We start from the raw sequence: 57,671 nt of genomic DNA, 5'->3' as shown, positions 1-57,671 counted from the left end.
CTATCGATTTCCCGATCGGGAATGTTTAGTGTGGTTAGGGCATGATTCGGTCTGCTATTTCCTGATCGGGAAAGGCGAGACGGTCGTCAAGAATGCCCTCTTGATACGGCATTGGGGACGCCGTTGTTGTGGGACGAGCAGCGGGCGCGGATTGGGTTTTGAGGTGGTGACACCGCCTCAGCGCAACAAACTCTTGAGATCCTTGAGCATCAGGAACAAGTGATACGGATCGGTCGGGCTGGGCTCGAATTCCCAGGATTCGTACCACTGCCGCGCCGCATCGTCCTTGGCATGGACCAGCACGCAGCGAATGCCGGCTATGTCGGCAGCCTGTGCGGTGCGCAGCAGCGCATCCTTGAGCAAGGCCTGGCCCAGTCCCTTGCGCTGATGCTCCTTGTCCACGGCGAGCCGGGCCAGGATCATGACCGGCACCGGGTGACGCGCCAGCCCCTTCATCACTCTTGACGGAGCGGCTTGAGGATCGACGCTGCCGACGGCGAGGCTGTAGTAGCCGACCACCACGTCACCCTGGCAGCAGACGTAGGTCTGCGCGCTGTTGGCATTCTGGTTTACGAGTGCGTAGCGCTGCAGGAACTGGTTCAGCGCGGCTTGGCCGCAGTCGAAGGCGTCGACCTGATCCGTTGCTGCAAGCTTGCGAACAGGCGAGTAGCCGCCGCTCAACCAAGCACTCCGGGCTCAAGCAGCAATTTTTTCAGGCGCGGCTTACTTTGCACCGGACGGTCCAGCGCTTCCTGAAATGCTTGCCACTGCGCGTCGTCCAACACGAACTGACGACGATCCGCCAGCGTCTGTGCGGCCGCCGTCACACCCGCATCAAGAAGGAACTCGCTTACGTTCTTGTGGCAGGCGCGAGCGGCCTCCTGCAACAGTTGCTTGACCGGCGTGCTTGCACGAACGTCAATACGCTCGGTCTTGGGAAGATTCAGAGTGCTCATGGTGCCCCTCCTGACTGATCTTGAATGCCCTCATTGTAGTTGTCCTGACATCGTCCTGACAAGATATTCCTCACACTGGCCCTCACCAACTACCGATGGAATACTGTTAACCGAGAGCCAAAAGTAAGACGCAGCCAAGCTGTAAAAAATAAAGCCCCTTAAAATCTGGGGCTTACTTAACGTCATTGGTGGAGGCGGCGGGAATTGAACCCGCGTCCGCAGTACCTAGACCACCGGATCTACATGCGTAGTTTGTCTATTGGCTTTAACCGCGCCACCCTCCGACAAACAGGATGATGCTACGGCGATTCTGCTTTAGTTTAGGATCGGTTCCACAGACTAGAACAGACCCGATTCCGTGTTTTATGACCCTCCGCGCGTCTTTCGACTCCGGATCCACGAACAAATCCGGGCAGAGGGCTCACTGCTTAAGCAGCGAGGGCGTAATTGCTGTCGTTGGCAATTATGAATCTGCGACCAGTTTTAAGAGCAAACCGCAGCTCTGCATGCACCGAAGGCTTCGCGACCTGCGTCGAAGCCGGTCGCCCCCTATACCCTCTGTTAGACTGGATATGACAGACAAAGTTTCTGTCAGTCAGTCGTCACTGAGGATTGGCAATCATAACGTAGAAGCAGCCAGAGCACCAATCAGGAAATTCTCCTCAGGGGACACAAAAATCAGTGCAGAGGATGTTCCGGCGCAAACATCAAGGCCACGTCTTCTTCACCAAAGCGGTACACTTCCTGACAATATTCGCAGGTCACCACTATCTCTCCCTCACTTTGAAGAGTCTCTTCCGCTTCTGTTTGCCCCAACGAAATCAGCATGCGTTCCACTTTTTCGGGGGAACAGGAACAGGAGAAAAACAGGGCTTGTGGTGTATGCAGTCGAACCGCCGAATCGGGGAAAATTTCCGGCAGGAACTGTTCCGGTTTTGCCTGCAGCAGTGACTGATCTGAGCCAATGGCGATGAATTGGGTCGCCAGTTCCCAGTCTTCCGCAGCCAGCACGCCAGGCAGACGTTGCAGAAAATAGCCGCCCGCCTGCTGCCGTTGTGGATCAGCGACCAGGCGAAAATACGCGGGGGACTGCACGGATTCAGCAAAATAGGCATTCAGGGAAAGGGTGAGACTTTCGCGCAGCTCAACCAGCCCCTGATAACGATCCCGATCCATGCCCATATCCACGGTAATAGCCAGCAGGGCGTCGGGCAAATGTGACAAGTCCACCGAGACACCCTCCTCCCAGTTACCATAGGCACGCATACCTCCGGCAGCCGTCATTTCCGCAACCAGAAGTTTCAGCGGGCCTTTGCTTTGCGCCTGAATAATCAGACGTTCATAATTTTTCTGGGTGGTGGCCAATAAGGCCAGACCTACCAACGCTTCGCCCAATAGTTGGGCCATGTCATCCTGTCCCTTGAAGTCCCGTAACACCCGGGCATAAACCCCGTCAAGGCGGCAACGCGCGCCGCGTAATGGTAGGGTTTCCCAGTAAAAAACTTGTGAAAAATCAGTCATGCTCATCCTCAAAATGCAAATCTTCCAGACCCGTTCCCATCAGCGGCTGCAAGGCGCGCTGAAGCTGCCTGAACAGGCGCGGATCATGGGCTTCCTGTTGCGCCAGCAGTTCTTTCATGTGTTGACGTTCTGTGGGTTTGCCAAAACAGGCCGGACAGTTCTCATAAATGACAGGTAATTTTTGTTCTTCAGCATGCTGGCGCATCTGCCGTTCGCGACAATACACCAGCGGACGAATAACCCGTAAATCCCCTTCCCTGACGCGATAATGGGCTTTCATGGTCCGCATTTCGCCATTATAGAACATGGACATGAAAAAGCTTTCGGCAAAATCATCGAGATGCTGCCCCAAAGCGAGAACATTGTAACCTTCGCGGCGGGCGCAGCGATAAAGAACTCCCCGGCGCATGCGCGCACAAAAGCTGCAGTAGGAGGGGCGCAACAGATGCTTTTTGGCCCGCTCGTAAATATCCTGTCGCTCCAGAAAATAAGGAATATCGAGAGATTCCATGTAAGGCAGCAGTACTTGCGGATCGTAGTCGGGACTCATGGGGTCAACAGTCGCCACCCCCAGCTCAAAGGGCACCGAAAATTGCCGCTGCATGGCACGGAGCATGTGCAGCAACGTGAGCGAATCCTTACCCCCAGAAAGCGCCAAAAGTATGCGGTCACCGGGCTGGATCATGCGAAAATCAGCTACCGCACGACCAATGCGCCGCTGCAGCAATTTGGGTACGGGCAGACGTGGCAAGCCTGAAGAATCGGGGTCTTGCTTCATTCGCCGCCCTGGGCAGCCAGTTCTTCGCAACTGACAACGGCCGCCCCCAGCTTGCCGACCACAATACCTGCCGCCCGGTTAGCCAGTTCTACCGACTGATCCATGGGCCATCCGGCGGCCAGGGCCGTCGCCAGGGTGGCAATGACCGTATCCCCGGCACCGGTCACATCAAACACTTCACGCGCCCGGGCGGGATGATGATGAATGGCATTTTCGGTGAACAGGGTCATCCCCTCCTCGCCGCGTGTGACCAGAAGTGCTTCCAGCCGCAATTTCTGGCGCCATTCCCGGCCCAGCGCCAGAAATTGTTCTTCACTCGTCCAGGTCCCTGCCACTGCCTGAAATTCACTCAGGTTGGGCGTAATAATGGTGGCTCCGGCATAAGGACGGTAATCCCGTCCTTTGGGATCAATCAGCACCGGCAGGCCTGCAGCCCGCCCGGACGCAATCAGGGATTCGACCGCCTGCAAGGCCCCTTTTCCATAATCGGAAAGCAGCAAGGCACCCGCACCCATCAATATTTCATGGGCCATGGCGCGCATATTTTCCCCATGCTCGGAGCTGGGCTGTGACTCAAAATCCATGCGCAGCAACTGCTGTTGATGGCCAATGACCCGCAATTTCACCGTAGTCGGGTAACTGGCATCTGCGATCAGTCGGGTTTTGACACCCGCCTGCTCAAGAAGGCGGGTCAGCTGAGCCCCCGCAGCATCCTCGCCGACTGGTGCCAGCAAATGCGCCTCAGCTCCCAGGGAAAGCACATTCAGCGCAACGTTGGCAGCCCCGCCCGGACGCTCTTCTTCACGACGAACCTGTACTACGGGCACCGGCGCTTCCGGCGAAATACGATCGACCTTGCCAAACCAGTAACGATCCAGCATCACGTCGCCAATGATGGCGACCCGGGCCTGAGCGAGATTATCCAGTGCATTTAACATATCAAGGCCGTCCAATGGCAGAATAGACGAAACCCTCTGCCCGCAGTACCGTCGGTTCATAAATATTGCGGCCGTCGACAATGACCGCCTGACGGAGAAGCCGACGCATTTCAGCAAAATCCGGACTGCGAAACTCCTGCCATTCCGTACATATAACCAGGGCATCCGCGCCCTCGCAGGCCGCATAAGGATCGACGCAAAGGGTCAGTGCTGACTCCCCGGCGTACACCCGCCCAACCTCATCCATGGCTACAGGATCATAGGCCTGCACTGTGCCACCTCTTTTCAGGATACCCGCAATCAGTACCCGGCTGGGGGCTTCGCGCAAATCGTCGGTATTGGGTTTGAAGGCCAGGCCCCATATGGCAATTTTTTTTCCTTTCAGGTCTTCGCCGAGGACGGCTACCAGTTTTTTTTCCAGAATCTGTTTCTGGCGATTATTGACGGCTTCTACTGCCGTAAGCAGCGGGGCGTCAAAATCATGTTGCCTGGCGCTGTACTCCAGGGCGCGTACATCCTTGGGAAAACAGGATCCCCCATAACCACAGCCTGGATAAATAAACGAATAACCAATGCGGGGGTCCGCACCAATGCCCCGACGTACCTGTTCAATATCCGCACCCACACATTCGGCCAGCCCAGCCAGTTCGTTCATCAACGAAATTTTGGTGGCCAACATGACATTGGCAGCATATTTGGTCAGTTCGGCGGAAGGTGGATCCATGATGATGAGGCGGTCATGATTACGGTTAAAGGGTGCATAGAGCGCGCGCATTTTTTCGGCAGCAACGGGATCATCGGTACCCACCACAATCCGGTCTGGTTTCATGAAATCCGCTACCGCCGCACCTTCTTTCAAAAACTCCGGGTTGGAGACCACCACGAAAGGGATATCCACCCCGCGCTTTGTCAGGACGGCCGCAATATGATCCTGTACTTTGCGCGCGGTTCCCACCGGAACCGTGGATTTGTTGATGACAATCACCGGATTTTGCAGATGCTGACCAATTTCACCCGCAACAGCCAGAACATGACGCAGGTCCGCAGAGCCGTCTTCTTCGGGTGGGGTGCCTACCGCAATGAATACAAAGTTGCCATGCGCAACACCCGCAGCAATATCCGTCGTAAACTGCAGTCTTCCACTTTTGACCCCATCCTGCACAATGCCCGGCAAGTCGGGTTCGTATATGGGGACTTCAGCCTGACGCAAACGCGCTACCTTATCCGCATCGATATCCACACAAAGCACCTGATTACCGACCTGGGCAAGGCAGGCTCCAGTGACCAGACCCACATATCCGGTTCCGACAACCGTTACTTTCATGCGTTAGGCTCCCAATTCCAGAATGACCACCGCAGTGGCATAACGCCGTTCATCACTGATGGAAAGCCAGGTACGCACCTCCCTTCCCCATTGCGCCAGCAATTCTCCGGATTTCCCCTGCATCAGCAATTGCGGCCGGCCGGCAGCGTCGTGGGTAACCTGTACGTCCGACCAGCGCATACCTTCACCCAGACCGCTTCCCAGCGCCTTATAGGCCGCTTCCTTTGCGGCAAACCGACGTGCCAGAAAAGCCGCAGCAGCAGCCGCTTCATCAGGCAGATCAGCACGCTCCAGAGGGCCCAGAATGCGTTCATTCAGACGCAGACCATAGCGGGCGTGCAAACGGGCCATGCGGTCCACAGCCACAATATCTGTACCCATTCCGACAATCATCCACGGGCCTCAAGCATCAATCGCTTCATTTCCGTCACAGCGGCACCAAGACCGCTAAATACTGCATGGGAAACAATGGCATGACCAATATTCAACTCACGAATACCCGGAATGGCAGCAATCGCCTGGACATTATGGTAATCCAGCCCATGCCCGGCATTCACCTGCAGCCCCAGGCTTTCTGCAAAATTGACCGCACTGCCAATCAAACCCAGTTCTTCAAGACGTTTTGCCGTATCGGGCGCATTGGCATAGCGACCAGTGTGCAATTCCACCACCGGAGCACCCGTTTCTGCCGCTGCTTCCAGCTGAAAAGGGTCCGGATCAACAAACAAAGACACTCTCACCCCGGCCTGGGCCAGACGCTGGCAGGCTTCCCTGATGCGTGGCATTTGTCCGGCAACATCCAGTCCGCCTTCGGTGCTGAGTTCGGCACGCCGTTCCGGGACCAGACAGCAATCACTGGGAGACAGTCGCTCGGCAATGCGCATTACCCCTTCTTCTACTGCCATTTCCAGATTGAGGCGGGTCTGCAGGATCTGGCAGAGAATCTCGATGTCCCGTTCCTGAATATGGCGACGATCTTCGCGCAGGTGCGCAGTAATGGCATCGGCTCCGGCGCGTTCTGCGACAAAGGCCGCTTCGATCGGGTCGGGATATCGGGTGCCCCGCGCCTGGCGCAGGGTGGCCACATGATCAATATTAACACCCAAGGCAATCATGGATGATGCTCCTCATGGTTCAGGTTGATGCGCTACGCTTATGGCGTTGCAAGTATGCCGCAAGGAGGCGCCGACTCTCCAGTGCCTTGCTGCCGAGATGGACCTGCAGTTCACGTTCCAGGTAATTTCTCAAGTGCGCATTATAGCCGGAAGCTGGCGCGCTGTTCATCGGGCCATCAAGCCATTGCAAGGCTTCTGCAGGAATGCTTACAGACCCTTGTTCTGGTGTATGACGGGGACAAAATACCCCGGTCTGGGTCAGGTAAGACCATTTGGTGTCGGGTGTCAGGGTGATACCACATTGTCCACAATGGCTCAGATCTGCAGCCCAGCCCAAAGCTTCGAGCAGATGCCGTTCGTAGCGCCGCAGATTCCAGGCGATTGCTGCGACATCGTTGAAGCCCTCGATAGTGGTTTCGTACTGATCAAAAAACTCGGGAAATGGATCAGCGCGCTGGGTGAGCCGCAACAGTAACTCGTTCATGTAAAACAAGCTCAGGTTTTGCAGGGTATTCAGGGGATGTACGGCAGCCAGTTCTTCGGCCTGGACCAATAAGGGCAGATCCCCTTTCCCCTGCCAGCGAATCCACAGCGGTCGCCCCGCCTCAATTCTGGCAAGTGGCGAGCGGGGACGTCGTGCGCCCTTGGCCAGCAGCCCCAGACGTCCCTGTTTCCGGCTGAAAAACTCTACCACCAGACTCGAATCTCCATAAGCATAGCGGTGCAATACCCAGGCCCGATCACCGGACTCAGTCGTCATACCCCAGCTCGCGCAAAATATGGGGATCGTCCGTCCATTGCTCTTTTTGTTTGACCCAAAGGCCCAGCCAGACACGTTCTTCGGTCAACTGCTGCAATGCTTCCCGGGCACGACTACCAATAACCCGCAAGCGACTGCCACCCTCACCAAGAATGATGGCTTTTTGACCTGAGCGCCGACAGTAAATGGTCGCCTCAATACGCTGTTGTCCGTTTTCAACCTGATAACTATCAATGGCAACAGCCGTGTCGTAAGGTAATTCTGCGCCTAACTGCCGGAAAATCTGTTCACGAATAATTTCCGCTGCCATGAAACGCATATTCCGATCCGTGACCTGATCTTCAGGAAACACCGCTTCCGAAAGGGGTAATAACGGAATCAGTACATCAGCCAATCGTTCCACATCCCCGGTTTTACGCGCTGACAGAGGAATGACTGCGGCGAAATCAGCGCGTTCGGACAAACTCTGCAAGTAAGGAAACAGACGCTCTTTGGTCTTGATTTTGTCTATTTTATTGACCACAGCCAGTATCGGAATGCCACTACGCTGCAACCAGCGCAGGGCTTCTCCATCATCAGCTGTCCAGGCTAGGGCCTCCACCACCAATACACCCAGATCTGCCGACTCCAAGGCGCCTCGCGTTGCTCTTAGCAGGTGCCTGTTCAGGCTACGGTAACCACTATGAACACCCGGGGTATCCAAAAACAGGGCCTGACCATCAGATCGGGTTAAAATGCCCAGAATCTGATCACGGGTAGTTTGTGGACGGGGGGCCGTAATACTGATTTTTTGCCCCACCAGATGATTGAGCAGGGTAGATTTCCCCACATTGGGGCGGCCCAGCAGGGCTACATAACCACTCCGGTAGGTTTCGACGCGGTCCTGATCGGTATTTTCAGCCACGCGGCGTGTTCTGCAGTTGCGTAAGCATCAATGTAGCCGCCTGCTGCTCGGCTTTGCGCCGACTGCCATCTTCTGCTTCCGTGGGCTCAATTCCGGGAACACTACAGCGCGCCACAAATCGTCTTTCGTGGGCCTGCCCTTTTTCTTCAATGAGCGTATAAATCGGCAGGGGTCGCCCTCGACCCTGCAAAAATTCCTGCAAACGGGTTTTGGGGTCACGCAATTCAGCATCACCCAACTGATCGGTAATACGCGGTTCCAGCAACTTGAGGACAATGCCTTCAGCCGCACTGAAGCCTCCATCCAGAAAGGCCGCACCAATAACGGCTTCCAGGGCGTCGGCGCGAATGGAATCGCGCCGCGCGCCACCACTGCGCACTTCGCCCGGACCCAAAATCAGATAATCCGCCAAGGCAATTTCACCGGCAATTTCAGCCAGCGTTTCTTCGCGCACCAGCCGTGCGCGCATACGGGATAAATCGCCCTCGCTCACCTTGGGGAAACGACCAAACAGTCGGGCCGCCACCACAAAATTAAGGGCAGCATCACCCAGAAATTCCAGTCGTTCATTATGTGCAGATCCAGCACTACGATGCGTCAATGCCTGGGTGAGCAAACCCATTTCGGCAAAGCGGTATCCCAGCGTTTTTTGCAGTGTATCCAGCGAACCCATAACCCCATTCTCAGTGATTTTGAAACAAAAAACAGCGCCATCATACACGGAAAGAACAGGTCGCGAATACTCCGAAAAAACTTCAGTCGCTGGTGAAGTGCTGAGCTGATCCTGAATATTCCTGAAAGCGGTCGTGGTCCGGGAAGCTTTGCAGCGACTTTTCTTCTGAGCCGTTGTTGTTCCTGGCGAAATCCTGCGCCCGTCAGGAGAGCTGTTTGAGCCCGCAGGGCGAGTTCTCTCCTGACAGCAGGATGCGCCTTGGAACAACAGGCATGGAACAATGGAGCAAAAAGCTTCCCGGCCCACGACCGCTTTCAGACGAACACTTCAGTGACCGCCCTTTGCCTGAAAATGCAGAAGCAGGCTCATATTTCCTGCCAAAGGCACTATTTTGTCGTAGGTAACGGTAATCAGAACCGGTCCAGAACCCGCTTTTTCAATAATGATGTCTTTTTGTGGAATGTGGATCATGGCGACACCCAGCCTGCCATTCAGATTATACAGTATTTGTCCGGCGGATTCTTCGGGTCCAGCCTGTTGCGCCTGTTGCTTGACGATGTTTTGTAAGGACCAGTAATCATAGTAGCTGGGCATCACTTTCACGACAAAAGCAATGGCCAGTACCAGCATCAAAATCCAGAAAATCACCCCGATAAGACCGATGCCAGCCTCCGGGGATGGTAACTCAGCAGTGTTTTGGGGCAGACTGCCGAGCTTGCGGACAAATGGATTATAAACTTGCATTGAGGGAATCTCCCAAAACTCTGGATGGACTTATGCCCGCCATTTAGACGCCAACGATGCTTTATGCAAGTGTATTCAACAAGAATTAATGCTGACCATCCAGCGAACGGCCAATCTGCTTCCAACGAATAGACCAGTCTTCTGCATCCCAGGAAAACCACACAAACATGGCTTTACCCACAATATTGCGCTCTGGCACTACACCCCAGAAACGACTGTCATTACTGTTGTCACGGTCATCTCCCATCATGAAATAGGAATGGGGGGGGACTTTATAGGGTCCAAAATTCATCTGGGCTTCAGGCGTATCAAACTCAATAATGTGAAAATGGTGGCCACCCAATTCCTGGGCATATTCTTTGGTGGGAATGACCATGCCCTCGGCACCCTGTCCTTCTGGACGGTAATTAAAATTCCCGATAAATTTTTGCGGGACCAGTTTGCCGTTGATGTAGAGGTCATTACCCTTCACTTCGATCGTATCACCAGGAAGACCGATGACCCGTTTGATATAGTCAATGCGGGGGTTTTTGGGATAACGAAACACCATAATATCACCGGCTTCTACCGGGCTGCCCCGGGTTAAGGGGGTATGAATGAGGGGGAGTCGCAAACCCCACTGAAATTTGTTGACCAGAACAAAGTCACCGACCCGAAGGGTTGGAATCATCGAGCCCGATGGGATCTGGAACGGTTCAAACAGAAAGGAACGAATTAAAAAGACAACGAGAAGCACCGGAAAAAAACTGCGCGCATATTCTACAATGAGAGACTCACGGGTTTCCTTGTCGCGCCTGCGCCGCAGAAAAACAATATCTACCAGCCAGATCAGACCAGATAACAGCACCGCCAGAAACAAACCCAAAGTAAAATCCATTGACGTTTTTCCTTCCTTTTTAGCGTTTATCGCTCTTGAGTACCGCCAGAAAAGCTTCTTGCGGAATTTCCACGTGTCCAACCTGTTTCATACGCTTTTTGCCCTCTTTCTGCTTCTCCAGCAATTTTCGTTTGCGGGAAATATCTCCACCATAGCATTTGGCAAGGACGTTTTTACGCATTGCCTTGACGGATTCACGGGCAATAATTCGGGCACCAATCGCCGCTTGTATGGCCACTTCGAACATTTGTCGGGGAATAAGTTCACGTAAACGGGTAACCAGCTCACGCCCGCGACGCTCGGAAACATCGCGATGGACAATCCAGGACAGGGCGTCCAGCTTTTCGCCATTAATCAAAATATCCATTTTAACCAGTGGGCCGCTTTCAAAACGGGCAAACTCGTAATCCATGGACGCGTAACCGCGACTGACTGATTTCAAACGATCAAAAAAGTCCAGGACCACCTCATTATGGGGTAAGTCATAACGCAACATCACCTGCCCCCCCGTAAACTGCATATTTTTCTGCTGGCCACGCCGTTCTTCGCACAAGGCAATCACCGGACCCAGATAGGTTTCCGGCACCAGAATATTGGCGCTGATGACCGGCTCCTGAAAATCGGCGATTTTCTGGACGGGGGGCAATTCTGCGGGATTGGAGATTTTCAGAGTCTGCCCATCGGTGGTAATCACCTGATAAACCACGGTGGGTGCGGTACTGATGAGTTCGAGCTGATATTCCCGTTCCAGGCGTTCCTGAACAATTTCCATATGGAGTAAGCCGAGAAACCCACAACGGAAGCCAAAGCCCAAAGCCTGCGAAGTTTCGGGTTCAAATTGCAGGGCCGCATCATTCAGACGCAATTTCTGCAAAGCTTCACGAAAATCCTCATAATCGGATGAATCAACTGGATACAAGCCGGTAAACACTTGCGGTTGCACCTCGCGAAATCCCGGCAAGGCCTGAGACGCTGGCCGATCCTGTTCAGTCAGGGTATCGCCTACCCGCGCGCCTTCAATACTTTTGACTCCGGCGATAACAAACCCCACGGCCCCTGTTTCCAGTGCCGGCACGATGAGCGACTTTGGAGTAAAAACCCCAACCTTTTCAACCACATAATTTTTCTGGCCAACCATGGTCACAATCCGCTGACCGGGCCGGATGGATCCGTTCATGACCCGCACCAGCACCACGGTACCCAGATAATTGTCAAACCAGGAGTCGATGATGAGCGCCTGCAAAGGGGCGTTGGCATCGCCTTGAGGAGCCGGAATCCGTTCAACCACTTTTTCGAGGATCTCACGAATACCGATGCCTTCCTTGGCGCTGGCCTCAATGGCGTCATCAGCGGGGAGTCCGACAATTTCCTCAATTTCCGTACGCACCCGGGCCGTATCTGCCGCTGGAAGATCAATTTTATTGAGCACCGGAACAATTTCGAGATCATGCTCCAAAGCCGTGTAGCAATTAGCCACACTTTGGGCTTCCACCCCCTGGGAGGCATCTACCACCAGCAAAGCCCCTTCACAGGCTGCCAGGGAACGGCTCACTTCATAGGAAAAATCCACATGACCTGGCGTATCAATCAAATTGAACTGATATTCCTGTCCATCTTTGGCCTTGAATTGCAGACGCACACTTTGCGCCTTGATAGTAATGCCCCGTTCTTTTTCAATATCCATGGTATCCAGTACCTGACTGGACATTTCCCGCTCGGTCAGGGCACCGCACAAGCGGATAAACTGATCAGCAAGCGTGGATTTACCGTGGTCCACATGGGCAATGATGGAAAAGTTACGAATATGTTGCTGCTCAGTCATATACCCTTAAATCCCTGACAACCTGACAGGTCTCACTGTCCTGCTCGACACCATAACAAAAAGGGCTGGTACATACACCAGCCCCGGACGATTTCTCTATGCTTCAGCGCGGAAGTGAAAGCACTATATAGAAGCTACCGTCACCACGACGCACCAATACTGGAACTGGCTGCCCGGCAGGCAGGGAAGCTACCAGCTTTTGCAATGTACTGACGTTATTGACGGGCTGTTGCGCCACCTGAAGAATGACGTCTCCCGGGCGAATGCCTGCTTCCGCCGCAACACCCGGTGCGACTCCCAAAACCAGCACGCCGGTATTGACGTTCAGTTGCTTGCGGGCTTCTGCCGTCAACGGACCCACTTCAATACTCAGCCGCTTGATTTCACCTTTCCGGGTTTGTGCATCAGGAGCAGATGCCTTCTCGGTCGCTTTGTCCATATCCCCGGGCAAACTTTCAACGACAATATTCAGGGTCATGGGCTTACCGTCCCGAATGATTCCCAGTTTTGCCTTGAATCCGGCAGGCAGGGCTCCAACCATGGGCGGCAACTGACCCGAGTTGTAGATGGCATGTCCGTCAAAGGAAACAATCACGTCACCAGGACGCAAACCCGCCTTGGCGGCCGGGCCATCGGGCACTACCTGGGATACCAGAGCCCCTATCGGTTCTTTCATGTGGAAGGATTTGGCGAGATCCATGCTGACATCCTGAATCATTACGCCCAGCCAGCCGAAATGTACCTTCTGATGCAGCTTGAGTTGTTTGACCGCGTCCATGGCCACATTGATGGGGATCGAAAAAGATAAACCCATGTAACCGCCACTGTTGGTATAAATCTGGTCATTAATCCCAATGACCTGACCGCGCATGTTAAACAACGGACCACCGGAATTACCCGGATTGATGGGCACATCGGTCTGGATGAAGGGAATATAGGGGTCATCCGGCAATGGCCGGGCAGTAGCACTGACGACTCCCTGAGTCACGCTGTTCTCAAAACCAAAGGGGGAACCTACAGCCAGTACCCACTGCCCTACTTCGAGCTTGCCGGAATCACCAATCTGAACCGTCGGCAGATTATTGGCATCAATTTTAAGCAGCGCCACATCCATACGGGTAGACAGGCCCACCAGATGGGCCGTGTACTGGTGATGATTGGTGAGACTGACGATGATTTTCTGGGCACCCTTGACCACATGGGCTGCGGTTACAATGTAACCGTCCGGGCTGACAATAAAGCCGGAACCCAGCGATTGGACCTGATATTTCTGTCCCGGGGCGGTATCACCGCCCTGATCACTACCCGGTTGACCCGGTGCGCCAAAAAAGGGGGCAAAAAACTGGTTCAGGGGCGAGTTGGGCGGGAACGGAGAACCAGCACCATGCGCCGTCTTGGTTTCTGTCGTGCTGATATTCACAACAGCCGGCCCGAATTGCTTCACGATGGGTGTAAAATCCGGAAGTGCAACCATTGGTGCTGGTCCCGCAAACGCCGCAACCGGAAGCATTCCACCCACACTCAAAGCAAATCCCACACATAGCGCCACCATTGGGCGCTGTATACGCAGCACACGATTACTCACAGTACACTCCCTCCCAACCACGATTTATCACTTATTCGAATACCCTGCTTATCATCTCGGTATCCGGGCATGTTGGCAACAATTTAACATCAATTTTTTAGGGATAGCCGCCAGCAGGATTATAATTGGAAAAATTGCTGATGCCCGTTGCCGGGCTATATACCGTATTTTGCAGTCCACCAGCGTTTGGATAATAGGCTGATTCTGAAACCGTCAGATAGTTACTACGCCCCGGAATCCAGAGCCGCTTGATATCGCGCTGGATCATCAAATCCGGACCCGATGCCTGAACATTAAAATCGGCAACGGGGCGGAGATGAAACACCTCAGGACTACTCTGGGTGCCGCTTAACAATGCCGTTCGCTGATAATGAGCGAGATTTACATGATCACCTTGTCCTTCAGTCAGCGTATTGCGTGGTAACAAGCCCACCAAGGTGACTGACACTACCAGAACGGCTGCTACTGAACCGGCTTTCATCCAGAAAGGACTTATGGCACTACGTGATCTGGCGGCACGGGGAGCCAGAATACCGGGCTCATCGGCTATTTGTGCGGCCACGCGATCGGCAAATCCGGCAGAAGCCCATTGCGTCCCGGCGCGATCGTTTTGCAGCAGAAAAGAAACCCGGTACTGGTTTTCCCAGGCATCACGAAGGCTCTGCTCACTTTGCAATCGGGCAGCCATACGATTCGCCTGCAAGGGACTCATTTCGTCTTCCATGAAGGCCATCAGCTCTTTTTTTGTTTGTTCGTTCATGACTTTTCCTGATCTAACAAAGGTGCCAAAACTTTGGCAATGGCCTCACGAGCCCTGAAAATACGGGACCTCACAGTACCCACCGGACACTCCATAACCTGCGCAATTTCGTCATAACTGAGCCCTTCAAATTCCCTCAGGGTGACTGCTGTTCGCAAATCCTCCGGCAATTCCGACAAGGCTCCATCAATATGCTCAGCCAACTCCTTACTGAGCAAAACACCTTCAGGTGTATCGTACTCTCTTAGTCCATCGGCACTGGCAAATTGTTCCGCATCTTCAGTTTCGGCATCCACAATAGCCACCTGCCGACCCTGGGCGACCAGGTGATTTTTCGCGGTATTGACGGCAATACGATATAACCAGGTATAAAACGCACTATCTCCCCGAAAATTCTTCAGTGCCCGATAGGCTTTGACAAAGGCTTCCTGGGCCACATCTTCCGCTTCTTCAGGAGTTCGCACAAAACGTCCCACCAGGGCGACCACCTTGTGCTGATATTTGCGAACCAGAAGATCAAATGCTCCTTTCTCTCCTTTTTGCACCCGCTGAACGAGGAGCAGGTCACTGGACGCACCACTTTCCAGCGCACCACTTGTGCCGCGTCCACTTGTTTTACTCATTCGGCCTTCCTTTAGGGTTCCGGTGCCGTTCTTCACCTTGTTAGCGCGTCATCGTATCATGAGCAGTGCGTTTTCTTGCAACGACTTCACACTATTTTCCACAGGACGATGAATGCCCGCTTTCGATTTTTTAATTATAGGCTCCGGCGCCGCTGGCTTGAGCACAGCATTGGGGCTTGCCCGCCTGGGTAGCGTGGGTATTCTCAGCAAGGATCTGGCGGCGGCTTCGGCCAGCGACTGGGCCCAGGGAGGAATGGCTGCCGTCATGGATTTCACCCGGGACAGCATCACCATGCATGTTGAAGACACGCTGGGTGCCGGTGCAGGCCTCTGTCACCCGGCGGCAGTGTCACGGATTATTCGTGCCGGACCAGCGGCGGCACAACAGCTGATCAATTGGGGTGTACCATTTGATCAGCAGGTGCATGGTGAATGGCATTTGACTCGCGAAGGGGGGCATCGTGTGCGCCGGGTTCTGCACCGGGCGGATACCACCGGCCATGCCATTGAAAGCACTCTTTTGACGCAGCTGCGTCAGCATCCTGAAATCAGCCTGATGGAAAATCACTTTGTCACTGATTTATGGCTACAGGACGGATCCTGTCAGGGAGCCTGGGTAATTGGAAACGGGTCCAGCTTGCCGGAATTATGGACTGCCCGCGCTGTCATACTGACCAGCGGTGGAGCGGGTCAGCTGTACCTGCATACCAGTAACCCACTGGTAGCTACAGGAGACGGATTGGCCCTGGCTTACCGGGCCGGGGCTGAAATCGCCAACCTTGAATTTATCCAGTTTCATCCAACAACCCTTTATGATCCGGATAACACACCCTTTTTACTTTCGGAAGCCTTGCGCGGTGAAGGTGCCCTGCTCCGTCTTCCCGATGGCAGGACTTTTTTGGAGCAGTACGACCCTCGTGCCGAACTGGCCCCCAGAGATATTGTGGCCCGCGCCATTGATGCCGAAATGAAAAAAAATCAACTTGCCTATGTCACTCTGGATATCAGTGCGCAGCCCGGTGAAAGGATACGTCAACATTTTCCGGCGATATACGCCCATTGTCTTGAACACGGCCACGATTTGACGCGTGAACCCATTCCGGTCGTGCCCGCCGCTCACTACACCTGTGGTGGGATTGTTGTGGATCAGTCAGGACGCAGCACGGTGCCCGGGTTATTTGCTGCCGGTGAAGTCAGCTCCACGGGCCTGCACGGTGCCAACCGCCTGGCCAGCAATTCCCTGCTGGAATGTGTGGTCGGCGCGGCAAGTATTGTCGAAGCTCTGGAAGGTTTGGCGCAACTTCCAGATAAGCCGGATGGCAACCTGCATGCCTGCCCACTTTCAACGACTCATGACCGCACTATTTACAAGGACCATATCCAGATCCTGCGCCACGACATTCAGAAACTGATGTGGCAAAGCGGCGGCATCATTCGCAACGATCGGGATATTCAACAGGCCATTGAGCGACTGGAAAGCATGCGAACCCGGATTGGCGACGTTGCGGGCATATCCAGGGCGTATCAGGAGTTGCGCAATATGCGCCAAAACGCGGAAATTCTGCTGCGTTCTGCGTTGTTTCGGCGTGAATCCCGGGGCTGTCATTATAATAGCGATCATCCTGACACCCACAACAATCCCCAGGATATGATCAGCCAGCGCGACCAGGAACAGCCTTACGCTCGGCCCATACCTGCCGCAGATGCAGACGCCACAAGCGCCAGACAGCATCCCTGACCGGGAAAACACCAACCAGCGTGTATTTTTGCTTGTGGATGCCGCGTAGCGTCAGCACGCCCAGCCGGGGATGTAGAAAGGGCCATGCCCGCAGTTGCACCTGTACCTGTTCGCCATTGCCCAACTGCAGCAAATATTGATTCTCGGGTCCCGACATCAAGGCGATCGGTAGCGCCATCCGCCTTTGTATTGACCAGGGGCAAAACCACAATGTCCAGATAATAACCAGCAATAACAGAGCCATCCCAAAACGGAAATTATCCAGCATGCTCAAAAATGCACAGAGTCCCGCCAAGCAGCAGGACAGACTGTGTAGCAGTGCCTGCTGCTGAACGCTCCCACAGGAAAGGGGAGGAAGTACTTTGTCCCCGGCAGCCATCGCGCTATCATCGGGGCCTGCTTGTAATAGCCATCGGGAGTTTTTATTCATGTCATCAGCCGCCATCCAATTTTCCCTCCTGAGTAGCGAACTGGGGCTTATTCATGCCTATGGCGCGGAGGCCGAAAAATTTCTGCAGGGCCAATTCTCCAATGATCTGCGCAGCCTGACCAGTGCCGGCCAGGGACAGTGGAGCAGTTACAGTACGGCCAAAGGGCGGATGATTGCCAATTTTTACGTGCAACGCGCCGGGGACCATATTTGGTTAAGCCTCTCCAGCAGCCTGGTAAATGTGGTTGCAGAACGCCTGCGCAAATTTCGGATGATGGCCAAGCTGGACATTGAAAATGCCGAACCCGATTACGCAATAATGGCTATTTATGGGGCCGGCGCTGGAGACCTTCTGACCAAGGCTTTGGGATGTGCAACGCCTGAACTTGAAAATGAGGGTGCCGCCCGGGATGATTGGCTCCTGACCCGCCTGCCCTGGGCAAATCTGGAAATATTTCAGCTGATCGCCCCACGCGAAAAACTGGCTGATCTGACGCATCTCCTGACCCAATCGGGTGGACTGGAAGCGCCTGTTGCTCAATGGCGTTTAGCCGCCATCCAGGCGGGAGTGGCTTACATCAGCCTGGACACCACCGAAAAAGTAATCCCTCAAGAACTGAATCTGGAGGTGTTGGGCGGCATCAATTTCAAGAAGGGTTGCTATCCGGGTCAGGAAATTGTTGCGCGTTCTCATTATCTGGGCAAACTTAAAAACCAGATGTATGGAGTCAGTGCCCATCAGCCCTTGCAGGCTGGCGACGAAATATTTGCGGAAAGTATGGGTGAACAAAGCATCGGGCTGGTCATCAATGCCGCAGAATCCGGTTCCGGTCAGCATGCGGCACTGGCGGTCCTGCGTGCCGCCAACGCAGGAGAAATGCTCAGAGTCGGAGCCTTGGACGGCGCAGAAGTACATGTGCAGAAACTGCCTTATACCCTTCCTCTGGATATGCCCAAAGAGACCTGAGCATGTGGGGGATTGTCGCGGGACTGGTCAGTTATCCTGTATTTTCCTGGTACAGTAAACGCTTTCTGGATGATCAGGGACTGGAATCGGGATTTACGCGTTTGCTGCTGGTATTTCTGGTCGCTACCATTTTGTCATCGGCATTGGGCTATGGGGTATCCTGGCTGACCACGCCTGCTCATACCCGAAGTACCCAGGCCGTTCTGGAAAAAAAGAGTACGGCCATTCTTGGCAAGGAAATCAGTTGCCTGCAGAACCCCAGCAGCTCGGCTTGCCAGTCCGCTGCCCAGCAAGGAAAGGCCCTGGAAAACAAACTACTGGGCAGTCTGAGCGCCGGCAGTCAGCACTAGCGAACCCGGCGGTATACCGCTTTACGCCGACGCCCCGTGCCGAAAAGTGGCGAAATGACTGAGCTGTCCACCCTGTTTCAGCAATTCGGCAAATGTTCCCGACTCCACGACCCGCCCTTCGTCCATGATAAATACCCGATCCATCTGCTCCAGACCAAGCAGTCGGTGGGTAATATAAAGAACCGTGCGGCCTTGCATCAGGGGCTGCAAATCGCGCAGAAATTCCATTTCAGTCAGCGGATCGAGGCCCTCAGTGGGTTCATCCAATACCAGCCAGGGGGCATTTTTGAGGATGGCACGGGCAATGGCCACCCGCCGCCCCTGCCCACCGGACAATTTCACACCACCTTCACCGACAATGGTATCCAGCCCATCCGGCTGACTCCGCACAAAATCATCCAGTTGTGCAGCCGCCAGCGCCGCCCAAAGTTCGTCTTCTTCAGCGTCGCCCTTGGCCACCAGCAAATTATCGCGAATGGTGGTGTGAAACAGATAGGAGCGCTGCGAGACCACCGCAAAATATTCGCGCAGGTCATCGGCAGGAAAGTTTTTCAGTTCATGGCCGCCGAATTGGGCCGAACCACTTTGATAATCATAAAAACGCAGCAACAGATTGGCGATACTGCTTTTTCCGGCCCCCGTAGCCCCCAATATTGCCACCTTGCTGCCGGCAACAATATGGAGATCCAAGCCCGCCAGGGCATCCTGTTGCCCGCCGGGATAGCGCAGATGCAAATCCTTTAGCAGCAAATCAGGCTGTTGCACCTTGGGCGCCGGGCCACTGGCATCGGGAAAGGGCAAGGCGCTGTCTGCCACCGAGAAAATCCGTCGGGCTGCCTGCCGGGTCTGGCCCAGAAACTGAAAAGCCAGAGGCAAGGCGACAATGGCTTCAAAGGAACCCATTACCCCCAAGGCAAACATGGGTAAATCGGAAGGCCCGAGATGGCCGCCGTGGATCAGGGGGATGGCGAGAATCAAAATCACCCAGATCGCCAGATTGCCCATAAAACTCATGCCCGCAGTGCCCAGCCCGCTGATTTGCGCCATTTTCGCCTGTCTCTGCAAAATGGCATCGTTGACCGCACGACTGCGACGCAGGATTTCGGGACCGGCTCCGTAAGTGAGCAACTCGCCCATACCTTGCATGCCGTCTACAATCTGGACCCGATAGTCAGATTGCAAATCCGTCATTTCCGCCCCACTGCGGGCACCCAGGCGTTCAGCTACAAACGGCAGGACCAGACCGGAAACAGCCAGGAACAAAAACAGGGCAATCGCCAGGCGCCAGGAAAAAAAGGCAAAAAAACCGGACATCAGCACAGTAGCCATTCCGGCTACCAGAAATGGCGTAAATACCCGCAAATAAAAATTGTTCAGGGTGTCTATGTCGGCGACCAGACGGGACAGGATGTCTCCTGAGCGATAGCCCTGTAATCCGGCCGGGGCCAGAGGCTCCAGACGGCTGTAAAACCAGCTGCGCAGTTGAGCCAGCAGCCGGAAGGTGGCCTCGTGGGTGATCACCCGCTCCAGCCAGCGGGAAATCACCCGCGTCGTCGCAAAAGCCCGAACTCCGGCAGCGGGCAGGAAAAAATTATATAAATTGAGCGTGGCATAACCACCCAAGCCCGCCAGTGCCGCACTGGCCAGAAACCAACCGGAAAGCGCCAGCAATCCAAAGTTGGACAATATGGTAAGCAGCGCCAGAAAAGCGCCACCCAACATCCAGAACTTATAGGGGAAAAACAGTTTTAAAAGACGAATATAATCAGACATGGGTTTCCCCCCGGTAGGCAGCGACCATACGGGCATACACCCCGCCCGCTGCAAGCAGCTCCTGGTGGCTTCCACTTTCGGCCACCCGGCCTGCATCCATGACAATAATATGATCAGCCCGTTCTGCCGTGGCCAGACGATGGGCGATGACTATCGCTGTGCGCCCTGTAATTAACTTTTGCATGGCATCCAGCACCAGTGATTCATTTTCCATATCGAGATTGGCAGTGGCTTCATCCAGTATGAAAAGTGGCGGATTTTTAAGAAAAGCCCGCGCCAGCGCTATGCGCTGGATTTGCCCACCAGAAAGCCCCTGGCCTAAATCACCAATCATCGTCTCAAAACCATCAGGCAGGTTTTCAATGAACTCCAGTGCGTGGGCATTTTGCGCAGCTTCGCGCAGTGCAGTCAGATCTGCATCCGGTCGGCCGATCCGGATATTATCCCCCAGACTGCCATGGAAAAGACGGGGATTTTGCGGCACCCAGGCCAGTTGCTTCCACCAGAGTTCCGGCTCTATGGCATTCAGCGGCATCTGCCCATTGACGAGAATGTCGCCCTCACTGGCTTGCACAAAACCCAGCAAGGCACTGGCCAGGGTGCTTTTTCCGGCACCGCTGGCCCCCACCAAAGCGGTGACTTTACCCGCCGGAAACTCGGCATTCACGCCCTCCAGTGCGCTGCGTCCCGCTTCATAGGAAAAATGCAGATTGCGCACCGACAGACTGATTTCAGTAGAAGGCGAATATTCCACAGCCTGCTGGGGCTTTTCCGGCAATGGCATGTCCAGTATTTCGAAAATTCTTTTGGCAGCCGCTATGGCGCTCATGCGGGCATGATAGTGGGTCGATAACCCCCGCAGCGGATTAAAATACTCCGGTGCCAGGAGCAGGACGAAAAAGGCGGTAAAAAAGGTGACTGAGGCATGGACCTGCAGCAGTCTGGCGCCCAGCGAGACCGCCACCAGGGCGATGGAAAGGCTGGCAAAAAACTCCAGCACGGCCGAGGTCAGAAAGGCAACGCGCAGACCCGCCATGGTGCTGCGTCGGTAGTCGTCAGAAATTCTGGCCACAATTTCGATTTCATCTTTGGCGCGACCAAAAATCTTGAGTGTGGTCAGACCTTGCACCACATCCAGGAAATGCGCGCTCATCAACAGCATTTTTCGCCACTGACGCTGGTTAACCGCTTCGGCCGCATAACCTACCAACACCATGAAAAAAGGAACCAGAGGGCCGGTTATCAGCAATATCAAACCGCTGATCCAGTCTTCGGGAAATACCACCATCAAAATAGCCAGAGGTATCAGGCTCACCAGAGCCATTTGCGGTAAATAACGGGAAAAGTAAGGCTCCAAAGCCTCCACACCTTCGATCATGGTGCTGGCGATATCAGCGCTGCGTTCGCCGGCAATGGCCACCGGCCCCAGTTGCAAAAGGTGCTTCAGCAACTGTTCGCGCAAATAGGTTTTGATGCGGGCACTGGCCCGAAAAGCCACGAGCTCCCCCGCCCAGGATAAAGCGGCACGCAGGACAAAAAGCCCCAGCAAAGCCCAAAGTAGTGGCATTACGGCTGCGAGACTGAGGCCCTGGAATGACACGCCGTTGATAATATGGGCGAGAATAAAAGCCTGGAGGATAATCAGCAGACCAGCCGCCAGCCCCAAGCCTATGCCAAAATACAGGACGCCACGGGTCCGACGTCCTTCCTGCATTAATCGCTGATCAATTCGTTCTGCTTTCGCCATCATCAACCTCTAATATACTGGATGCACTTTAGCACAGCGTCGTACTTTCCTCACCCTGCAGACCGGTATGCAGACCTCAGTCACCCAGAAAAAGCGTCAGCACTCCGGTATAACCGTATATTTTATCATGAGAAATTTCGCCATTCGCAAAAAAACCAACCAGCGGAAAATGGCCTAGTTGCTCCTCAATCAGACGCAACTCCGCAGAATCGGGGCCAAACAGCCCTTCGCCTCTGCCCAGACAGGAAAAATACAAGCCGCCACGAATGTTTCGACCAGCCACCAGTTTCTTCAGGTCTGTCAGCATCCGCAACAAATCTTCCCGGGCCGTAGTGCCATCGCGCTTGCAAAACATCAGCGATTGACCGGATTCCACATATTCACCAATCGCCATCAATTTACGATCCGTGTCCACACCAATCAGATTGCGGACGGTGTAATCGCCGCGATCATCATTGGCTACGGGCAAGGCGACAAAAATAAAACCGGCCGCCTTCTGTAAATCCCGGGCGAGGATCTCCCCAATTTCTTCGTATAACACATCCAGAGCGGGGCGTTTGTCGAGGGTGCCAACAATGTTGCTTTTAGCCTCACCGATTTCATGAAGGGGACCAATGGGACTGCAACCCTGGGAAAGACGGGTGGCAATGGCCACTTTTTCGCTGAAAAGAACACCACTTAAACCACCATGAACCGCTTTATCGGCCAATTGCCCGCCCTTTCCGCGCGTACTGCTGAGTCCGCCAGTGATAAACCCGCTCTGGGTTTTTCCGGCCAGATCCCGCACCAGGTCGGGTAATTCAGGCGTGGCGGTGTCACCATGCACAACGGCAAAATAAGGAGCTGCACCGTTAACCTGGAGCGGCTGGTCGCTCAGGTAGGGTGTCATTCCGGAAAAAATGGATAATTCCGCCTCGGGAATATCCGTGACCATCAATGCCAGAGCGGGTGTATCCAAATATTCCTGACCTGTGGCACAAATTCCAATGCCTACACAACCCGTCCAATGTTTAACATCCAGTTGCTGATTCAGTTGCGCCAGCAATTCAGGCAGGTCTGCTTCAAACAGGTCAGACACATACAAAAAACCCAGGGTTCCGCTTTGGGCCTGACTGCCCGCCATATCCAGTGCAGCCACCAAAGCCACCCGCCAATCTGGATCAGCAGCATGCCCATAAGCAAAAAACGATTCCGGATGATGCATAAAACCCTCCCCGAGCAAGTAAAAATTTCCAATAAAAGTAAATATCTCCCGGCAAAGCCGGGAGCTTTAGTTCGTGAGCCGCTCAAAGCGGCTTAAAACGGGGACGCTAACGCGGCCCCTCAGTTTTGGCGCCACCACTGGGTGGCCCGGATCAACTCCATATGTTCAACTGATCTACTCGTTCATCCTCTTTTTCCTGATGGCGAATATAATCTCGAATCATCGCCTCATCTCTACCCACCGTCGATACAAAATACCCACGCGCCCAAAAATGCTGGCCCACGAAATTACGCTTCCGTTCACCGTAAGTCCGCGCTATATGGATCGCGCTCTTGCCCTTGATGTAACCCACCACACTGGATACTGCGTACTTCGGCGGTATCGAAATCAGCATATGAACATGGTCTACCATCAGATGCCCTTCTTCTATCCGGCTTTCCTTATGCCGGGCCAAAGCCCGAAATACCTCCCCAAGATCATTCCGTAACTGACCGTACAACACCCTACGTCGGCACTTCGGAATAAATACTATGTGATATTTGCACTCTCACTTGCTGTGCCTTAGGCTCAATCCTTCGTCCATCGGTTTCTCCTTCATCGTGTGCTTGGCGGCTCACAACGTCGGTTCTCCGATGGACTCCCCTATATGTCAAACATCTACTGTCACCCCGGCAGAGCCGGGGGATTTCCTATTTTTGGTTAAAGTTCGGGTTAAAAATGGCTTGCCACCAGTTGGTGACCTGAAACAGTCCATCTTTCAGTTGAATTCCGGTGGGAGACTGCATCCAGCCATTGGCGACCAGAATCCACATGGCTGAAAGACTGGATGAAAGGGCCACGTTGAAGGTGGCAAAAGCATGCATGCCCTTGCCGATTTTGCCCCAGCCAAAAATCATCAGGCCAATGAAGCCGGCCTCGTACATGAAGGCGGTGATGGTTTCAAAGCCGAGAATGTTTCCGAAAAAAGGGCCAACAGCCTGGGAGAAAGGGCCGTACAAAATGCCGAAGGCCATTTCCATGGTCACGCCCGTGGCCACACCAGCGCCGAAATTGACGATAAACAGCTTTTCAAAGAAGCGCTGCAGGCGGTACCAGTGTTCATTGCCGGTCTTCAGCCAGGCTACTTCCAGAAAAAATAGCAGCCACGACATGCCAATGGTCACCGGAGTCCAGAGAATATGCATGGAGGTGATGAAGGCAAAATCGAGGCGACTGAGAAGCACGGGTAAAGTGTCTTCAATAATCATAGTTGAATCCTCGTGAACGGTTGTTTTTAGGTGTTGCTGCCTAGGATAAAAGCATCTTTTGTTCCTGACTGATTTGCTCGGGTTATGTTCACATAAAAACATAATCTTATATTATTATTAGATGATTCAACCGCTATTTTTGGTTCATTTCACTCATGATGCACTGGTTCATATCAACCGCAGTGGGTTATATAAACCAGTTTCTTCAAGCTAGGCTTGTGCCGACCAAAATTGTAGTATGGGCATATCTTGGTGAGCTTCGGAGTGCGGGTGAACCGCCAAAAACACATGAAAAATACAGATAATGTCGCCAGACCGACCCGGGAGATGCAGACCGGGCACAAGCGTTTGGGTGTACTGCTTTTCATTATTTTTTTGCTGGTCATTTTGTTGGCTGTGTCCTTTATCTGGAAAAGTGCATTGGTTTCCGAATCCGGGAAAGCCAAAATGACCACTTCAGGTGCCACCAGTGTATTCCTGACCTTGCCGAAAACGCTTGCCGCTACCGGTTCAGCAGTATCCACAGCCAAAACGCTGTTGCTGACTTCGGCAACCAGATCGCCTTCTTTACCGGTGCCTGCCATGTCATCTACAAGTCCTGCCAAAGTTGCAGCAGCCGTTCCCGCATCTGTTAAACCGGTACCCATTCCCCATGCTTGTCAGCGGGCGGGTTGGTATGTGCAACTGGGTGCTTTTGGAAAAGTCACTATGGCGGAGCAATTGCTTCAGGAAGTCGGGAAAGCGGGTGTCAAAGCCTGCGTGGGGACACTTTCCGTCAACCATCTGTTTCGGGTACTGGTAGGGCCACAATCCAGTAAAAGTGATGCGGGATCAGCAGCCATGGGAATTGGCAAAAAATCGGGACAGCAAGGCGCTTATCCGCAGTACTGGGCACCTGAGTAAAGGTGCGGCATATTTTTTCAGGTAGTTATGAACCATAAACGCTCCGATTGTCAGCGATGTCGCATGCGCGCCCAAAGCATTTTTGCCGGATTGACCCCCGAAGAGCTCTGTAGTCTGGGTATGGAAGTAGAGGATATGGAATCCGGGCACGGGGCAGTTCTATATCGGACTGGAGAACCCGCCCGATATGCCTATACCCTGCGGGAAGGTGCAGTAAAGTTGTCAAAATCTCTGGGAAACGGTCAGGAAGTCATCGTTCGTATTCTTCATCATGGCGACCTACTGGGTTTTGAAGGTATGCAGGGCGAGCCTCATCGTCATACGGCCATTGCACTGGCGCCGAGTCAGCTCTGCCGGCTGGATCTGGCAGAACTCCAGCGCTTGTCGGAACGATTACCCAAAGTTCAGGCAGCTATTTTGCAGCGCTGGCAGGACGCTCTGCAAAGCAGTGAAGAGCAGATTGTCGAGTTGGGTGCCAAACGGGCTGAGGCGCGTCTGGCGACTTTTTTGCTGCAATGGTCGCAGCGCTATCCGCAATTGCGCAGTTTGCCTTTCCCGTTGACGCGAACAGATATCGCCGCCTTTCTGGGGCTTTCTACCGAGCATGTCAGTCGGATTATGGCAGATTTCAAGCGTCAGGCATTGATTCAGGAGCAGGGCGGTCAACTGGAAATCTTGAAACCAACAAGTCTTGCACATATTGCTGGCATGCCTGATGCGCATAAATCCGACTAAATCAGTCAAAATTGATTTTTCTCAATGCCGTTCAGCGGTGGCTGCAGGATACTCTCCACTGAGTAAGTTCTGATGAGGTTGTATTCAGCAGATATCAAAAATGATTGATGTAGCCGCCCCGGCAAATCGTCTGGGCGGCGTATAGACTTAACTTTAGGAGTATCCCTATGTTTCCACAACAAAATATGCATGTTGGCATGCGTGGGGCAGGTCGTGATCCTGTCCGGGCTGCCCGTCATCAGCATGACCAGAATGTTTTCCATCGCCTTCTGGCGCTGCACAATGATATTCAGCGTGATCTGGAAATCCTGCCCGATGGGATTCGCTCGCGAACCCGTTCGCACAATCCGGAAGTGGTCACTTTATTGCATGATCACGTCCCTGCCATGAAACAGCGCTTGCACGAAAATTTTGGTCTGCGTTTTTGGGATCCGGCTTTCGCCGAGTTGTTTGCTCAACATGACAAAGTGCATATGGAAGTCAGCCTGCTTCCAGATGGTGTGATGATTGAAGAACGTAGCGATGATCCCAATGTGGTGACCCTGATTCAGGCCCACGGACAAGTGATCAATTTGTTCGTGGCCCATGGTGAACAGCAGGCGCAACAGGAAAGTCCGTTGCCCGCTGAGTATGTCCGGGTTTTATAAGATCGCTCGTTCTGGGCCTGTCAGCGACTCATTCGCAAGATTCAGTCTTCCAGTGCTTGTACATTAATATTCGGGACGCCTTCCAGAGGGGGGCGTTCCCAGTCATATTCCCGCTTTTCATTTCCCGGGCTTGCCTGCTGATATTTTTGAAAGGCCCTGAGCTTGGCCAGTTCACTTTGCAAAGCCAATTCAGCGGCGACAAAATCCATTTCTGAAGCCTTACGCTCTTTCAGGATACGCTCAGCGGCGCTGATACGATTTTGGCTGAGTTTGGGGTCAATATCGCTGACGCGTAGTCCGTTGTTGGCCAGAACCGTCACCATTTCGTGCTGAACTTCTGCCATTCCGCCTTCAATGAAAAGAATTTCCGGCGGTCCTTCAACGGGGGTGATGCGTAACTCGCCAGCCTTGAGAATGCTGATTAACGGTGCATGACCGGCCAAAATGCCCAGTTCACCCAATTCACCGGGCACAACCACAAAAGTGGCTAGACCAGTATAGATTTCGCCATGCACATCGACGATCTGAAGATGAAAATGACGTGACTTTGCGATCATGGTATTTCTGTGCTCCAGATAAAATGCTTAAGCATGCGTCAGTTTTTGTAGCAGAGGAACCTTGATCTGGTCCAGCAACAGCGTGTAGACAACAGTCGCTCCCAGCAGGTAAAGAACCATCATCCAGGGGATAGGGGCCATCAACCAACCCATGATGGCCAGAAAACTGACAATCAGGATGTCTACCAGACTGGCGACGCTGAGGAATGTTCCGGGGCGGGATGCCCAGAGGTGACCGCGCTCGCGGACCAGAAAGACATTGGCGAGGCCCGAAAATACCAGGCCGAGAAAATCCAGGGTCTGGACTGAGGGGGTAGGCAGAAGGAGGCTACGGCCCACGGCATAGACCGCAAATATATAGACGAGCCAGGCGATAGCGACAGCGAGAGAGGAAAAGACCAGGGTCCGGATTGCCCAGCGATCCGGTTGGGGCGAGGGACGGACGTTATCTTCGGCCAGGGACATGGTCACAAAATCGTTGGCAAAGAGCAGCAACAGGACCAGCAGGGGAGTGACCACAAAGCTGCGGAAGAGTAAAAACCCGAGACTCAGGAACAGGGCGACCTGAAAGACCTTGACAATCTTGTTCAGGGTATAGGTGAGCATGCGCTGGTAAACGCGGCGGCCGGTGATGACTGCCTCCAGTACCCCCTGCAGCCCGGGGGTGGTCAGCACAATGCTGGCAGCGGCCTTGGCCACATCGGTGGCGCTTTCCACCGCTACCCCCATTTCCGCCTGCTTGAGTGCGGGGGCGTCATTCACCCCATCACCGGTCATGCCGACAATCCGGCCCTTTTTTTGCAGCCCCTGGACCAGATGAAACTTGTCGGCCGGGAAGACCCCGGCATAAACCCCACAATCTTCGGTGATTTGGTCCCGCGCGCAAACCTGACCGTCAATCCCGAGAGTGCTGGCGACGCTTTGTGCGGTCTGGACGCTGTCTCCCGTGACCATCCGAACCTTCACGCCCAGTTTCTGGAGTTGTTGCACCACGTCCTTGGCATCGGAACGAATAGGGTCTGAGAGAGCCAGCAAGCCCAAAAAGCGGGGCTGGCCATCGGGCCCTGCCGCGACCGCCAGCACCCGTGCGCCGCTGGTGGCTAATTCTGCAGTGCGACTTTCCCAGTCTGCATTCCCACAGAGCTTGGCAATGATTTGCGGGCTGCCCTTCATGACACGCCACAGATTACCATCTTGGGTAAAGGTGCCTTCAGACCGCTTGCTGGTCGGATCAAAAGGCACGAACTGCGCACGGGCTGGCGAACTGATTTGCCTTTTCTCAGCTTCCTGGAGAATGGCCAAATCAATGGGATCCTGGGTAGAACTATCACTGGCCAGGGCGGCCATACGCAGTAAGTCCTCCTCTTTGACATCCGGCCAGGGCTGAAGCTGGCTGAGGCTGAGACAATTCTGAGTGAGGGTGCCGGTTTTATCACTGCACAAATCGTTCATGGCCGCTGCCTCTTCCACGGCGGCCAGGCGGGTCACCAGCACTCCGCGATGAACCAGATGCAGGGAGGCAATGGCGGTGGCGAGGGTGAAGGTGGCGGGCAGGGCGACGGGCACCGAGGCGACCAGCAAAATCAAGGCGAAGGGTAAAATGTTGGCGAGCGGGATTTGTTGCACCATGGCATAGGCGAGAATGGCGAGCACCAGCAGAACGTCCATGGCGACCAGATAGCGGACAATGCTGAGAACCAACTCTTCCAGATGGCTTTTGGCACCCGCGCCACGGACCAGTTCGGCGGTTTTACCGAAATAGCTTTTGGCCCCGGTAGCGGTGACTTCTCCACTGGCCTCCCCGCGTTTTACAATGGAGGCGGAATACAGGGTACTGTCTGCCGTGCAATCCACCGGCATGGATTCTCCGGTCAGTGCGGATTGATCGACCAGAACATTGCCATCTGTCAGGTGCAGATCGGCGGGAACAATATCCCCCACGCGCACATGCACCAGATCACCCGGAACCAGATCGGCGGCCGCCAGAGTCTGCCAGTTGCCATCCCGGCACACCCGGGCCTGGATGAGCAGGCGTTCGCGCAGCAGGGCCAAGGCGTTTTGGGCTTTGCGTTCCTGGCTGAAGCCCAGTATTCCGTTAAAAAGTAAAAGCAGGGCGATGATGATGGCTTCCGGCCACTTGGTCAGCAGCACCTCCAGAACAAAGGTGGCTTCCAGCATCCAGGGAACCGGTGCCCAGAATTTGTGAAGGAACAACAGCCAGGTTTTGGGCGCTTCTTCGACTACGGCATTGGGTCCGTATTGTGTCAGACGTTTTTGCGCCTCGGCACTGCTGAGCCCGCTGCAGGTATGAATGGAAGAACCGGATTCAGGACTCATGACTGCTGTTCCTCGTGTATCAGCTGTTTTATCCACGTACCGGCCGCACAAAAGCCTTTTTACCGGCAAAACTGGCGGCTGTGCCCAGTTCTTCTTCAATCCGCAGTAACTGGTTGTATTTGGCCACCCGTTCACCCCGGGCCGGTGCGCCGGACTTCAGGTGACCGGTGTCCAGGGCCACGGTCAGGTCAGCAATGAAATCATCGGTGGTTTCGCCGGAGCGATGCGAGACGAAAGCCCCCCAGCCGTTAAATTGGGCCAACCGGGCGGCGGCGATGGTCTCCGTCACTGTGCCAATCTGGTTGAGCTTGATCAGCGTTGCATTGGCAATGTTGTCTTCGATGGCCTGAGCAATGATTTTCGGATTGGTGCAGAAAATGTCATCGCCCACCAGTTCGATGCTGCTACCCAGTTTTTCATTGAGTAGCTTCCAGTTTTCCCAGTCGTCTTCGGCCAAACCATCTTCCAGCAGAACCACCGGGTAATTACGGACGATTTCTGCATAATAATCGACCATTTCCGCACTGCTCAGAGCCCGGTTTTCCGTGCGCAGCTGGTATTTTCCGTCTTTGAAGAATTCCGAAGAAGCCGGATCAATGGCGATGCCGCAATCTTTTCCGGGTTCAAATCTGGCACGGCGGATGGCCTCGACAAGCAGGTCATAGGATTCATGATTGGAATCGACGGCGGGGGCAAAGCCGCCTTCGTCACCGACGCCGACGGAAAGATGTTTTTCGAGGAGCAGGGCCTGCAACGCATGGTAGATTTCCGCACCCCAGCGTAGCGATTCGCGGAAGCTGTCAGCCCCATAGGGAACCAGCATGCATTCCTGAAAATCAGCCCCCTGCCAGTGCGCATGGACGCCACCATTCAGCACATTGAAACAGGGCACAGGCAGGCGGGTAGCACCGGGTCCACCCAGGTAAGCATACAGCGGCAGGTCACAATAATCAGCGGCGGCTCGGGCGCAGGCCATGGACACGCCGAGAATCGCATTGGCACCGAGCTTGCTTTTGTTATCCGTGCCATCCAGACCGATCATGGTCTCGTCAATGGCTTTTTGATCGCGCACATCCAGATCCTGCAAGTCGGGAGCAATGATCTCCTCAATGTTCTGAATGACCTGACGGACGCCTTTGCCCCCAAAACGATGGGAGTCGCCATCACGGAGTTCCACCGCCTCCTTGCTGCCGGTGGAAGCCCCCGAGGGAACGGCGGCGCGGGCGTGTTGCCCGTTGCTGAGATAAACTTCCACTTCTACTGTGGGATTACCGCGAGAATCCAGAATTTCGCGGGCGATAATGTCTTCAATCAAGCTGTCCATAAAACACTCTCCTGTTATTGTGGGGCAGAAACATCGAGATGAATGATTTCCAGGCGGTTGGTCCCTCCCGGATGACCCTTGCTGGGGCCTTGCGTCAGTAAAATCAAACCTTTTTCAACAGCGTTAGTGCGCAGCCAGCGACGCGCCGCCTCTTCCCAGCCACTTTCGGGACTCGGCATTTCTATAGGATAGACCCCATAGTGCAGACAGAGGCGCTGACAGGTCGACGAATGGGGACTCATGGCCAGAATCCAGGGTTCAAGCCGAAACCGCGCAATGCGTGCGGCCGTTGTTCCCGTTTCTGTAGGGGTTACTACAAACAAAGGATGCAGCCGTTCGGCGCTGTGCCGGACATTGCTGGCAATAATGGATTCTACGCCGGGCTTGTCATCGAGGTCGATGGAACTCAGAGGATTGAGTTCCGCCCGGTTTTTTTCGGTAACGCGGGCAATTTCAGCCAGCATTTTTACGGCTTCTACCGGAAAATCGCCCATGGCTGATTCTTCCGAGAGCATGATGCAGTCCGTACCATCGAGGATGGCATTGGCCACGTCGGTCACTTCCGCGCGGGTTGGCCGCCGGTTATGTACCATGGACTCCAGCATTTGCGTGGCGGTGATGACGGGTTTACCCACGGCGCGCGTCTTGCGGATCAGGCGTTTCTGGATAATGGCAATTTCCTCGATGGGCACCTCCACCCCTAGATCGCCGCGTGCCACCATGATGGCATCGGTCGCATCGATAATCGCATCAATGTGTTTCCAGGCCCGTGCTCTTTCGATTTTGGCGACCAGAAAAGGATGAAATCCCAGGGCGTTGGCTGCACGGCGGGCGGCGTGCAGGTCTTCGGCGCTTTCCACAAAAGAAACACTCAGACCATCGACCCCGGCCTCCAGGGCAAAGGCCAGTAATTCCCGATCGGCAGCAGTGAGCGCGCCACCCTCCAGATAAACACCCGGCAAATTGACGCCTTTATGGGAAAGCAGCACCCCACCCACGATCACCTGACACAGCACGCCCTGGTGATCATGCTGTTCTACCCGAAGTTCCAGAAAACCGTCATTCAGATAGACCGTATCGCCCTTGACGAGGGGTTTGGCCAGGGGCGGCAGTTCCAGAGGAATGGCCTGCGCCGTCCCCGGAGCACCCGGAGCGAGCAGAACATGATCCCCATGCTTGAGGGTGACCGGAACTGGCAAGCGGCCAATGCGGATTTTCGGGCCGGGCAGATCGGCCAGAATGGCGACGCGATACCCGGTCTTGCGGGCGGCATCGCGGATGCGGGCAATGCGCGCCCGATGTTCATCGGCCGTGCCGTGGGCCAGATTGAGCCGGGCGACATTCATGCCCGCCCGGATCATCTGTTCCAGGACCTTGGGGGCATCAGATGCGGGACCAATGGTGCAGACAATCTTGCTGCGATGCTTGGGGAGCTTCATCATTGGCTGTCATCTACGCAGGGGTGGAGGAGGGCATAATGACGCTGCAGGGCATCCCCGGTTGCGGCAACCAGCGGATGCAGGGAAGGGGTCAGGCGCGGCTGACTGCCAAACTGCATGCTGACCAGATCGGGTGCGGTAGCGTGCATCTGAATGGCGAGACCGATGGTGTTGACCAGTTCCCCGGTGGTGGCACCCCCCAGAACCTGCCCACCCAGAATTTGCAGGGAGTCAGCAGCAAAAATGATACGGCAGAAAATTTCTGTGGTGTTGGGCATGGAGGCCGGATGGTGATCAGGCAGGCGGGCTTCCCCACTTAAAATCGGAAAGCCTTCCTGTTCGGCCTGATGTTGGGTCAAGCCGGCCACACCAAAGGCCAGACCATCAATTTCACTGGCGTAGACGCTCACCGAGCCGGCATTGGCGCGCAACTGACGCAGGCCATACAAATTCATTCCAGCTATGCGACCTTCAGCGGCGGCTTGTGAGGCGATCATGGCATGATTGGCTTTGCGCGTAAAAAAGTCCTGTTTGTGGGCACAGTCACCCACAGCAAAAATATGCGGATCTTCCCGTGTGCGTTGAAAGGCGTCGACCCAGATACCACCAGAGCGGCTCAGGGTCAGGCCCATCGCCTTGGCCAGATCTACCTGTGGACGGGTACCGATGGCAATGAGCACCGCATCAACCTCCAGAGCCTCCTGTCCGGCGATTTGCACTTGGCCTACCCGTTTACCATCGGCACCGGCCACCAGGGCTTCTACCTTGCAGCCGGTATGAATATGGACGCCGTGCTCGCTGAGCTGTTTTTCTACCGCCTTACAGGCATCCAGATCAAAGGCCGCCTGCATCAAATGGGGCAGCATCTCGACAATGTGGACCTCAATACCGCGCTTGCGGATTTCGTCGGCAAATTCCACACCGATGAATCCTCCGCCAATAATCGCCAGCTTTTTGATTTGCGGGATCAGGGTGCTGAACAATTTGTCGAGATAGTCATAATCCTTGTGAATGCTGAAAACGCCTTCCAGTTCTGTACCCGGAATGGGCGGAATGAAGTTCTCCGCGCCGGTCGCCAGAACCAGCCGTTCCCAATGGATGAGGTCACCGTTTTCCAGAGTGGCGGTGCGGGCGTTGCGATCTATGCTGGCGACTTTACCAACCTGGATCCGGCCGCCTGCTGCGAGGAGCGGCGCACGTCCGGCCATGTCTTCTTCGGTGCCTCCCAGGGTACCGAAAATATAGGGAATCCCGCAGGGAATGACAGCGTCCGTCTCGGGGCGCAGCACCAGAACCTTTTTGTGGGGAGAAAACTGGGCGGCGGTCATGCCCGTCATCATTCCGGCGGGACCACCGCCGACAATCAGAATATCCGTTGTACTTTCCGTCATGTCGTAAATCTCCTTTTAAATATCGAGCATCTTGACGTTCACCTGTTGCAACAGTTCAACCACCTGACTGTGAGAAAATATTTCCGTACCAGGCCGTGCCGCCGTGCCACTGCCACAGGCAACGGCAAGCCGCAACGCCTCGGCGGGACTCTGCCTGCGTGCCAGCGCCGCTACCAGTCCGGCAACCATGGAATCTCCCGCACCAACCGTGGATTTGACCGCTATGCTGGGTGCCTCGGCCAGATAACTGCCGTCGGGTCCAACCAGCAGGGCGCCTTCACCACCCAGCGAGACACAAACGTACTGGACACCTTCCCGCTGGATAGCGCGGGCTTCCCGGGCGACGTCTTCCAGCGTGGGCAACTCGCGCTGTCTGAGTACCGATAACTCATAGCGATTGGGTTTGATCAGGTAGGGCTGATGGGGAAGGGCCATTTGTAACAGCGCGCCGTGGGCATCGACAACGGCCTTGCCGCCATCCGCCTGTACTTTGTCCACCAGGTCGCCATATATGAGATCGGGCACTCCCGGAGGAACCGAGCCGGTGAGCACGGCAAATCCGCCCTTGCACAGTTCCAGAAAGCTTGTTTTGACGGCGCTGAGCGCAAGTTCGGAAACCAGTGGACCGATCCCGGTCACTTCAAACTGTGCAGGCGGATCACCCTGAAGAATGGTGGCATTGATCCGGGTTTCGCCTTCCACATGCACGCAATGCGGGCTGTCCAGTTGATGCTGCAGCAGCTTCTGCAACAGCTCGCCTATATTCCCGGCGACGATGCAACAACTATGGGCGCAGACCAGGAGCTCCTTGAGGGCGCGGGCGACATTCACGCCATTACCGCCAGGATCATAACGCGTAGCAAGGGCATGACTTTTCTGATCGGGAATCAGGTGCGGCACTTCATAGGCAATATCCACTGCCGGATTGAGGGTCAGGGTGGCGATGGCCTGGCATGGCTCCGTTGCAGTCATTGGGAATGGGCTCCTGTTTTGTGGTAATGAATCAGTGCCGCCAGGGCCGCCGAAACCAGTCTGGCCCGGGCCGGATCAGACCGGGAGGTGAGGATGACGGGCACTTTGGCCCCCATGACAATGCCAGCCATGGTCGCGCCGGCCAGATATTCCAGGTCTTTGGCGAGAATGTTGCCGGAAACCAGATCGGGTACCAGCAGGATATCGGCATCTCCTGCGACTTCACTACGGATGCCTTTGATCTGCGCCGATTCCTTGGAAATGGCATTATCAAAAGCCAGGGGTCCATCGACCAGTGCATCGGTAATCTGACCGCGCTCGGCCATTTTGGAGAGGCAGGCGGCATCGACGGTGGAGGCAATGGCCGGATTGACGACTTCCACCGCCGAGAGAATGGCGGCCTTGGGATGCGCCACGTCCAGAATATGCGCCAGATCGATGGCATTTTGCAGAATGGCGGCTTTGGTTGGCAAATCCGGGGTGATATTGATGGCCGCATCGGTTATCAGCAGCAGTTTGTGATAGCTGGAAATGTCGGTAACGAATATATGAGAAAGCCGTTTTTCCGTACGGAGCTTGGCGAGAATGGGATGGAGAAAGGCATCACTATGCAAATGCCCTTTCATCAGCGCTTTTGCTGCTCCCGAAAGGACCATTTCCACGCCCTTGTCGGCGGCATCATCGGGATTGTCGGCGGCGACAATCTGAAAGTTGGGACAAGTACCCGAATCGGCCCCCATCTGTTGGAGCAGATGACGGATTTTATCAGGATCGCCGATGAGAATGGGTTCAACGATGCTTTGTTTTTTGGCCTCGCAGGCACCCAGGAGGACATGTTCCTCGGCCGCATCTACCACCGCTACCGGAATGTCCGGGAGGGGTGCTATGGCAGCAAGCAGATCATCGAAGTGTGGGTATGCCATCCTGGTTTCCTCCGGGGTTGGGTTTATTCATACAACGTATTGAGATTCATGGGGTACCCGTGCCCAGCAGGCGCAGGGTATGGCGCGCAATCATCAGATCTTCGTCGGTAGGCACCACCAGCACCTCAACGGGGCTTTCCGGGGCCGAAATCCTGCGAGCCTCCTGAGCGACAGCAGCATTGGCCTCCGGGTCGAGATGAAAGCCCAGGGCCTCCAGGGGCCGACAGATGGCCCAGCGCACGGCCGCCGCGTGTTCGCCGATGCCGCCGGTAAAAATCAGGCGCTGAACACTGCCCAGCACCGCCATGAGACTGCCGATATGCTTGCGGGCACTGTACGCAAACTGGGCAATAGCCTCCGCTGCATGGGGATTGTTTTCCCGCTGCCGCAATAATACCTGCATATCCCCGCTGCAGGCCGAAATCCCCAGCAATCCGGAAAGATGGTTGAGCAGCCGCTCCAGTTGCGGCGCGCTGTAGCCTTTTTCAGCCATCAAATAAAGGAGTATGCCCGGATCCAGATCCCCGGAGCGGGTGCCCATGATCAAGCCACCAGTAGGGGTCAATCCCATGGTGGTGTCCAGACAACGGCCATCGGCAACAGCCGCCATGCTGGCCCCATTCCCCAAGTGGGCAATGATGGTAGGCGCTTTCCCCTGGTCTGGAAGCTGACTGACAATGTACTCGTAAGAGAGGCCATGAAAGCCATATTTGCGCACGCCTTCCTGCCAGAGATTGCGTGGCAGCGGCAGGCGCGCGGCCACTTCCGGCATGCTTTGATGAAATGCCGTGTCCAGACAGGCGACCTGGGTTTTTCCCGGCCAGATTTTTTGCAAAGACTCGATGGCCGCAATTTCGGCCGGTAAATGCAAGGGGGCAAAGGCCAGGGCATCGCGTAGATCCTTCAGTACGGTCGCGTCAATGCATACATGGGCCTGCTGATGGGGTCCTCCGGAAACAATCCGGTGACCGATAGCATCGGGATGAGTGATACCCAGTTCGGTTAGCGCTGCGACAACCGCCTGCAGGGCGGCCGATTGATCCACAAAGGCTTGTTGGCGGTCCAATACCCGCTGACCGGCCTGTTCCAGCCATATCCTCCCCATGCTTTGACCAATGCGTTCCACGGCCCCGGCAAGCTGCTGCTTCTCCAGTCCTGCGCCGAAAGCAAACAGGGCAAACTTGATGGAAGAAGAGCCGCTATTGATGGAGAGAATCTGGGTTATGTCAGCCAAGAGAGGTCCTCCAGACGCTTGCCCAGGTGTTGCAGAAAACGTGCCGCATCCGCACCGAAAATAACCCGATGATCACAACTCAAGGTGAAATCCGTCAGCCCGTCACTACCGGCAGCCGCTACCGCCAGAATGGCTGCTGCCCCCGTGGGTACAATGGCATTGAAGCGCTCAATCTCCGGGAAAATCCCCAGATTGGACAGATAAAAAGTGGCGCCCTGATAGTCATTGGGTGTAACTCGGCCTTTTTTGACCTTGCCCAGCAATATGCGCCAATCCTCTGCGAGTTCCGGCAGCCTTCTGCGGGCTGCATCCCGCAGCACCGGTGTAATCAGACCTTCACCAGTATCCACAGCGATGCCCAGATCGACCCGCTGCCGCCTGGCAAGACCCTGACGGGTCATGACCTGATTGAACCAGGGATCTTCGGCCACGGTGAGGGCGCAAGCTCTGCCCAGCGCCAAGGTAAAGCTGAGTTTGGCCGTTTTGGCAGTTTCGCGCAGTGCGTTCAAATTGAAGCGGCTGCTGATTAAAAAGGTCGGCGTCTGGAGGGTGGCTGACATGTTGCGAGCCACGGCAGCCCGCAGGGCACTGGGCTTTTCAAGCTGATAGGGTGGACCCATGTGTAAGTCCACCTCCTGAGGCGCCAAGGCTACGGCCAGAACCTGACTGGCATGAATCACGCCATCCGGTCCTGGCGTGATCTGCTGGAGATCCAGATTCAGATCCGCCGCCAGAGCGCGGGCGTAGGGAGAAATCAATGCCCCGTCGGCATGGTCGCCGGGTTTTGCAGAAATTGTCCCGGTGTTTTGCCTTATCGGTGCGGAAGGGATTGCCTGGGACGGGACTGGGACGGGGTTTGCTGTTCCCGGCGCCGCGATTTGCGCAGCCGGTTCCGGTTCCGGCACTGGTGCAGCATCCGCAACGGCCGCATGAGGCTCGGGCGCGGCAGGCGTAACAGGCGCCTCTTTTTGATCAACGATATACCCGATAACCTGGCGAACCGGAATATCGGTATCCGTAGCCGCCAACGGTCCAGCCAGAAAGCCATCCGCAAAGGCCTCCACGTCCAGGACCGCTTTATCGGTTTCCACTTCGGCAACAGCCTCGCCCTTTTTGATGGCATCGCCAACGGACTTGTTCCAGCGTGTCAGCCGACCGGTTTGCATGGTGTCCGACAATACCGGCATGGTAATGGGGTTTTTCATGATTGACCTCCCTGCGTGCCCAACATTTGCCGGGCTGCCGTAATGATGTCTGCCGTGCGCGGGATACTGGCTGCTTCGAGCTTACCATTGAAGGGGGTAGGGATATCCAGTCCAGCCACCCTCTGGATGGGACGATCCAGAAAATAAAAGCAGCGCTCCTGAAGGGTGGCGCTCAATTCCGCACCCGCTCCGGCAAAACGACAGTCCTCTTCCACAATCAGGCAGTGATGGGTTTGCTGCACAGATTGCACGCAGGTATCCCAGTCGATGGGTGCCAGACTGCGCAAATCAATGACCGTCATGGCAATGCCTTCCTTGGCCAGAATGTCCGCAGCTTCCAGAGCCAGCATCACCATCCGGGAATAAGCAATACAGGTAATGTCCCGTCCCTGACGGCGGAGCAAAGCCTGATGAATAGGCGGGGCAACAGCCGCCTCATCAACATGATCCTTGGTGAAATACAGCAGTTCATGCTCCAGAACAATGAGCGCGTCATCACTATGAATGGCCTGGCGTAATTGCCAGTAGGCATCCTGAGGCGTGGCTGGAACGGCTATCCGCAATCCGGGCACGTTCATCAGGGTATGCTCCAGGCGCTGGGAATGCTGGGCACCCAGTTGCCGGGCAATGCCACCCGGCATGCGAATGGTCAGGGGCATGGGAAATTGCCCTCCGGACATGAACGGGATCTTGGCGGCCATGTTGATGATGGCGTCAGTGGCAAACAGGGCAAAATTGATGGTCATGATTTCGACCACCGGGCGCAGACCCAGCATTGCCGCGCCCACACCGAGGCCGGTAAAACTGTTTTCGGAAATAGGGGTGTCGCGCACGCGCCATTCGCCATACTTGGCCATGAGCCCCTCGGTTACCCGATAGGTTCCGCCATAAAGACCCACGTCTTCACCCAGGGTGATGACACTTTCATCCGCCGCCATTTCGGCATCCATGGCCCGATTCAGCGCTTGCCAATAAAATAGCTCGTTCATTGGGCTGTCTCCATCAGTACTTCATAACGGCGATTGTGATGAAAGATGGACCAGGCATCCTGCATGTCCGGCTCCGCACTTTGCTGGGCAAAACGGACGGCGTCATCCACTTCCGTCTGCACTTCCTGACGCAAACGGGTGATTTCCGCCTCGTCGAGATGACCTTCCTGGCAGCAATGGTCACTAAAGTGGCTAATGCAGTCGGCTCCTGCAGCAGCCATGGCTTCAGGTGATGGATAAGCGGATTCTGCTTCGTGGATGGCTGCGGCAATGGGATCGTTAGCCTGATAGGCATTCAGTTCCACATTGGGGCGATAGCTCGCCGGATCCGCCATGGAGTGCCCGCGATAGCGGTAGGTTTCCAGCTCCAGAAATTGCGGGCCGTCGCCGCTGCGAACCCGCTCCAGCGCCTTGCGGGCAGCGGCATGCACCGCAAGAACATCCATACCATCGACTTTTTCCGCCGGAATCCCATAACCACAGGCCCGTTTATAGACTTCGGTAACGGCCGAATGGCGGTGAATTTCCGTACCGATCTGATAATGATTGTTCTCACAGATAAAAAGAATGGGGAGTTTCCAGAGCGCCGCCATGTTCAGGGATTCATGGAAGGTCCCCTGGTTGACCGCGCCATCGCCAAAAAAGCAGATCACGGCTTCCGGCAGACGGCGGTAGGCGACGGCGTAAGCCGCCCCCAAAGCGATGGGAAAGGTTTCGCCGACAATGGCATAGCCCCCCAGAAAGCGCCGACTGGCATCAAACAGATGCATGGAACCGCCCATCCCTTTGCTGATGCCGGTGATCTTGCCCTGCAGTTCCGCCATGATTTCCCGTGCAGGAATTCCCCGGACCAGGGCATGGACATGCTCCCGATAGGTGCTGACCACATAGTCCCCCGGCTCGGCGGCATGCAGCACGCCCACGGCTACCGCCTCCTCTCCCGGATACAGGTGCAAAAATCCGGCAATCTGGCCCTGGGCATATCCCTGGGCAGCGGCCTCCTCAAAAGCCCGGGCGCGGAGCATATCCCAGAGCATGGCGCGCATCTGCAATCTATCCATGGGTGTTCTCCGGCAGGAATTCATCCAGCGCCTTGCTCAGCGGCACCAGATACATCAAGGCTGGGCCGCCATGCATAATGACCGCCATGAAACCGGCACTCATGATTTCATCGCGACTGGCCCCGGCTTCAATGGCGCTTTTGGTATGCAAGGCAATGCACCATTCACATTGCGCGGCCACGGACAGAGCCACGTTGATCAACTCCTTTTGTGCCGCACTGAGGGCCGGGTTTCCTTCCGCCTTACCCATAAAACCCAAAAAGGAATTGATTTCCGAGGGATAATCCTGCTTGAGATTTTCCATCAACTGATGTACTTCGGTAAGTCGATCTTTAGCGGTCATGGTTTTTCTCCGAATCAGGGGATGCACTATGAAAACACTATTTTGAATCTCCGCTTCTCATGAAATGGGTGAAAGCCTGCCGGATGGTCCGTTGAAACCCGACACCATCCCGCTCCAATTGGATCAGATCTGGTTGCAGAGAATGATTGAGAGTGTGCAAAAACCGACTCTGATGGGCTGCCTCATGATCCATCAGGCGATGAATGCCCAATTTGGCAAGGTCGGCCAGTACCATCCACACAATGTTGTACGCCCATACCAGTCCAATGGTCGTCCAGGGTATCGCCGGCATCAGCCAGCCGAAGCCAACAATTGCCACACCCACAATCTGGGTACCCAGGATGGCCAGCAGGAGAATGGGCGCAGGGTAGGGGGGGCGCCAGAAAGGCCCGCGGACCCGGGTCAGGAACAACATGAGATGCCCCCCAGCAATCAGCTGCAGGAACATGATGCTTTGTGCTTCCGGCAGAGGAATATGAAACACAAAGCGGGTAAGGAGATAAAGCCCAAAGGTCCCCGCAAAAGCCAGGAGCCCCATGGCTGAAGACAGACTCAGCACTCTCGGCATTTCCCAATGAACAGGGGATTTCTGTACGGCAGTATGGTCCCAGGCAATAGTCATGATGGGAATGTCATCGAGCAGGGAAAGCAGAACAACCATGATGGCCGTCAACGGATAAGAGTTGAAAATCAGCATGGCAATGACCACAAAAAACAGAATATCCAGCGTCATGGCGATACGATAAACCGTATAACTGGTCATCCGCTCAAAAATACGCCGCGCCTCCTCGACAGCCTTGACGATCACATTCAGACCCGGCGCCGTCAGAATCAGGGCGGCGGCACCGCGTGCAGCGTCGGTGGCTCCCGACACGGCAATACCCACATCGGCCTGTTTGAGCGCCGGCGCATCGTTCACGCCATCGCCGGTCATGGCGACAATATGCCCGCGTTGCTGCAGGGCTTTGACAATGGCGTATTTATGTTCAGGAAACACCTGGGCAAAACCATCAGAGTGCTCAATTTCATCACCCAGTGCCGGGGGAAGTACCCCGCCTTCGGCAAATTTCGAGAGCCGGTCATCCACGGTCAGAATATGCGTTCCCAGGTTCAACTGACCGGCAATTTCACTGGCAATGGCCTGATGATCACCCGTCACCATCTTGACTTCAATACCGTGTTCCTGCGCTTCCATAATGGTCCGTTTGGAATCGACCCGGGGCGGATCCAGCAACGAAAGAATCCCGAGAAAACGCCAGTTCTGCCCATCATCGTCGGAACGAACCACGCCCAGCGTACGAAACCCCTTGGCGGCGGCATCCTCCACCACTTTTTCGGCCTTGGCACGTTCGGCATCAGCCAGTTTGGCTATTTCAATGAGAACCTGGGGTGCCCCCTTGCTTACCCGAAACTTTTTCCCGTCGCTTCCGTGAAGTTGCCCTTCCGTACGCTTGGAGATGGGATCAAAAGGAATGAATTTGTCCTGAGTGAAAGCCGTGAGGGTTTTATCGCGATCGGGAAGTCGGGCAAGCACTGCATCATCAATGGCGTCCGCGTCTTCCGCCTTACTGGCCAAGGCCGCCGCAAGAATGAGTTCCTGTTCATTCTGCGCGGCAAACAGGGCGCTTTCCCCCAGGGTGATCTTGTTTTGGGTTAAGGTTCCAGTTTTATCCGAGCAGAGAATATCCACCCCGGCCATTTCCTCAATGGAAGTCAATCTGGAAACAATGGCCTTCATGCGCGATAGGGCCAGAGCCCCCAGAGCCATGGTGACCGACAACACCGCCGGCATGGCAACCGGAATGGAGGCCACTACCACAACCAGGACAAAAGCCAGCAGGGTCAAAAACGGCAAGCCACGGACTAATTCTACAACAATCAGCAATAACGAAAGGGATAGAGCCAGAACAATTAAAAAGTTACCGATATTAAGTACGGCTTTTTGAAAGTGCGAAACGGGAGCGGCTTTTTGCACCAGACTCGCCGTACGTCCGAAAAAAGTCGCAGAACCGGTTTCATAGACCAGACCCAGCATTTCACCCTGCCTGGCAATAGTTCCAGAGTAGGCCACGTCTCCAGGTTTCTTGTTCACCGGTAAAGACTCGCCCGTCAGAGCGGATTGATCCACGGACAGATAATCACCAGAAATGAGTTTGATATCCGCCGGTAAAATATCCCCCAGGCGCAGACGAACGACGTCACCCGGCACCAGTTGCGCTGCGTCAATGCTTTGCCATTGCTGATCGCGCAAGACCCGCGCCTTGAGCGCCAGTTGATTTTTCAGTGCCTTGAGGGCGTCATTGGCGCCTTTTTCTTCCCAAAAACCAATGCCGCCGTTGATGAGCAGCATGGCAAAAATGACAAAAAAGCTCTTCCAGTCGCCGTTGATGGCTGATAAGACTGCCGCAACCTCAATCATCCAGGGAATGGGCGCCCAAAAATAGGAAATCAATCTACGCCAGATCGGGGTTTCTTTTTCTTCCAGCAGGTTGCTGCCAAATTGCGTCAGGCGGGTACTGGCTTCACTGCTGCTTAAACCTTTATCGCTACTTTCCAGTGCCTGAAAGCTGGCGTCCAGATCCAGACTTTCAAAACTCTTTGCATCAGCCGGTTGCATGCGACGGTCTCCCTTTATGAAAATTTTCTACTCAAAAACACCTGACCAGCTCACAATTCAAATCTCAATATCCTAATATAAGATAGCACAAGATTCGTTCGGGCAATCTGCCTTCGCCATATTCATGATCATGACTATAGACAAGGTGAAAGAATCATCATGAATTTTAATGATATATTCATATCTGCCTGTTGTTTGCTTGTGCTAGGCTTTGCAGGATTGGATTCAACGTGGAGGGCTGCAAAATGACTGTTCAGGAAGTGGATTTGTTATGCGTAGGTGCAGGTGGCGCCGCCTATCCGGCCGCTTTTCGTCTGGCAAAAGCTGGAAAGAAGGTACTCATGGTCGATCCGAAGGGGGTCATGAGTGGTAACTGTCTGTATGAAGGTTGTGTTCCTTCCAAGGCGGTTCGGGAAACAGCCGCTTTTTACCAGGATGCCCAGCGTTTTCAGCCCTACGGACTGGGCGGCAATCTGCACGTGGATTTTGCCGCCCTGATGCAGCACAAAGATGCCATTCAGGAGCGGCGTTATGCCCAGCACGCAGCGGAACTGGCCGCAGAACCTCTTATCCGCTTGATCAAGGGCGTAGCGCGCCTGTTAGATCCCCATACGGTGAAAGTAGATACAGATGCGGGAACGGATACCTATCATGCCCGGCATATCCTGATCGCCAGTGGCTCGGACGTGTTCATTCCGCCCTTGCCCGGTGCTGAATGGTGCCTGACCAGTCATGATCTTTATAAACCTTCGCCAGCCATGCGGGCTTTGCCCGAAAAACTGCTGGTTATCGGCGGTGGCTACATAGGGCTGGAAACAGCGACATTTTTTGCTGCCATGGGTACGAAAGTTACCTTGCTGCAAAAAGGCGCACAAATCCTGAACGGCATGGATCCCGGCATGGTCAACCTGTTGCTGCCCTTACTACCCAAAGGGCTTGAACTACGCACCAATATAGAGGTGCAACGCGTTGAGAATACAGGCACTGGTCGTCGTGTTGTCTGGCTTCAGGACGGCAAGGAACAAAATCAGGAGGTCGATGTAGTCCTGCTCGCCGTGGGGCGTCGTCCGGTCATTCCAGAGGGTGCAGAAGCTCTGGGCATTGCGTTTGATCATCATGGTATCCAGGTGGGTCCCAGCCTGCAAACCCGCTTTCCGCATATTTATGCAGCAGGGGATGTCAATGGACGGGTCCCACTTTTTCACGCAGCAGTGCGTCAGTCTCTGGTGGCAGGCCACAATATTCTGGCGGGGAACGTTCCTGCGGATTATGCGGATTTTGATCATGTGCCGACAACGATATTCACCTTGCCGGCAGCAGCCTACATCGGTCTGACACCGGCCAAGGTCTCTCCTGGATCATTGCTGGAAGCCCGCTATGCCTTTTCAGAGGACTCCAGAGCGCAGATTCTGGAACGTCTGGATGGCGAAATCCGGCTCTTTTTCGAGCCCGGCAGTTTGCGGATTCGCGGGGCATGGATTGTGGGGATTGACGCAGGCAGTCTGATTGGACAGGTCGGCACGGCCATTGCGGGCGGAATGACGGCCTATGACCTGGCCCGCTTTGCCGATCAGCACCCAATGTCAGCGGAAGGTATCGGCAAGGCTGCACGCAGCCTGTTGTAGATCACCCTGTGCGATCGATATCAGTACACTATCGACGATGAATAAACGGTTTTCAGGCTGAAACCGGGCGCTTATGCCACCTGTTGTCTGGGCTGTACTTCGCGGTTGCAGTCCCAAGCAGGAAGAATTCTATGCCTACCAAACCTTTGCAGTACATGACAGGACAGCCTATCAATGGCATTTGTTAGTCATTTCCGCATCGCGAATTGTCCCGTTGTGCCCTGATAATTTATCCTTAACCGATTGATATACTCAACGCATTATACAAATTGACCTTTTGAGCGTGGACAATCTGGGCGCTGATTCCTGCTTGGCCGTAATCAGGTGAACGCCTTATTTGACTGCTTCTTTGCTGTTCATCCGCCAGAACACAATATTTTTTTAATGGCAGAACCATCCATTCTGTCGACAGCTGGCTTGATATAAATGCGTTTTGTCATTTTTGGTCTTTGCGAGCATAAATCGGTTTATATAAACCACATGAACCGGTTGTATCCCCCATTATTTTTTTGCGAAAAATCATTTTTTAAACACAACCTACTGATTAATTATAGGACGAATAACAGGCATACTTATTGCTTCTATGGATTCGCTCGTATATCTGCAATTTTTTTAATGCCGCTTTTGAAACGAGGAGTTTGTTATGCTTGTTGAAAACTCATTACCCATCCTGTTAAGTCGACTCGACTTTGCCTGGATTACATCCATGCATATCCTCTGGACCCCATTAACCATCGGGGTGTCCTGGATCCTTTTCGGGCTGGAAGTAGCCTGGCTGCGTTCTGGAGACGAACGATGGTATCGCTTGAACCGTTTCTTTGAAAAAATCTTTATTGTCAATTTCGGGGCCGGTGTGGCTACCGGTGTCACCATGGAAATGGCCTTCGGCATTCTCTATGGCCCGTTTTCCCAGGCCGTGGGGCCCTTCTTCGGGAATATTCTCGGCTTTGAAACCATTACCGCCTTTATGTATGAAGCCGGTTTCATTGGCCTCATGGTTTTTGGCTGGAACAAGGTCGGTAAAGGTATGCATTTGTTTTCTACCTTCAACGTGGCGTTTGCTTCCAGTTTGTCGGCCTACTGGATTCTGGTGGCCAATGGCTGGATGCAGACTCCCGATGGTGTCGTGCTGAAAGACGGTCTGTTTCAGGTGACCAATTGGTGGAGTGCCATTTTCAATGAAAGTAATGATTGGGGCTTTCCCCATATGTGGGTGGCTACCATCATCCTGGGCTTTTTTGTCCTGGCCGGGACCAGTGCCTGGTTTATTCTCAAAAATCGTCACGCCGATTTATTCGTCAAAATGCTGAAACCGGCCATTCTGGCCCTGCTGATCGCTACGCCGATACAAATCTGGTTAGGGGATAGTCTGGGGGTCGATGTGGCCCATAGCGAACCGACCACGCTGGCCGCCATGGAAGGGCATTTCCACACTTATTTACCGGATGGTAAGCCGAACACTTCCTGGAATCTGATTGCCATTCCCAATGCTGACAATGATGGAAGTCTGTTTTCAATCCGTATTCCCCATGTGTTAAGCCTCCTGGAAACTCACACCCTGAATGGCGTGGTTCCCGGTCTGGATCAGTTCCCGGCCAACGATCGCCCCGATGTCTGGGTCCCTTTCTATTCCTTCCGGGTTATGGTCGCCATCGGTTTCTTCCTGTTTTTTATGGCGTTGTGGGGCACCATGCTCATCCTGCGCGGCCAACTGACCGTAGAGGGATTGCGTAAACGCCCCTGGTTTTTGCGGGCCATGGTCTTTAGTGCTTTTTTACCGTACCTGGCCGTCTGGACCGGCTGGTGGACCCGCGAAGTAGGGCGTCAACCCTGGGTAGTTTACAACATCATGCGCACCTATGAGGGCACCAGTCACATGGGGCTTGGCCAGGAAATCGTCTGGTTTCTCGGATATGGCGTTTTTGAGCTGACCGTCTGGGCGGGTGCCTGGTATTTCTTCTCCCGCGTGATCCGCAAGGGACCTGATCTGGAAAGTCCTTTACCGGGTGCGCCAGAGCAGCATGCTGATCAGGAACACGCTGGTGGTGGATTGGCGAAACCGACCTTTGCCAAACCGACCTTTGGGAAAACCCATTAAGCGTGGTTTTCCGGGATTTCGATTCAAGGAGTAATACAATATGTTTGATCTCGCCAGAATCGCTACCACTCTAACGACGTGGTGGTGGCTGTTACTCAGTCTACTGTTTCTTTTCTTCATTGCCCTGGACGGTGCCGATCTCGGTGCCGGAGTGTTTGCCCTTTTTTCTCCCGATGAGCAGGAGCGGGGCGCCATTATGGCTTCCATGGCCGGTATGTGGGATGGCAATGAAACCTGGCTGGTTGTTGCCGGCGGCGTTCTGTTTGGCGCTTTTCCGTTGGTGTATGGATCGGCCTTCAACTATCTGATGATTCCTTTGATGTTCGCTTTATGGGGCGTTATTTCGCGGGCTGTAGCCTTTGAGTTTCATGTCCATGCAACCGGAAGCAAGCGCTTTTGGGGTTGGGCCTTTGCCGTCGGGAGTTTTATGGCGCCTTTCGGGGCGGGCGTGGCTTTGGGGGCGACCTTGCAGGGCTTCCCCATGAAGGCCGGTGCGGCCATGGCCAAAGGGGCTCCGGGCCTGTTTGTCAATTCGCCCATTCCCCATTTCACCGGAACGGCACTCACTTTTCTGACCCCCTTCAGTATCTTCACCGGTTTTGGCGCGGTCATTGCGGCCGGCCTGGCCGGCGGTCTGTATCTGAGTGCACGCTTTGAAAAGGGGGATCCGATCAACGTCAAGGCACAGCGCTGGACCACCCTTTTTTCCTACCTGGCCTTAGCGGCAATTGTTGTGACGCTGGTGTGGTCCTATGCCATATTCCCCTGGGCAGCGGCAAAATGGACCGGTCCTTATTGGTGGGTATGGGCCATCTGGCTCTTAGTGGTCCTGTTCTTTGCCTTTAAATCCATGATGAACCACTCCATGCAAAAAGACTTCGCCGCCCTGCTGTGGGGTGAAGGGGTGGTGGTTCTCCTGTGGTTTGCCATGTGGGCTACGATGTTTCCCTACATTGTTCCGGAAACCTGGACCATCCAGGCGGCCGCCAATCCGGCCAACTCCATTGCCGTGTTTACCTTATTCATGACCGGGTTTGTACCCATCATGATCATGTACAACGCTTATCAAATCTGGGTGTTCCGGGGTCGTACCACAAAAATGGCCAGTTACGGCGGTCATTAAAACCGGAAGGGAAGGGCAGGCTTTTCGCTGTCCTTTCCCCAGTTCCTGTGTAACAGACGGAAACTATTCATGGAGTGATTTATGAAAATCAGATCTTCTTTAACGGTTCAGGGCGAACCCGAAGCGCAGCTGGATGCCCGTGCCATTCTGGATATTCTCGATGTACTGGAAACACGCCACGATCTGGTCAATGAACAATGGTATGCGCTACGCGCAGAACTCAGCACCCTGAATGAAGAGCAGGTGTTGGATAACCAGTCGCAAAAAAAGGTGTCCGATCATAGCTTGCTGATGGAGCAGGAATTATCGCGTTATCAGCGCTTCTTTCACATTTTTCGGCAAAATCTGCTGCATAAAAAGGCAAACCGGGCAGCTTATCCCGTGCTGTACACGAGCTGAATGCCATGGAGGGACTTTCATACCAGCGCATACAGGATGGCGCACAACCTGACACGACATCGGGAGATATCCTCATAATGCAAGACACGAATCGTATTCTGAACTGCCTGCGTGGCGGGCCGATGACCAGCATAGAGATGGCTTGTACCCTGCACCTGACGATGAAGCGTATTCAGAGTATTCTGAATGATCTGGTTGCCCAACGCAGCATTTATGCGCGACGTTGGGTAACTGATGCCTCTGATAACCAGATCCCGCTCTGGGAATTGGAGGATGCCGACAGCATCGCCTAACAGGAGTATCTCATGCATTCAGCGTCATGGAATCTGACGGGCCAGTCAGATTGTCAGCTTTGTCCCATGCGCCAGTTGAGCATTTTTGCAGGGCTCACTGTGCAAGAATTAGACAATCTGGGGATGACCGTACAGGATATTCATCTGCCTGCTGGGGAAGTGCTTTACCATCAGGGCGAAAGCGCCCGCCATGCGTTTACCTTGCGGTCTGGTGTCATCAAACTCAGTCTGGAATCACCGCTTCATGGGGTGGAAAAAATTGTTCGGCTATTGCGTCATGGCGATCTGTTGGGATTTGAGGGCTTGAATCATGCACATCCCCGATACCCGCATACCGCCACAACATTAGATGCCGCTGATTTATGTTTGCTGGATATATCGGAATTAAACCGTTTGTCAGAAGACCTCCCTCATGTGCGAGGCGCATTGCTGGAGCGCTGGCAGAGAGCCCTGGAAGAGTCTGAATTCCATATTGTGGAAGTGGGAGCAGGGAAGGCCGATGCCTGCCTGGCGGCATTTTTATACCACTGGTGCGGAGTGTTCCCCGATGGCGCCTGGGTCCCTTTCCCGATGGCGCGTAAAGAGATTGCCGGTTATCTCGGGCTTTCTTCTGCGCACGTTTCGAGAGTCCTGGCGGATTTCAAGAGACACGGATATCTGCGTGAATCCGGTCAGCGCATTATGGTTCAGCGCGCGTCGCTACGAAAAATTGCCAGCGGTATGCATTGATGGGTTCTAAATGGTTGATGAAGGCTGTACACCGCTCCTTGATTGAGGTGGTTCTTAATCAGGTACAACCATTTCAAAAATGAAGAATAACAGCAACCTCATCATTTGCATTTTTTCTCAAAGGTTGTCATCGTTTATCTAATTGGGATCTCATGGTCGAATTATGTTAAAGCTTCGCCGCTACTTTCGTTCGCTGGCAATGTTGTCCTTGTTCCTTATTGGAACCTGGATGAGCAATGCTGCGGTGGCGATGCCACAGGGCATATCCTGTGTTGAAATGCACGGGATGTCCATGATGGGAATGTCCATGGCGAACATGCCCTGTTGCCGGGATAACCCCGGCATGGACATGCGGATGATGGATCCCCATTCCGAAGCAATGAGTAGTCAGTGTATGGCCATCTGTGCACAGACGCATGCGCCTGGCGGATTGCGCTTTTCTGGAATCTCTGTCCCGACTCCCGTGTGGATTGGATCCGTGACATGGACCCACTCTCAGTTCGTTGCGAAGGATCGTCCCGGTCTTTTTTCCCCTGAACCCTCTTACCATCCACCTCCGCTGCTTCACGTACGATTGACCATTTAAGTTCTCCTCAGCAAGTGGGCACTCCTTTTCTCAAAGGAGAAATGTCATTGATTTGCTATGGAGATTTTCATGGATGCCAATCTATTGGAACGATTATCAGCCAAGAACAGCATACGGCTCTTGGCCGGGATGTTACTGTGCTTTTCAACGGCCGCAGCATGCGCTGAGCCGTTAAGTTTGCAGAACGCGCAAGCCATTGCCTTGCGTCAAAACCCGGGGCTCGGCGCGCTGACCCAGAAAATTGTAGAATTAAAACATCAGGCCGTATCCGTAGCACAGTTGCCTGATCCGCATTTGTCTCTGGGTGCTGAAGATTTACCCCTCAACAGTTTCTCCATGAACCAGCAGCAGATGAGTATGCTGAGTGTGGGGCTGAGTCAGACTTTTCCCTCCTTCGGTAAACTGGGGCTGGAAGGTCGACAAACACGCGTGGAAGCTGCAGCAGCTACGGATACCCTGCAAGGCCAGTCCGCCGAATTAGTGTTGTTGTTACGCCGCGCCTGGCTGCAAGCGCTCTATACCGACAAAGCCATAATGACGGTCCGGCATCAGGAACAGTTGCAAGCCGAGAGCGTGCAGGCTGCACTGGCGCTCTACCGATCCGCACGGGGATCGGAGGCCAATGTACTCAGGGCCCAACTGGCACGAGACGATCTTGCGAATGACATCAGCAAATTACAAGCCGAACGAACGCGCTATCTTGCACAAATTGCCCAGATCCTGAATCTATCGCAGCCACCTTCCATACAAAACCGATGGCCGCATCTCCCGTCGCCCAAAACCTTGCGTACCGCAGAAACCCGTCTTTTGGGGCAGCCTCTCTTGCGCTCTGCACAGGCGCAATCGCGCGCTGCGCAAATCGGGGTACAAGTCGCTCAACGGAGCTATTGGCCCAATGTTACCGTCAGTGCTGCCTATGGTCAGGATTTCTATCCGGGCAGTCCGAACTGGTTGTCTGTAGGCGTCAACCTGAGCCTGCCCATCTTTCCGGAAGACCGTCAGGATCAGAATGTGGACGCCGCCCGAGCGCGGGCGCTGCAGGCCCAATATCGTTTTGACGACCAGCATTTAGCGCTGATCCAGCAGCTGCGCAGCACATTCGCCCGTTATACTGCGCTGAAAAAAGAATGGACACGGACCGATGAGCGTCTAGTACCCAAGGCACAGCAGGCATTTTCTGCGACACTCGCTGCTTATACCTCGGGACAGGCCCACATGGATGCGGTGTTGCACGCGCAAAATGCGGTATTGCGCTATGCGCTGACCCGTCTGCAGTATCGCCGTGATCTCGCTCTCAGTGTCGCGGAGCTCGATTTCCTCACCACGCAAGGGAGGACAACGTCATGAAATTCCGTCAATGGACCCTCCCTGTGGGTCTCCTTGCGCTGGGTGTAGCGTTGGGTGCCGGCGGGGCTTGGTGGTTACGAACGCCCAGTGCCGTGCCGAATCTCACCAAAAGCCAACGGCCTTCCCTGAACAACAGCAGCGACCAGCGCCATATTCTCTATTGGGCTTCCCCCATGAATCCCAAGATTCATTCGAATCACCCGATGAAAGACAACATGGGCATGGCCTATATCCCGGTCTACGCTCCCGGTACCAATGCACAAAAGCCCTCGGGATTGCATATCAATTCACAGATGGCGCAAAACCTGGGGGTCCGTCTTGTACAGGTTCAGGAACGGCAGATGGGTCACGTCATTCACACCGTAGGAACCGTGGCTGTGGACGAAAACAGGGTATATTCAGTGAACCCGCGCTTCTCTGGTTGGGTGGAACAGTTGCGTGTCAGGGCTGTGGGGGACACGGTGCAACGCGGCCAGGTGCTTGCCGAGATTTATTCTCCGGCATTATACAGTGCCCAGCAGGAGTATCTCATTGCGCGGCGCCAACAGGGACGAACGGCAGATCCCGCCCTGCTGGCGGCTGCTCAGACGAAATTGCAATTACTCGGGATGTCCAGAAACGAGATTACTGCACTCGCCCTGCACGGTCATGCTGAGCGGGATGTCGCATTAAGGGCGCCGGCTTCTGGCGTCATCGAGACGCTCAACGTGCATCAGGGCAGCTATATCGCACCGCAGACCGAACTTTATCAAATTGCCAATCTCGACCGGGTTTGGGTGAACGTGGCGCTCTACACCTATCAGTTACCCTGGATACAGACGGGTGACTCTGCCCGCCTGCATTTACCTGCTTACCCGGAGGTGCGCTGGAAAGGGTCTTTGAGCTTCCTGTATCCGACGCTGAATGCCCAAAACCGGACGGTTACAGCACGCCTGAGCGTTCCCAATCCGGAGGGGAAACTCCGCCCCGGCACCTACGCGGATGCCACTATTCTAGCCCGCCCTGAGAAGTCGCTGGCCGTACCAAGCAGCGCCGTACTGCATAGCTCTCAGGGCGATTTCGTGATGCTCGGCGAGGGTCATGGGCATTTCCTACCGGTACAAGTCCGCTTAGGGCCAGCGTACCGGGGATGGGTAGCTATCCCAAAGGGCCTCCGGCCAGGCGATCGGGTTGTGGAAAGTGCGCAGTTCCTGCTCTATTCCGAATCTCAATTCCAATCCGTACGGGCGCGCATGTTGGGCGCTAATACTGCCCGAGTGGATTCTGCGTCGCCCGTTGTGGCACAGAACCGGTCAACGCCTGTATCGAAAAAACCCAAAAAATCTACTCCAGCGTCCATGGCCAACATGAATATGGGAGGCAAAAGCCATGATTAAGGCCGTGATGCGTTGGTGTCTCAACAACCCATTGTTGGTGGTCATTGCCAGCTTGGTCGTGATCGTTGCAGGCGTCCTCTCCATCCTGAGCATTCCACTGGAAGCGCTTCCTGATATTTCGCCGACCCAGGTCATTGTCAAAACCTCTTATCCGGGACAGGCTCCACAAATCATTCAGGATCAAATCACCTATCCCCTCGAAACGACTTTGCAGGAAGTACCCGGTGCCAAAGCCGTACGTGGCTATTCCATGTTCGGGGATTCCTATGTTTACGTGCTGTTCAAAGGGGGTACCCCGATTTATCAGGCACGGAATCTGGTCCTGCAATATCTCAACCAGGCCCAGGGTCAGTTACCAGCCGGGGTAACCCCGGCTCTGGGGCCGAATAGCTCGGGGGTGGATTGGATTTATGAATATGCCCTCACAGATACCGGTGGTTCACTGAACCTTGCACAACTTACTACCTTGCAAAACTGGTTTCTGAAATTTGCCTTGCAAGGTATTCCCGGTGTGGCCCAGGTCGCGACGGTGGGCGGGATGGAGCAGGAGTATCAGGTGGTTGTCTTCCCTAATCGTCTGCTGGCCTACAACCTCACCCTGCCACAGGTCGAAGCGGCTATTCGTGCGGCCAATGGCGAAACCAGTGGTTCCGTCGTGGACATGGGAGAGTCGCGCTACATAGTGCGCACCTCCGGCTACATTCACTCATTGAAAGATTTACAACAGACCCCGCTTGGTGTGCGCGACGGCGTGCCCGTGACGCTGCAGCAAGTGGCACGGGTACAATTAGGCCCGGTTCTACCCAGTGGTATTGCCGAACTGAATGGTCAGGGTCAAGTGGTCGGTGGCATTGTCATGATGAATCAGGGGGGAAACGCCAATGCCCTGATACAAAAGATTCAACAAAAACTTAAAAGCTTGCAGGCCTCGCTGCCGGCTGGAGTGAAGGTAGTGACCACTTACAGCCAGCGCCCCCTGATTCAACGCAGCATTCAGACGCTCAGTGGCAAACTGCTGGAAGAGTGTGTGGCCGTCCTGCTGGTGACTTTGCTGTTTTTATTACGGATCCGTTCGGCGCTGGTGGTCCTGATTGCATTGCCGATCGGTATACTTGGCGCCTTTATCGTGATGTATGCTCTCGATATACCGGCGAATATCATGTCTCTTGGGGGAATCGCCATTGCGATTGGCATTATGGTCGATGCGCCCGTGGTAATGATCGAGAACATGCATAAACATATGGAGAAAGGAGAAGCCCTCAATCCTTGGCAGACTGCCGGGATAGCGGCGATGGAAGTTGGCCCCGCGCTGTTTTTTTCCTTACTGATTATCGCGGTTTCCTTTCTGCCCATCTTTGCGCTGAGTGGACAGGAAGGTAAATTGTTTGCGCCGCTCGCTTTTACCAAAACCTTTGCGATTGCCGCCGCCGCCATTCTCGCTATCACCCTGGTGCCCGTCCTGATGGCCTGGTTTATTCGGGGGAAGATTCCCGTTGAACGGAAGAATCCTTTAAACCGGGTGTTGGCGAGGTGGTATCGTCCTGTCATACACGGCGTATTGCAAGCCCCTTGGATGGTCGTTATCGGGGCCGTACTGGTGGCTGCGACGCTCGTTTATCCCTGGCAAAGACTGGGTACCCAGCTCATGCCGCCCCTGGATGAAGGGACGCTGCTGTATATGCCCGTTGCCCAGAATCCTGCCATTTCTTACGGTGAATCTGCGGCGCTTTTGCAGTTGACGGATCGCATTATCAAAACCTTTCCAGAAGTAAAAACCGTTTTTGGAGAAGCGGGACGGGCGCAGACCGCCACCGATCAGTCACCCATTTCCATGTTTGATACCGTGGTCACCCTTAAACAGCCCGATCATTGGCCCGCCCACATCAGCATGAACAAACTGCGTGACCAGATGAATCAGGCCTTGCAGATTCCCGGTCTGAGTAACAACTGGACACAACCCATCAAGGGGCGGGTGGACATGTTGACGACCGGACTGCAAACCCCTCTCGGCCTCAAGATTACGGGACAGAATTTGGCCACCTTGAATCTTCTGGGGCAGAAAGTCCAAGCAGCGCTCCAAAAAGTGTCCGGTACCCAGACCGCCTATGCCGCCAGAGTAACCGGCGGACGTTATATCGTCGTCCATACGGATCGGGCCGCTGCCGCCCGCTATGGCATTTCAGTGGCCGACGTGAACCGGCTGGTGGAAACGGCTATCGGCGGTAAAGTTCTGACTACGGCCGTAGAGGGTGTGCAACGTTTTCCGGTGGATTTGCGCTATCCTCGCGATCGTCGGCAATCACTTTCAGCGCTGATGGACAGTCGTGTGACAGCGCCCAATGGTGCGCAGATTCCCCTCGCACAGTTGGCGCGGGTAGACATGGTCAATGGGCCAGCCATGCTCACCAGTGATGATAGCCAACTGAACAGTTGGGTCACCATTGATCTGAAACCGGGGACGAGTATTGGCACTTATGTGGCCAGGGCGAAACGGATGCTCGCGCATCAGGTCCATCTGCCACCGGGATATACCGTAAACTGGGTCGGCGAATATCAGAGTATGCATCGCGCCAATCAGCGTTTGCAGATTGTCGTGCCGATGGTTTTGTTACTGATTGCCTTACTGCTCTATCTCAATTTTCGTAATGTGGTCGAGGTGGCTATTGTCCTGGTCACTTTACCATTCTCTCTGGTAGGTGGCCTCTGGCTGGTTTATGTACTTCATTACAAGCTCTCGGTAGCGGTGGTCGTGGGCTTCATCGCTCTCGCCGGTGTGGCCGTCGAATTTGGGGTAGTTATGCTCCTTTATCTGGACCAGGCCCTGCAGCGTCGGCGGGCCCGCGATGCCTTGCAAAACTGGCACGATCTGCAGCTGGCGATTATGGAGGGGAGTATGCTCCGCCTGCGCCCGCTGGCCATGACGTTTACCCTGGTCGTTGTGGGCCTGCTGCCCATCATGCTCAGCGAGGGCACAGGCGCCGATATGATGAAACGGATTGCCGCACCTATCATCGGCGGCATGTTGAGCGCAACGCTGTTGGCCTTGCTCGTTATCCCTGCGCTGTACGCCTTATGGCAACGGCGTCGTTTAAGATCGCAGTAATACTCAGAAAAGGAGAAATGTCATGAACAGAAGGCAGTTGTTGAAGTCGATATTATCGGCACTGGCTGTGGCAGGTTATGTGCAGGCAGACCGGGCTAGTGCCTCGGGTATGGGCAGTATGATGGGAAACATGATGGGGGGTGATTCGCCTGACCACGAAGGCATGCGTGCCATGATGTCACCGGAGAATCGTGGACCCATGCGTACCGGGATGGAATTGTTCCAGGTGCATGCAGAGGTGCATCGCAAAGTGACTTTTCTGCCTAATGGGATACACGCGGTCACGATTTCGGCCGTGCCACATACGGTTGCTTTACTCCAGGCGCATGTGACCCAGATGTATCAGCGCCTGGCGGAAGACCAACCTTTCCCCTATCCGGCCAGTCGAAGCGTTCCCGTCATGTTCGCTCATCCAACGCTATACCAGCGAAAACTGGACTACCTTAAGGATGGTGTAGCGGTGACAGAAACGTCGTCAGATCCGGAAATGATCCAGGTGATTCATGCCCACGCGCGTGAGATTACGCGCTTTGTCAAAGAAGGTATGCCTGCGATGATGCGGGGAATGATGTCCTCATGAGACGCAGGGATGCGGACTCAATATTTCAGGCTGTTTGGATGCAAAGGCGTGAATTTTTTGCCGGTGTCCGCATCCTTATCTTCTGAGCCACCCGGATAGTGAACCTTACGGTCGGACCCCAGCTCTATCGCCATCATGGAGAATCTGTAGATGGACCAATTGCCTAAATTTCAGTTGGGATCATCTACTCTGTAAATTATCAAGTAGGTGAGCAGCATCAGAATGACCAGTGTTAGCGATATGCTCACCGGACCCGTACCCAGACCAAGGCCACCGAACTGAATGGGTTTGTCTGTCCAATCCGCGAAAGAGGCTCCCAATGGTCTGGTCAAAATATAGGCAATCCAGAAGGCAGCTATTTCATTAAGATCGAACATGAAATATGCAATCACGGGAATGCCAAACATTATGACAAACAAGATCCCCGATTCAAGGTAGCCTAAATCCAGGCTCGATGCAGTCATGTCACCAGCGGCGGTGCCCAACGCAAAGGTGGCTACAATGGTTGCCCAATAAAAAGCCTCGCGCTGGGGTGTATGCACACTGTGAATGGAAAGCGTCTTTTCTTTGAGTTTCCAGATTCCCAGAATCCCGATCAATGCCATCAGAAAAACGGATGTCGAGATATCATAGGGGACACCCAGTACGACATGGGTAACGTCCGCTATTTGAGTCCCGAAAATGCTTACCATGATAACAGCAAACCAGTAATAGTGTGCTTTATATTGATTGCTACGCATCTGCAGCCAGAGAGCAATCAGGAATAATAAACCACAACCAATAACAGCCAGATAGGGGTTCGTGTGAAATACGAGAAAATCTGACGTGGCCTCTCCCATGGCAGTAGTCAGGAGTTTCGCTATCCAAAAATAGGCGGTAATTTTAGGTACCTTCAGGAG

Annotated in this window: 52 protein-coding genes, 1 other RNA gene and 2 pseudogenes; 16 read left to right on the top strand and 39 right to left on the bottom strand. The window is 54.4% G+C overall.

The window, feature by feature from the left end; all coding sequences use genetic code 11:
• Positions 1-177: 177 nt before the first annotated feature.
• The 18 genes from H7F11_RS12490 to rpoE form a co-directional block, all read right to left on the bottom strand.
• Positions 178-681, bottom strand: coding sequence for a GNAT family N-acetyltransferase (locus H7F11_RS12490; RefSeq protein WP_193651257.1), 504 nt, complete (start codon positions 679-681; stop codon positions 178-180).
• Positions 678-956: a DUF1778 domain-containing protein gene (locus H7F11_RS12485; RefSeq protein WP_193651256.1), complete on the bottom strand. Its 279-nt coding sequence runs from the start codon at positions 954-956 to the stop codon at positions 678-680. Before H7F11_RS12485 ends, H7F11_RS12490 begins: the two co-directional genes overlap by 4 nt.
• Positions 957-1,142: 186 nt before the next feature.
• Positions 1,143-1,506: a transfer-messenger RNA gene (gene ssrA / locus H7F11_RS12480) on the bottom strand.
• Positions 1,507-1,634: 128 nt separating this feature from the next.
• Positions 1,635-2,477 (bottom strand): Hsp33 family molecular chaperone HslO, encoded by an 843-nt coding sequence (locus tag H7F11_RS12475; protein ID WP_193651255.1) that lies wholly within the window; start codon positions 2,475-2,477, stop codon positions 1,635-1,637.
• Entirely contained in the window at positions 2,470-3,255 is a 786-nt protein-coding gene (locus H7F11_RS12470) for an ATP-binding protein (RefSeq protein WP_193651254.1), read from the bottom strand. The genes H7F11_RS12475 and H7F11_RS12470 overlap by 8 nt, the downstream gene beginning before the upstream one ends.
• Entirely contained in the window at positions 3,252-4,193 is a 942-nt protein-coding gene (rfaE1, locus tag H7F11_RS12465) for a D-glycero-beta-D-manno-heptose-7-phosphate kinase (RefSeq protein ID WP_193651253.1), read from the bottom strand. The genes H7F11_RS12470 and rfaE1 overlap by 4 nt, the downstream gene beginning before the upstream one ends.
• Position 4,194: 1 nt before the next feature.
• A complete protein-coding gene (locus H7F11_RS12460) occupies positions 4,195-5,517 on the bottom strand; it encodes a UDP-glucose dehydrogenase family protein (RefSeq protein WP_193651252.1) in 1,323 nt (440 codons plus the stop codon).
• A 3-nt stretch (positions 5,518-5,520) separates the two neighbouring features.
• Positions 5,521-5,910, bottom strand: coding sequence for a holo-ACP synthase (gene acpS / locus H7F11_RS12455; RefSeq protein WP_193651251.1), 390 nt, complete (start codon positions 5,908-5,910; stop codon positions 5,521-5,523).
• The gene (gene pdxJ / locus H7F11_RS12450) at positions 5,907-6,632 is read right to left on the bottom strand and encodes a pyridoxine 5'-phosphate synthase (protein WP_193651250.1); all 726 of its coding nucleotides are present in this window, start codon (positions 6,630-6,632) and stop codon (positions 5,907-5,909) included. Before pdxJ ends, acpS begins: the two co-directional genes overlap by 4 nt.
• A 19-nt stretch (positions 6,633-6,651) precedes the next feature.
• Positions 6,652-7,392: a DNA repair protein RecO gene (gene recO / locus H7F11_RS12445; protein WP_193651249.1), complete on the bottom strand. Its 741-nt coding sequence runs from the start codon at positions 7,390-7,392 to the stop codon at positions 6,652-6,654.
• Positions 7,382-8,296: a GTPase Era gene (gene era, locus H7F11_RS12440; RefSeq protein WP_024893895.1), complete on the bottom strand. Its 915-nt coding sequence runs from the start codon at positions 8,294-8,296 to the stop codon at positions 7,382-7,384. Before era ends, recO begins: the two co-directional genes overlap by 11 nt.
• Positions 8,289-8,969: a ribonuclease III gene (gene rnc, locus H7F11_RS12435; RefSeq protein WP_193651248.1), complete on the bottom strand. Its 681-nt coding sequence runs from the start codon at positions 8,967-8,969 to the stop codon at positions 8,289-8,291. The genes era and rnc overlap by 8 nt, the downstream gene beginning before the upstream one ends.
• A 327-nt stretch (positions 8,970-9,296) precedes the next feature.
• Positions 9,297-9,713, bottom strand: coding sequence for a DUF4845 domain-containing protein (locus tag H7F11_RS12430; RefSeq protein WP_193651247.1), 417 nt, complete (start codon positions 9,711-9,713; stop codon positions 9,297-9,299).
• An 85-nt stretch (positions 9,714-9,798) separates the two neighbouring features.
• Complete coding sequence (gene lepB, locus H7F11_RS12425; RefSeq protein ID WP_193651246.1) at positions 9,799-10,590, bottom strand: signal peptidase I; 792 nt, start codon at positions 10,588-10,590, stop codon at positions 9,799-9,801.
• A gap of 19 nt (positions 10,591-10,609) precedes the next feature.
• Positions 10,610-12,412 carry a translation elongation factor 4 gene (lepA, locus tag H7F11_RS12420; RefSeq protein WP_193651245.1) on the bottom strand — a complete coding sequence of 601 codons (1,803 nt, stop codon included), beginning with the start codon at positions 12,410-12,412 and terminating at the stop codon, positions 10,610-10,612.
• Between the two features lie 103 nt (positions 12,413-12,515).
• Positions 12,516-13,964 (bottom strand): DegQ family serine endoprotease, encoded by a 1,449-nt coding sequence (locus tag H7F11_RS12415; RefSeq protein ID WP_193651277.1) that lies wholly within the window; start codon positions 13,962-13,964, stop codon positions 12,516-12,518.
• A gap of 130 nt (positions 13,965-14,094) precedes the next feature.
• The gene (locus tag H7F11_RS12410; protein WP_193651244.1) at positions 14,095-14,757 is read right to left on the bottom strand and encodes a sigma-E factor negative regulatory protein; all 663 of its coding nucleotides are present in this window, start codon (positions 14,755-14,757) and stop codon (positions 14,095-14,097) included.
• Positions 14,754-15,380: an RNA polymerase sigma factor RpoE gene (rpoE, locus tag H7F11_RS12405; RefSeq protein ID WP_193651243.1), complete on the bottom strand. Its 627-nt coding sequence runs from the start codon at positions 15,378-15,380 to the stop codon at positions 14,754-14,756. The genes H7F11_RS12410 and rpoE overlap by 4 nt, the downstream gene beginning before the upstream one ends.
• A gap of 157 nt (positions 15,381-15,537) precedes the next feature.
• Between rpoE and nadB the strand changes: the two genes are divergently transcribed.
• Positions 15,538-17,118, top strand: a complete 1,581-nt coding sequence (nadB, locus tag H7F11_RS12400) for an L-aspartate oxidase (RefSeq protein ID WP_413773197.1) — start codon at positions 15,538-15,540, stop codon at positions 17,116-17,118.
• On the opposite strand, the gene H7F11_RS12395 is transcribed toward nadB, so the two are convergent.
• Entirely contained in the window at positions 17,033-17,563 is a 531-nt protein-coding gene (locus tag H7F11_RS12395; RefSeq protein WP_193651241.1) for a hypothetical protein, read from the bottom strand. The two genes, nadB and H7F11_RS12395, sit on opposite strands and share 86 nt — an antisense overlap.
• Between H7F11_RS12395 and H7F11_RS12390 the strand changes: the two genes are divergently transcribed.
• Together H7F11_RS12390 and H7F11_RS12385 are read left to right on the top strand one after the other, a co-directional pair.
• On the top strand, positions 17,547-18,515 hold the full coding sequence (locus H7F11_RS12390) for a YgfZ/GcvT domain-containing protein (protein ID WP_193651240.1): 969 nt from the start codon (positions 17,547-17,549) through the stop codon (positions 18,513-18,515). The two genes, H7F11_RS12395 and H7F11_RS12390, sit on opposite strands and share 17 nt — an antisense overlap.
• A gap of 2 nt (positions 18,516-18,517) precedes the next feature.
• Positions 18,518-18,865 carry a hypothetical protein gene (locus tag H7F11_RS12385; RefSeq protein WP_193651239.1) on the top strand — a complete coding sequence of 116 codons (348 nt, stop codon included), beginning with the start codon at positions 18,518-18,520 and terminating at the stop codon, positions 18,863-18,865.
• Positions 18,866-18,886: 21 nt separating this feature from the next.
• On the opposite strand, the gene cydC is transcribed toward H7F11_RS12385, so the two are convergent.
• From cydC to H7F11_RS12360, 5 genes and pseudogenes are all read right to left on the bottom strand, one after another.
• Complete coding sequence (gene cydC / locus H7F11_RS12380; protein ID WP_193651238.1) at positions 18,887-20,638, bottom strand: thiol reductant ABC exporter subunit CydC; 1,752 nt, start codon at positions 20,636-20,638, stop codon at positions 18,887-18,889.
• The gene (cydD, locus tag H7F11_RS12375) at positions 20,631-22,385 is read right to left on the bottom strand and encodes a thiol reductant ABC exporter subunit CydD (RefSeq protein ID WP_193651237.1); all 1,755 of its coding nucleotides are present in this window, start codon (positions 22,383-22,385) and stop codon (positions 20,631-20,633) included. The genes cydC and cydD overlap by 8 nt, the downstream gene beginning before the upstream one ends.
• A 76-nt stretch (positions 22,386-22,461) precedes the next feature.
• Entirely contained in the window at positions 22,462-23,589 is a 1,128-nt protein-coding gene (locus H7F11_RS12370; RefSeq protein WP_193651236.1) for an FIST C-terminal domain-containing protein, read from the bottom strand.
• 151 nt (positions 23,590-23,740) lie between these two features.
• A pseudogene (gene tnpA / locus H7F11_RS12365) lies at positions 23,741-24,172 on the bottom strand (IS200/IS605 family transposase).
• Between the two features lie 118 nt (positions 24,173-24,290).
• Positions 24,291-24,836 (bottom strand): annotated as a pseudogene (locus tag H7F11_RS12360) (cytochrome ubiquinol oxidase subunit I); the annotation flags it as partial.
• Between the two features lie 270 nt (positions 24,837-25,106).
• Between H7F11_RS12360 and H7F11_RS17115 the strand changes: the two are divergent.
• The 3 genes from H7F11_RS17115 to H7F11_RS12345 all read left to right on the top strand — a co-directional run bounded on the left by H7F11_RS17115 (position 25,107) and on the right by H7F11_RS12345 (position 27,121).
• The gene (locus H7F11_RS17115) at positions 25,107-25,739 is read left to right on the top strand and encodes an SPOR domain-containing protein (RefSeq protein WP_193649724.1); all 633 of its coding nucleotides are present in this window, start codon (positions 25,107-25,109) and stop codon (positions 25,737-25,739) included.
• Between the two features lie 63 nt (positions 25,740-25,802).
• Positions 25,803-26,474 (top strand): Crp/Fnr family transcriptional regulator, encoded by a 672-nt coding sequence (locus tag H7F11_RS12350; RefSeq protein ID WP_227485474.1) that lies wholly within the window; start codon positions 25,803-25,805, stop codon positions 26,472-26,474.
• A 167-nt stretch (positions 26,475-26,641) separates the two neighbouring features.
• Positions 26,642-27,121, top strand: a complete 480-nt coding sequence (locus tag H7F11_RS12345) for a hypothetical protein (RefSeq protein WP_193649722.1) — start codon at positions 26,642-26,644, stop codon at positions 27,119-27,121.
• Positions 27,122-27,162: 41 nt separating this feature from the next.
• Here the strand turns inward: H7F11_RS12345 and atpC are convergent, their stop codons facing one another.
• The 13 genes from atpC to H7F11_RS12280 are packed head-to-tail and all read right to left on the bottom strand — an operon-like array spanning position 27,163 to position 43,513.
• Positions 27,163-27,678 carry an ATP synthase F1 subunit epsilon gene (gene atpC, locus H7F11_RS12340; protein WP_193649721.1) on the bottom strand — a complete coding sequence of 172 codons (516 nt, stop codon included), beginning with the start codon at positions 27,676-27,678 and terminating at the stop codon, positions 27,163-27,165.
• Between the two features lie 27 nt (positions 27,679-27,705).
• Entirely contained in the window at positions 27,706-30,015 is a 2,310-nt protein-coding gene (locus tag H7F11_RS12335; RefSeq protein WP_193649720.1) for a plasma-membrane proton-efflux P-type ATPase, read from the bottom strand.
• Between the two features lie 28 nt (positions 30,016-30,043).
• Entirely contained in the window at positions 30,044-31,339 is a 1,296-nt protein-coding gene (gene eno, locus H7F11_RS12330) for a phosphopyruvate hydratase (protein WP_193649719.1), read from the bottom strand.
• A 14-nt stretch (positions 31,340-31,353) separates the two neighbouring features.
• Entirely contained in the window at positions 31,354-32,781 is a 1,428-nt protein-coding gene (pyk, locus tag H7F11_RS12325; RefSeq protein ID WP_227485473.1) for a pyruvate kinase, read from the bottom strand.
• Positions 32,778-34,169: an FAD-dependent oxidoreductase gene (locus H7F11_RS12320; RefSeq protein WP_193649718.1), complete on the bottom strand. Its 1,392-nt coding sequence runs from the start codon at positions 34,167-34,169 to the stop codon at positions 32,778-32,780. Before H7F11_RS12320 ends, pyk begins: the two co-directional genes overlap by 4 nt.
• Before the next feature lie 15 nt (positions 34,170-34,184).
• On the bottom strand, positions 34,185-35,141 hold the full coding sequence (locus H7F11_RS12315) for a 1-phosphofructokinase family hexose kinase (protein ID WP_193649717.1): 957 nt from the start codon (positions 35,139-35,141) through the stop codon (positions 34,185-34,187).
• The gene (locus H7F11_RS12310; protein ID WP_193649716.1) at positions 35,138-36,064 is read right to left on the bottom strand and encodes a bifunctional enoyl-CoA hydratase/phosphate acetyltransferase; all 927 of its coding nucleotides are present in this window, start codon (positions 36,062-36,064) and stop codon (positions 35,138-35,140) included. The genes H7F11_RS12315 and H7F11_RS12310 overlap by 4 nt, the downstream gene beginning before the upstream one ends.
• A gap of 46 nt (positions 36,065-36,110) precedes the next feature.
• Positions 36,111-37,298: an acetate/propionate family kinase gene (locus H7F11_RS12305; protein WP_193649715.1), complete on the bottom strand. Its 1,188-nt coding sequence runs from the start codon at positions 37,296-37,298 to the stop codon at positions 36,111-36,113.
• Positions 37,286-38,503, bottom strand: coding sequence for a dihydrolipoamide acetyltransferase family protein (locus H7F11_RS12300; RefSeq protein WP_193649714.1), 1,218 nt, complete (start codon positions 38,501-38,503; stop codon positions 37,286-37,288). The genes H7F11_RS12305 and H7F11_RS12300 overlap by 13 nt, the downstream gene beginning before the upstream one ends.
• Positions 38,500-39,492 carry an alpha-ketoacid dehydrogenase subunit beta gene (locus H7F11_RS12295; protein ID WP_193649713.1) on the bottom strand — a complete coding sequence of 331 codons (993 nt, stop codon included), beginning with the start codon at positions 39,490-39,492 and terminating at the stop codon, positions 38,500-38,502. The genes H7F11_RS12300 and H7F11_RS12295 overlap by 4 nt, the downstream gene beginning before the upstream one ends.
• On the bottom strand, positions 39,489-40,553 hold the full coding sequence (locus H7F11_RS12290) for a thiamine pyrophosphate-dependent enzyme (RefSeq protein ID WP_193649712.1): 1,065 nt from the start codon (positions 40,551-40,553) through the stop codon (positions 39,489-39,491). Before H7F11_RS12290 ends, H7F11_RS12295 begins: the two co-directional genes overlap by 4 nt.
• Positions 40,546-40,896, bottom strand: coding sequence for a carboxymuconolactone decarboxylase family protein (locus H7F11_RS12285; RefSeq protein ID WP_010638908.1), 351 nt, complete (start codon positions 40,894-40,896; stop codon positions 40,546-40,548). The genes H7F11_RS12290 and H7F11_RS12285 overlap by 8 nt, the downstream gene beginning before the upstream one ends.
• 37 nt (positions 40,897-40,933) lie before the next feature.
• Complete coding sequence (locus tag H7F11_RS12280; RefSeq protein WP_193649711.1) at positions 40,934-43,513, bottom strand: plasma-membrane proton-efflux P-type ATPase; 2,580 nt, start codon at positions 43,511-43,513, stop codon at positions 40,934-40,936.
• A gap of 245 nt (positions 43,514-43,758) precedes the next feature.
• On the opposite strand from H7F11_RS12280, the gene H7F11_RS12275 reads away from it, so the two are divergent.
• The 6 genes from H7F11_RS12275 to H7F11_RS12250 all read left to right on the top strand — a co-directional run bounded on the left by H7F11_RS12275 (position 43,759) and on the right by H7F11_RS12250 (position 49,780).
• Positions 43,759-45,138 (top strand): dihydrolipoyl dehydrogenase, encoded by a 1,380-nt coding sequence (locus H7F11_RS12275; RefSeq protein WP_193649710.1) that lies wholly within the window; start codon positions 43,759-43,761, stop codon positions 45,136-45,138.
• A 643-nt stretch (positions 45,139-45,781) separates the two neighbouring features.
• Positions 45,782-47,236, top strand: a complete 1,455-nt coding sequence (locus H7F11_RS12270) for a cytochrome ubiquinol oxidase subunit I (RefSeq protein ID WP_193649709.1) — start codon at positions 45,782-45,784, stop codon at positions 47,234-47,236.
• Positions 47,237-47,276: 40 nt separating this feature from the next.
• Positions 47,277-48,359 (top strand): cytochrome d ubiquinol oxidase subunit II, encoded by a 1,083-nt coding sequence (locus H7F11_RS12265; protein ID WP_193649708.1) that lies wholly within the window; start codon positions 47,277-47,279, stop codon positions 48,357-48,359.
• A gap of 81 nt (positions 48,360-48,440) precedes the next feature.
• The gene (locus tag H7F11_RS12260; RefSeq protein ID WP_193649707.1) at positions 48,441-48,758 is read left to right on the top strand and encodes a hypothetical protein; all 318 of its coding nucleotides are present in this window, start codon (positions 48,441-48,443) and stop codon (positions 48,756-48,758) included.
• A 77-nt stretch (positions 48,759-48,835) separates the two neighbouring features.
• Positions 48,836-49,051 (top strand): hypothetical protein, encoded by a 216-nt coding sequence (locus H7F11_RS12255; RefSeq protein ID WP_193649706.1) that lies wholly within the window; start codon positions 48,836-48,838, stop codon positions 49,049-49,051.
• 12 nt (positions 49,052-49,063) lie between these two features.
• The gene (locus H7F11_RS12250) at positions 49,064-49,780 is read left to right on the top strand and encodes a Crp/Fnr family transcriptional regulator (RefSeq protein ID WP_193649705.1); all 717 of its coding nucleotides are present in this window, start codon (positions 49,064-49,066) and stop codon (positions 49,778-49,780) included.
• A gap of 180 nt (positions 49,781-49,960) precedes the next feature.
• On the opposite strand, the gene H7F11_RS12245 is transcribed toward H7F11_RS12250, so the two are convergent.
• Positions 49,961-50,131, bottom strand: coding sequence for a hypothetical protein (locus H7F11_RS12245; RefSeq protein ID WP_193649704.1), 171 nt, complete (start codon positions 50,129-50,131; stop codon positions 49,961-49,963).
• Positions 50,132-50,495: 364 nt separating this feature from the next.
• On the opposite strand from H7F11_RS12245, the gene H7F11_RS12240 reads away from it, so the two are divergent.
• Genes H7F11_RS12240 through H7F11_RS12225 form a run of 4 tightly spaced genes read left to right on the top strand, consistent with a single transcriptional unit; the run spans position 50,496 to position 56,772 of the window.
• Complete coding sequence (locus H7F11_RS12240) at positions 50,496-51,713, top strand: TolC family protein (protein WP_413773198.1); 1,218 nt, start codon at positions 50,496-50,498, stop codon at positions 51,711-51,713.
• Positions 51,710-53,089, top strand: coding sequence for an efflux RND transporter periplasmic adaptor subunit (locus tag H7F11_RS12235; protein ID WP_193658158.1), 1,380 nt, complete (start codon positions 51,710-51,712; stop codon positions 53,087-53,089). Before H7F11_RS12240 ends, H7F11_RS12235 begins: the two co-directional genes overlap by 4 nt.
• A complete protein-coding gene (locus tag H7F11_RS12230; RefSeq protein WP_193650459.1) occupies positions 53,082-56,192 on the top strand; it encodes an efflux RND transporter permease subunit in 3,111 nt (1,036 codons plus the stop codon). The genes H7F11_RS12235 and H7F11_RS12230 overlap by 8 nt, the downstream gene beginning before the upstream one ends.
• A gap of 22 nt (positions 56,193-56,214) precedes the next feature.
• Positions 56,215-56,772, top strand: a complete 558-nt coding sequence (locus H7F11_RS12225; RefSeq protein ID WP_031571418.1) for a hypothetical protein — start codon at positions 56,215-56,217, stop codon at positions 56,770-56,772.
• A 170-nt stretch (positions 56,773-56,942) separates the two neighbouring features.
• On the opposite strand, the gene H7F11_RS12220 is transcribed toward H7F11_RS12225, so the two are convergent.
• Positions 56,943-57,671 (bottom strand): hypothetical protein (locus H7F11_RS12220; RefSeq protein ID WP_227485472.1); only part of this gene is annotated, 729 nt, incomplete at its 5' end.

The organism is Acidithiobacillus sp. HP-2 (assembly GCF_015100155.1).
GTDB lineage: Bacteria > Pseudomonadota > Gammaproteobacteria > Acidithiobacillales > Acidithiobacillaceae > Acidithiobacillus.
Note: the sequence above shows the minus strand (reverse complement) of the source record. Positions and strands in the feature narration are given on the sequence as shown.

Excerpts from the sequence above, each read along its gene's own strand:
- H7F11_RS12485 (WP_193651256.1), bottom strand. The coding sequence starts at position 956 with ATGAGCACTCTGAATCTTCCCAAGACCGAGCGTATTGACGTTCGTGCA.
- H7F11_RS12475 (WP_193651255.1), bottom strand. The coding sequence starts at position 2,477 with ATGACTGATTTTTCACAAGTTTTTTACTGGGAAACCCTACCATTACGC.
- H7F11_RS12470 (WP_193651254.1), bottom strand. The coding sequence starts at position 3,255 with ATGAAGCAAGACCCCGATTCTTCAGGCTTGCCACGTCTGCCCGTACCC.
- rfaE1 (WP_193651253.1), bottom strand. The coding sequence starts at position 4,193 with ATGTTAAATGCACTGGATAATCTCGCTCAGGCCCGGGTCGCCATCATT.
- H7F11_RS12460 (WP_193651252.1), bottom strand. The coding sequence starts at position 5,517 with ATGAAAGTAACGGTTGTCGGAACCGGATATGTGGGTCTGGTCACTGGA.
- acpS (WP_193651251.1), bottom strand. The coding sequence starts at position 5,910 with ATGATTGTCGGAATGGGTACAGATATTGTGGCTGTGGACCGCATGGCC.
- pdxJ (WP_193651250.1), bottom strand. The coding sequence starts at position 6,632 with ATGATTGCCTTGGGTGTTAATATTGATCATGTGGCCACCCTGCGCCAG.
- recO (WP_193651249.1), bottom strand. The coding sequence starts at position 7,392 with ATGACGACTGAGTCCGGTGATCGGGCCTGGGTATTGCACCGCTATGCT.
- rnc (WP_193651248.1), bottom strand. The coding sequence starts at position 8,969 with ATGGGTTCGCTGGATACACTGCAAAAAACGCTGGGATACCGCTTTGCC.
- H7F11_RS12430 (WP_193651247.1), bottom strand. The coding sequence starts at position 9,713 with ATGCAAGTTTATAATCCATTTGTCCGCAAGCTCGGCAGTCTGCCCCAA.
- lepB (WP_193651246.1), bottom strand. The coding sequence starts at position 10,590 with ATGGATTTTACTTTGGGTTTGTTTCTGGCGGTGCTGTTATCTGGTCTG.
- lepA (WP_193651245.1), bottom strand. The coding sequence starts at position 12,412 with ATGACTGAGCAGCAACATATTCGTAACTTTTCCATCATTGCCCATGTG.
- H7F11_RS12415 (WP_193651277.1), bottom strand. The coding sequence starts at position 13,964 with ATGGTGGCGCTATGTGTGGGATTTGCTTTGAGTGTGGGTGGAATGCTT.
- H7F11_RS12410 (WP_193651244.1), bottom strand. The coding sequence starts at position 14,757 with ATGAACGAACAAACAAAAAAAGAGCTGATGGCCTTCATGGAAGACGAA.
- rpoE (WP_193651243.1), bottom strand. The coding sequence starts at position 15,380 with ATGAGTAAAACAAGTGGACGCGGCACAAGTGGTGCGCTGGAAAGTGGT.
- H7F11_RS12390 (WP_193651240.1), top strand. The coding sequence starts at position 17,547 with ATGTCATCAGCCGCCATCCAATTTTCCCTCCTGAGTAGCGAACTGGGG.
- H7F11_RS12395 (WP_193651241.1), bottom strand. The coding sequence starts at position 17,563 with ATGGCGGCTGATGACATGAATAAAAACTCCCGATGGCTATTACAAGCA.
- H7F11_RS12385 (WP_193651239.1), top strand. The coding sequence starts at position 18,518 with ATGTGGGGGATTGTCGCGGGACTGGTCAGTTATCCTGTATTTTCCTGG.
- cydC (WP_193651238.1), bottom strand. The coding sequence starts at position 20,638 with ATGTCTGATTATATTCGTCTTTTAAAACTGTTTTTCCCCTATAAGTTC.
- cydD (WP_193651237.1), bottom strand. The coding sequence starts at position 22,385 with ATGGCGAAAGCAGAACGAATTGATCAGCGATTAATGCAGGAAGGACGT.
- H7F11_RS12370 (WP_193651236.1), bottom strand. The coding sequence starts at position 23,589 with ATGCATCATCCGGAATCGTTTTTTGCTTATGGGCATGCTGCTGATCCA.
- H7F11_RS12350 (WP_227485474.1), top strand. The coding sequence starts at position 25,803 with ATGCGCGCCCAAAGCATTTTTGCCGGATTGACCCCCGAAGAGCTCTGT.
- H7F11_RS12345 (WP_193649722.1), top strand. The coding sequence starts at position 26,642 with ATGTTTCCACAACAAAATATGCATGTTGGCATGCGTGGGGCAGGTCGT.
- atpC (WP_193649721.1), bottom strand. The coding sequence starts at position 27,678 with ATGATCGCAAAGTCACGTCATTTTCATCTTCAGATCGTCGATGTGCAT.
- H7F11_RS12335 (WP_193649720.1), bottom strand. The coding sequence starts at position 30,015 with ATGAGTCCTGAATCCGGTTCTTCCATTCATACCTGCAGCGGGCTCAGC.
- eno (WP_193649719.1), bottom strand. The coding sequence starts at position 31,339 with ATGGACAGCTTGATTGAAGACATTATCGCCCGCGAAATTCTGGATTCT.
- pyk (WP_227485473.1), bottom strand. The coding sequence starts at position 32,781 with ATGATGAAGCTCCCCAAGCATCGCAGCAAGATTGTCTGCACCATTGGT.
- H7F11_RS12320 (WP_193649718.1), bottom strand. The coding sequence starts at position 34,169 with ATGACGGAAAGTACAACGGATATTCTGATTGTCGGCGGTGGTCCCGCC.
- H7F11_RS12315 (WP_193649717.1), bottom strand. The coding sequence starts at position 35,141 with ATGACTGCAACGGAGCCATGCCAGGCCATCGCCACCCTGACCCTCAAT.
- H7F11_RS12310 (WP_193649716.1), bottom strand. The coding sequence starts at position 36,064 with ATGGCATACCCACACTTCGATGATCTGCTTGCTGCCATAGCACCCCTC.
- H7F11_RS12300 (WP_193649714.1), bottom strand. The coding sequence starts at position 38,503 with ATGAAAAACCCCATTACCATGCCGGTATTGTCGGACACCATGCAAACC.
- H7F11_RS12295 (WP_193649713.1), bottom strand. The coding sequence starts at position 39,492 with ATGAACGAGCTATTTTATTGGCAAGCGCTGAATCGGGCCATGGATGCC.
- H7F11_RS12290 (WP_193649712.1), bottom strand. The coding sequence starts at position 40,553 with ATGGATAGATTGCAGATGCGCGCCATGCTCTGGGATATGCTCCGCGCC.
- H7F11_RS12285 (WP_010638908.1), bottom strand. The coding sequence starts at position 40,896 with ATGACCGCTAAAGATCGACTTACCGAAGTACATCAGTTGATGGAAAAT.
- H7F11_RS12280 (WP_193649711.1), bottom strand. The coding sequence starts at position 43,513 with ATGCAACCGGCTGATGCAAAGAGTTTTGAAAGTCTGGATCTGGACGCC.
- H7F11_RS12275 (WP_193649710.1), top strand. The coding sequence starts at position 43,759 with ATGACTGTTCAGGAAGTGGATTTGTTATGCGTAGGTGCAGGTGGCGCC.
- H7F11_RS12270 (WP_193649709.1), top strand. The coding sequence starts at position 45,782 with ATGCTTGTTGAAAACTCATTACCCATCCTGTTAAGTCGACTCGACTTT.
- H7F11_RS12265 (WP_193649708.1), top strand. The coding sequence starts at position 47,277 with ATGTTTGATCTCGCCAGAATCGCTACCACTCTAACGACGTGGTGGTGG.
- H7F11_RS12260 (WP_193649707.1), top strand. The coding sequence starts at position 48,441 with ATGAAAATCAGATCTTCTTTAACGGTTCAGGGCGAACCCGAAGCGCAG.
- H7F11_RS12255 (WP_193649706.1), top strand. The coding sequence starts at position 48,836 with ATGCAAGACACGAATCGTATTCTGAACTGCCTGCGTGGCGGGCCGATG.
- H7F11_RS12250 (WP_193649705.1), top strand. The coding sequence starts at position 49,064 with ATGCATTCAGCGTCATGGAATCTGACGGGCCAGTCAGATTGTCAGCTT.
- H7F11_RS12245 (WP_193649704.1), bottom strand. The coding sequence starts at position 50,131 with ATGTCCATGCCGGGGTTATCCCGGCAACAGGGCATGTTCGCCATGGAC.
- H7F11_RS12240 (WP_413773198.1), top strand. The coding sequence starts at position 50,496 with ATGTTACTGTGCTTTTCAACGGCCGCAGCATGCGCTGAGCCGTTAAGT.
- H7F11_RS12235 (WP_193658158.1), top strand. The coding sequence starts at position 51,710 with ATGAAATTCCGTCAATGGACCCTCCCTGTGGGTCTCCTTGCGCTGGGT.
- H7F11_RS12230 (WP_193650459.1), top strand. The coding sequence starts at position 53,082 with ATGATTAAGGCCGTGATGCGTTGGTGTCTCAACAACCCATTGTTGGTG.
- H7F11_RS12225 (WP_031571418.1), top strand. The coding sequence starts at position 56,215 with ATGAACAGAAGGCAGTTGTTGAAGTCGATATTATCGGCACTGGCTGTG.